The sequence below is a fragment of the Streptomyces avicenniae genome, assembly GCF_000719135.1.
GTDB classification, from domain to species: Bacteria; Actinomycetota; Actinomycetes; order Streptomycetales; family Streptomycetaceae; genus Streptomyces; species Streptomyces avicenniae.
Genome location: NZ_JOEK01000015.1, coordinates 1 through 55174, shown reverse-complemented (window position 1 = coordinate 55174; position 55174 = coordinate 1). Strand labels below are relative to the sequence as shown.

Genomic DNA, 55174 nt, shown 5'->3' with positions numbered 1-55174 from the left:
GCCCGCCCGCGCCATGCCCGCGTACCGTGCGCTCGTCGCGCAGGGGTTCACGGGTGTGGGCGGCTCGCTGTATGCGTCGTTGTGCCGCGTGGAACACGCACCGCGTGTGCGTAGGGCGCTGGACGCAGCGGGCGTTCCTTACGTCGCGCCGGTGGGGCACGTCTCCCCGGCGCAGTGGCTGACGGTCTTCCGCCACCTGCACCGGTGACGCTTCCCCCGGGGGCCGGAACCACCGGCCCCCGGGGGCGGGGCATCACTGCTGCTCGGCACCGACCGGCACGGGGGCGGCACCCCGCAGCACGGCGATCAACGCCTGGGCCGTCTCCATGTTGCAGCGCCCCAGCTCGATCAGCGGGCGCGCGTGCAGCGGCGAGGTCGCCGACACGAGATCGACGCCGAGCGACGGCAGTTGGATGCCGACGCGGGCGAGCGCGTCCTGAAGCTGGTCCACGGCGCTGGTGGCAGCGGCGAACGCTTCCGTCGATGCCTTGGGCCGCTTCGATCCGTAGTACATGGGGGGTTGTGACCTCTCTGTTTCGAACGGGCTTTCACTCTTGCGACTTCACGATGTGCTCTGCAAGCGTGACGGTGCGCATTGGGACCCCGCCAGGGGTTTCAACCCAACAAAACCCCTGTCACCAGGAGTGTTACCCGTGAGTCGCCCCAAGGAACTCAACCCCTACATGTCCTCACGCGCCTTCTACGGCGCCGAACTTCGCCGCCTACGCGAGGCCGCAGGACTCGCCCAGGACGACCTGGGCGCCAAGGTCTTCTGCTCTGGGACCTACATCGGCCAGTTCGAGACGGCCGCCCGCCGACCACAGTTGGACATCTCGAAGATGCTCGATGAGATCTTCGGCACCGATCGACATTTGCAGCGCCTGTGCCAGTTGGCCAACGAGTCCGGCCCGCACCCGGACTACTTCGCAGAGACGGCTGAGCTAGAGGAACAGGCAGAGATCATCTGTGAGTTCTCGCCGATGCTTGTGCCTGGCCTGCTGCAAATTGAGGAGTATGCACGGACTCTGATGCTGGCAGGACTACCCTTCGAGCCGACTTCGCGAATCGAGCAACTAGTCTCCACAAGGCTCGGGCGACAGGAAATCCTTGAGCGCTCAACACCGCCCGTGTTGAGTGTTGTGGTGCATGAAGCGGCCCTCCGCATCCCAGTGTCGGGCCCCGGGGTGATGGCTACACAACTTGAGCATCTGCTGGATGCAGCTCTCTTCCGGCAGCGAGTCGAAGTGCAGGTTGTGCCCTTCTCGGAAGGCCCCTTGCCCTTCATGAACGAGTACGTAAAGTGCATGTCTTTTACGGACGCCCCGCCGGTGACCTACACAGAAACTACGTACACAGGTCATTTGATCGATGCCCCGCAGTTGGTGACGAAGTTCGAAAGGTCCTACGATCGCGTCAGGGCCGCTGCCTTGCCGCCGAAGGCGTCCCGGCAACTCATCGAATCCGTCATGAAGGACTACAGAAGCTCGTGAGCACTGACCTCGACCTCTCTACCACCGAGTGGCAAACGTCCAGCTACACAAACACGACCGGCGGAAGCTGTGTCGAGGTCGGCTTCAACATCCCCGGTATGCACCCCGTGCGAGACACTAAGAACCGCATCGGCGCCGTCATCGTGTTCACCACCCCTGCTTGGGGCACGTTCCTCAAGCACCTGAAGTAGGCCAACGGGCTGAAGGAAGAAGACGGATGAGCACGAGCACCGACCTGAGCGCCGCCACCTGGCAGACCTCCACCTACTCCGACGAACAGGGTGGCAACTGTGTCGAGGTAGCGCGGAACCTCCCCGGCGTGCACCCCGTGCGGGACACCAAGAACCGCACCGGCCCCGTCCTCACCTTCACCACCCCCACCTGGGGCACGTTCCTCAACCACCTGAAGTAGGCCAACGGGCCGCCAACACATGAGGTGTTGGCGGCCCGGCCGCTTCGGTACCGCACCGACCGCAGCTATGCGGCGGGGAGGGCCAGGTCCGGGCGGTCCAGCCACACCGTGTGGCCCTCGGCCGTGACCGTCGCGCCGAAGCGGGCGACCTCCGGCCGTCCCCGCGCCGCCCACCACGCGTGCGCCGCCGCGATCTCGTCCGCGAGGCGGCGCGGGCCGAACTGCCGGACGCGGTACCGGTCGTGCCGCTGCCCGTCGTAGTCGATGGCCGCCCACGACTCGCCCGCCTCGTCCGCCAGCCACAGGCGCACCGCGACGCCGCGCTCGGAGGGTGCCGCGTCCCAGTCGTGCCACACACCCGGCACGAGGAGGCCGAGGGCGAACCGCGCGTCCAGGTCCTCGCCCGCGACCGCCCAGGGCGAGAGCGCCGTCGCGCTCTCGGCCGCAGCGTCCATCGCAGGCGCGTCGTGCGAGAAGCCGCCGCCCGGCGCGGCCGGGTCACGCAGCGGCATGTAGGCGCCGAAGGGATGGAAGCGCCCCTCGGCGCTCCCCTCGGCGCGCACGGTCAGGGCGAGCGTCCCGTAGGGGCACCAGGCCGAGTCCCACGGCGTGACGATCCGGCCCCCCGGGCGCGTCTGCCGGAGCCAGGCGGGCGGGACGGCGCGTACCGAACACGTCGCCACCACACGGTCGTACGGGGCGGTGGGCGGCCAACCCCCGGCGCCGTCCGCGCACTCCAGCCGTGGGCGCAGCCCCACACCGGCGAGATTGCGGCGCGCGGCGTCCACGAGCCCGGCGTCGAGGTCGATGCTCGTGACCGCCGCCGCGCCGAGCCGGGAGGCGAGCAGACCGGCGTGGAAGCCGACGCCCGTGCCGATCTCCAGCACGGTGTGTCCCGGGGCGGCGCCGAGGAGTTGGAGCATGCGCACCACGGCGCCCGGGGCCGAGGCGGAGGACGTCGGCCGCCGGAAGCCGTCGTCGTCCTCCTCGATGCGCGTGACGACGCTGGTGTCGCCGTACGCGGCGGCCCACCAGCGGTCCGGCTCACGGCCCCGGTCGCACGGCGCGTAGCCGCCGCCCCCGTCGCGCAGCCACACCCGCCCGGGCAGGAACCGATGCCGGGGCACGGCGCGGAACGCGGCGGCCCACTCGGGCGGCACGGCGTGGCCGAGGTGGGCGGCGATGCTGTCGAGAAGACGCTCGATCCCGGCCGGGGTGTCGCCCGTGGCCGGGATCGGTGCGAGGGGCAGGGGCACGGATGACGCCTACTCGTCCTCCCCCTCCGGCGCGGGGGCCGGAGGGGGTGAGGGCTCGGCAGGGGGGATCGGACGGCCGGGCTGGTGACCGTCGTCCCCGATCGGACTGCGGTGCTTGGCCTGCGGCGCCTCGTCTCCGGACACGGCACCCAAACGCGGCGTGTGTCCGGCTGCGTGCTGATTGCTCATGCGGAGGAGATTACGAGGAGAGGACGGATGTCCGGCAGGGCGCACGAGCGCTTCGCCGGAGGACCGCTCGCACCCGTGCGCCAGGACCCGCCCCGCGCGAGGCGGCGGTTCACCCCGCGTGCGGCGCGTGGTGCCGGTGGCAGGGCCGCTTCAGCGACACCGTCTCCGTCACCTCGTCGGACCGCAGGCCGTTCACCGACGTGACGACGGCCGTGTTGGTCAGGAAGCCGCACACGCCCGGCGCCTCCTCGATGCGGTGGCTGCCCGTGCAGGTGACGCTCTCGCCGGGCGCCAGCGTCGTGTAGGGGCAGTGGACGTGGCGGACGAGGTTGTCCGTGATCAGGATCTCCCGCGCCGCGCGGTCCGCCTCGTTCGTGACGCGGTACCAGTAGTAGACCGTCTCGCCGAAGCCGTACGGCCCCTCGTAGTCCGCCGTCTTCTCCAGCCGGAGCAGGTGCTCCCCCGGGGGTGGGTCGCCCAGCGGCTGCGCCGTGTCGTCCCGCGGGGACGTGACCGCGTCCACGGCCGCCACGTCACCCGCCGCCTCCCCGCTCGTCTCCCCCACCGGCTGCGCGACCGTCTCCCCCACCGGCTGCGCGACCGCCGCGCCCGGCATGCCGAGCGCCACCGCGCACAGCGCCAGCAGGCCGACGCCCAGCCCCGCCGCACGCCCGGCGACCGCGCCGGGCCTTCCGTCTCTCACTGCCATTCCACGAACTCTCATGGTCACCCAAGGTAACGATCCGTGCGCGAGGAGGAACGTCCGCCGCGCCGCCCCCGTGCTGTTTGGGAAGGCCGGGCGCTGGCTACCCGCCCGGGGCACGGCCGGAAGACGCACGCACCCCACTTCCCGGGAGGTCCTGAAGATGTCGCGGTCATCGCCCCCGCGCGATCCGTCCGTCGGCGAGCTGGTGTCCGACGTGACGTCCGACCTGGAGACGCTGCTGCGCCAGGAGACGGCGCTCGCGAAGACGGAGATGCGCGAGGAGGCCGTCAAGGCCGGGACGGCGGCCGGGATGTTCGGCGGCGCAGGGTTCGCCGGGTACCTGGTGGTCGTCTTCGGCTCGCTGGCCGGGATGTTCGCGCTGAACCACGTCCTCGCCGAGGTGTGGTCCGCGCTGATCATCGCGGGCGCCTGGGCCCTCATCGGCCTGGTGCTGCTCGCCGTGGGACGTGCGCGCGTGCGCCGCGTCGCCCCGGTGCCGAAGACCGTCGAGAGCCTGAAGGAGGACGCGCAATGGGCCCGTCATCCCACGCGGTGACGTCCGATCAGCTGAAGAGGGACATCGCCGCCACCCGCGCGCGGCTGGGCGCCGACCTGGACGCGCTGGTCGGGAAGATCAATCCCGCGACCGCGGCCCGCGACCGTGGCGCGCGGGTCCGTGACACGGCGACTCGCGCCCTGGAGCGCGTGACGCGCCGCCGCCGGGCCTGACCCCGGCGCGTACGCCCGCACCACGCGCGGCCGACCGGCACCCGCCGGTCGGCCGCCGCGCCGTGCAGAATGCCCCTCGGGACGAACAGGGGCATTCCCCCCACCTGGCACGACGACGGGCGGCGCAACGTTGGCCACGCACCACCACGCCTGGCACCGGCGGATGACCGCCCGTGACCGCGAGGAGGAGAACCGCTCCTCCACCCCCCTCGAACTCTTCTTCGACCTCTGCTTCGTCGTCGCCGTCGCGCAGATCTCCGCCGTCCTGCACCACTTCCTCACCGAGGGCCGCGTCGGCGACGCCGTGCCCGGTTACCTGGCCGCCTTCTTCGCCGTCTGGTGGGCCTGGATGGGCTTCACGTGGTTCGCGTCCGCCTACGACACCGACGACGTCGCCTACCGGCTGGCCGCCTTCGTGACGATCACCGGCGCGCTCATCCTCGCCTCGGGCGTGCGCCGCGCGTTCGACGACGGCGACTACGCGCTCGTCACCACCGGCTACGCCGTCAGCCGCCTGGCGCTGATCTCCCTGTGGCTGCGCGCGGCGCGCGGCGACCCCAGGGGCCGCGCCTCGTCCTACCGCTTCGCCATCGGCCTCGCCGTGGTCCAGACCCTGTGGCTGCTGTGGCTGTTGCTGCCGCCGGACGCCCAACACCCGCTGTTCCCCGTGCTGGCGCTGCTGGACGTGTCCGTGCCGCTCCTCGGCGAACGCGCGCGCCGCACCCCCTGGCACCCCGGGCACATCGCCGAGCGCTACGGCTCGTTCACCATGATCGTCCTCGGCGAGTCGGTGCTCGCCGCGTCACGCGCCGTCCAGCGGGCCCTGGACGCCGACCAGGGCAGCGGCGAGCTGTACGTCCTCGCGGGCAGCGGGCTGCTCACCGTCTTCGCCATGTGGTGGCTCTACTTCGCGCGCCCGGCCGAGCACATCCTGACGTCCGCCCGCGCCGGGTTCGTCTGGGGCTACGGGCACTCGCTGGTCTTCGCCTCGGCAACGGCCGTCGGCGCGGGCCTCGCCGTCAACGTGGACCACGTCACGCACCACGGCGAGCTGTCCGCGACGGCAGCCGCCGCGACGCTCACCGTGCCCGTCGCCGTCTACCTGATCACCGTGTGGGCGCTCCAGTTCCGCCCGCACCACGCGCGAACCCTCGACTCCGTGCGCTTCCCCGTCGCCGCGCTCCTGGTCCTCGCGGGCACGTTCACGCACGCCCCCGGGCTGGTGACCGGCCTGGTGACGGCGGCGCTGACGGCGTTCGGCGTCGTCGCGTCGCACCGCAAGGCCCTACGGGAGGGCCGAGATCACAGCTCGGAGACGCCCGTACGGGAATGAACCGCTCCGGGCGATACTGGCCCTATGCCGACCACGCCCGCCCCCACCCGTCCGGAACTGATCGAGCACCTGATCCGGACACGGATCGCCGGCGACGTCGCCACGCCACGCGAGAACAACCTCGCGCACTACCGCGAACTCGCCAACGGGAACCCGTACTACTGGCTCGGGCTCGAACTCGGCGACCGCTGGACCGACGAGCAGGACGTCCTCGCCGTCATGGCCGAGCGCTGCGGCGTCAACGAGGACCCGGAGCACCGCCAGGGCCAGGACACCATCGACGCCGACCTGACCGTGGACGGCCTCGACCGCGCCGCGACGCTGCTGCGCAAGGCCGCCACGGGCCGCAGCCGCGTCCTCGTCGCCACCGGCCACCCCGGCGGCCTCCTCGACGTGCACGCGCGCACGGCCGCCGCGCTGGCCGCCGCGGGCTGCGACATGGTCGGCGTGCCGCTCGGCCTCACCGCCGACGAGGGCGTGGTCGCGCAGCTCGCCGGTGTCGCGATGTACGAGCGCGGCGCCTCGCTGTGGCACACGCACTCGCCGCGCCCCATGGCCGAGATCCTGGACGCGCTGGAGCGGGCGGGCGAGCCCGCGCCCGACCTCGTCGTCGCCGACCACGGCTGGGCGGGCTGCGCGGCGCAGTACGGCATCGACACCATCGGCTACGCGGACTGCAACGACCCTGCGCTCTTCGTCGGCGAGTCGGAGGGCACCCTGTCCGTCTGCGTCCCGCTGGACGACCACGTGGAGAACCCCCGGTTCTACGAGCCCATGACCGCCTATCTGCTCGACGCGGCCGGGCTGGGGTGAGGTACCGGCGGGTCGGCGCCCTGGACCCGCTGCTCCCCCGCCACCGGCCGCTGCCCGCGCCCGCGCCCGGCGACATCGCGCTGCGCGTGCCGGGCGCCGACGGCCTGTACCGCCGCCACCGCCCCGCGCCCGAGTCGTTCGACGCGAGCTGGCACGCCGCCGAGCAGCACCAGCTGCACGCCTGCCCCGACCCCCGCCTCCCCGAGCCCGCGCGCACGGCCGCCCTCGGGGCGCTGCTCGGCCTGTGGCTGCGCGGCCTGCCGCCGCTGGGGCCCGACAGCGAGGCCGTCCTCACCTGGCCCAGCCGCGACGCGGCGCTGACCCCGCTGCTCCTCGCGCACGGCATGGTGCCCAAGCGGATCGCCGCCGTCCGCCCGGCGGGCCGCTGCCTGCCCGCGCCCCGCGGCGAGACGCGCACGTCGATCCGTCCGCTCGACGGCCCAGAGGCCGACGAGGCGGCCGGGCTGTGGCTGGACGGGATGCGCTGGGACGCCCAGTTCGGCTCCTGCGTCGTGCGCCCCTCGACGGCCGTCAACGTCCGCCGCCGCCTCGCCGGTTCGCTCGTCTGGGTGGCGGTGCGGAACCGGCGCGCGGTGGGGCTGCTCGCCGCCGAGGACCCGCGCCGGGCGCGCGCCGGGCGTACCGGCTACATCAGCTCGCTCATCGTCGCGGCCCCGCAGCGCGGCGACGGGATCGGCTCGGCGCTGGTGCGCACCGCGCACGCCGCGCTGGACGAGGCCGGGTGCTCGGTCACGTCGCTGCACTACGCGGCGCTCAGCCCCGTCTCCGGGCCGTTCTGGCACCGCCACGGCTACCGGCCGCTGTGGACGACATGGGTCCGCCGGGGAGCGTGAGCCCCCGCGGTACGGTCCTCAGCCCCGCGTGCGCGGCACGCGCATCAGGCCCTCCTGCATGACGGTCACGGCCAGCCGCCCGTCCTGCGTGAAGATCCGGCCGTGCGCCAGGCCCCTGCCGTCCTGGGACGTGGGCGAGTCCGTGTCGTAGAGCAGCCACTCGTCGGCCCGGAACGGGCGGTGGAACCACATGGCGTGGTCGAGGCTGGCCCCCACGATGTCGCCGGTCATCCAGCCGCCGCGGCCGTGGGCGAGGAGCACGGAGTCCAGGAGGTTCATGTCGGAGACGTACGTGCCGAGCACCAGGTGCGTGACCGGGGTGTCGTGCTCGCCCGCGAGCTTCCCGTCCATGCGGAACCACACCTGCGAGCGCGGCTCGCGCACCTGCCCCGGCGTGCCGAAGGGCGGCTCGGCGACGTACCGCAGGTCGATGGCGCGCCAGACGTCGAGCAGCAGGTCCACGACGCCCGGGTCCCAGAAGCGGTCGGCGTAGCGCGGCAGCAGTTCGCGGGCGGTCGGCAGCGTCTCGGGGTCGGGGGCGGCGGGCATCGCGACCTGGTGGTCGAGGCCGGTCTCCGGCTCCTGGAAGGAGGCGGACAGCTGGAAGATCTCCTGGCCGTGCTGCACGGCGGCCACGCGGCGCGTGCTGAACGAGCGGCCGTCGCGCACGCGGTCCACGGTGTAGACGATCGGGGCGCCGGGGTCGCCCGGCCGCAGGAAGTACGAGTGCAGCGAGTGCGGCAGCCGCTCCTCGGGGACGGTCCGGCAGGCCGCGACGAGCGACTGCGCGGCGACCTGGCCGCCGAAGACGCGGGGGATGACGGAGGCGTGGCTCGCACCCCGGAAGATGTCCTGCTCGATGCGTTCGAGGTCCAGCAGGTCAACGAGGTACTGGAGGGTGGGATCCATACGCCGATTCTGCACCTGCGGCGGGGCACCCCCGACCGCGCTCCCGCTCCCACGCAGCGCGAAGGCCCGGTCCAGGAGGACCGGGCCTTCGACTTCCGTAGCGGGGACAGGATTTGAACCTGCGACCTCTGGGTTATGAGCCCAGCGAGCTACCGAGCTGCTCCACCCCGCGGCGTGTGTCTCAACCTTAGACCGCCGTTCACCCGCCGTGCAAATCGGCGGTCAGGCACGGCTCCCGCACTCGGGACAGCGGCCGTAGTAGGTGACGGTGACGCCCGAGACGGTGAAGCCGAATCGTTCCCCCTCGGGCAGCGCGCCCATCGGGTCGGTGACGAGGTGGACGTCGCGCATCGTGCCGCAGCCGGAGCACACCAGGTGCTGGTGCGGCCGGTGGGCGTTGGGGTCGTACCGCTTGGCCCGGCCGCCCTCGGTCGTGACTTCGAGCACCTCGCCGAGCGCGACCAGTTCGCCCAGCGTGTTGTAGACGGAGGCGCGGGAGATCTCCGGCAGGCGCGCGACGGCGAGGGCGTGCACCTCGTCCGCCGTGTAGTGCACGTGTTCGCCGTCCAGTACCTCGGCGATGACCCGCCGCTGGGCGGTCAGCCGCCAGCCACGGCCGCGCAGGCGCTCTAGCAGGTCACTCATGTCGTCCACCCTAGCTGTGGGCCCCGTTCCTACCAACGACTCGGTACGATTCCGGAGGTCTTCTTGACTTAGATGATGTCCAATATAGGATCGGATGAACGCGATGGCCAAGGGCCCGCGCGACATCGAGACCTGAGAGCTGAAGGGCGTGGCAGGTAAATGACCGACCAGATCGCAGCGGGACCGCTCACCACCGAGGCGGGTGCCCCCGTCGCGGACAACCAGCAGAGCCAGAGCGCGGGTCCCGGCGGTCCCGTCCTGATCCAGGACCAGCTGCTCATCGAGAAGCTGGCGCACTTCAACCGCGAGCGCATCCCGGAGCGCGTGGTGCACGCGCGCGGCGCCGGGGCGTACGGCACGTTCACCGTGACCGCGGACGTGACCCGGTGGACGCGGGCGAAGTTCCTCTCCGAGATCGGCAAGGAGACCGAGACCTTCCTGCGGTTCTCGACCGTCGCGGGCAACCTGGGCGCCGCCGACGCCGTGCGCGACCCGCGCGGCTTCGCGCTGAAGTTCTACACCGAGGAGGGCAACTACGACCTCGTCGGGAACAACACGCCGGTCTTCTTCATCAGGGACGCCATCAAGTTCCCCGACTTCATCCACACCCAGAAGCGCGACCCGTACACCGGCTCCCAGGAGGCGGACAACGTCTGGGACTTCTGGGGCCTGTCGCCCGAGTCCACCCACCAGGTGACCTGGCTGTTCGGCGACCGCGGCATCCCGGCGTCCTACCGCCACGTGGACGGCTTCGGCTCGCACACCTTCCAGTGGACGAACGAGGCGGGCGAGGTCTTCTGGGTCAAGTACCACTTCAAGACCGACCAGGGCATCAAGAACCTGACCGCCGCCGAGGCCGCGGTGCTGGCGGGTACCGACCCGGACAGCCACCAGCGCGACCTGCGCGAGTCCATCGAGCGCGGCGAGTTCCCGAGCTGGACCGTGCAGGTGCAGATCATGCCCGCCGCCGAGGCCGCGACGTACCGCTTCAACCCGTTCGACCTCACCAAGGTGTGGCCGCACGCGGACTACCCGCCGATCGAGATCGGCAAGCTGGAGCTGAACCGCAACCCGGAGAACGTCTTCGCCGAGGTCGAGCAGTCGATCTTCTCCCCGCACCACTTCGTGCCGGGCATCGGCCCCTCGCCGGACAAGATGCTCCAGGGCCGCCTCTTCGGCTACGGCGACGCGCACCGCTACCGCGTCGGCATCAACGCCGACCAGCTGCCCGTCAACCGTCCGCACGCCACCGAGGCCAACAGCCACGGCCGTGACGGCGCCGCCTACGACGGCCGCCACGGGCGCGCGAAGAACTACGAGCCCAACAGCTTCGGCGGCCCGGCGCAGACCGACCGCCCGCTGTGGGAGCCCACCCCCGTCCAGGGCGTCACCGGCGACCACGTCACGCCGCTGCACGCCGAGGACGACGACTTCGTCCAGGCCGGGAACCTCTACCGGCTCATGTCGGAGGACGAGAAGGACCGTCTGATCGAGAACCTGGCGGGCAGCATCGCCGCGGTCTCCCGTGACGACATCGCCGAGCGGGCCATCGAGAACTTCCGCAAGGCGGACGAGGACTACGGCAAGCGGCTCCAGACCGCGGTCCAGGCCCTCCGCGCCTGAGCAGCTCCCGCTCCGGCGGATCGTTTGCCGTAACCCCCGGGGCGGCCGGTGTCACACCGGCCGCCCCGGTTCCGCGTGCGGGCGGGCGCGTCAGGCGCGTCAGGCGCCGAGGTAGCGCAGCAGCTCGTCGTGCAGCAGCCCGTTGGACGCGGCGGCGTCCGAGCCGAGGGGCCCGTCCACACCGTCGAGCCCGGTGAACCGCCCCCCCGCCTCCTGCACGACGATCGCGGGCGCCGCCATGTCCCACAGCGACAGCTCCGGCTCCGCGCAGATGTCCACCGACCCCTCGGCGACCATCATGTACGACCAGAAGTCGCCGTAGCCCCGCGTACGCCAGCAGGCGCGCGTCAGGTCGAGGAAGGCGCCGAGCCGGTTCCGCTCCTGCCAGCCGGACAGCGACGAGTAGGCGAACGAGGCATCCACCAGGTTGCCGACGCGCGAGACGTGCAGCCGTGTCGCGGACGACAGGCTCCGCCCGGTGTACGCGCCCCCGCCGAGCTGCGCCCACCAGCGGCGGCCGAGCGCGGGCGCCGAGACGACGCCGACGACGGGCCGGTCGCCGCCCTCGCCGCGCTCGACCAGCGAGATGAGCGTCGCCCAGACCGGGACGCCCCGCACATAGTTCTTCGTGCCGTCGATGGGGTCGATCACCCAGCGGCGCGGGCCCCCGCCCCGGCCGCCGTACTCCTCCCCCAGCACCCCGTCGCGGGGCCGCGCCCGCTGGAGCGAGGAGCGGACCAGCTCCTCGGCGGCCCGGTCGGCCTCGGTGACCGGCGTCATGTCCGGCTTGGTCTCGACCTTGAGGTCGAGCGCCTTGAACCGCTCCATGGTGACGGCGTCGGCGGCATCGGCCAGGACATGAGCGAGTCGCAGATCATCGTGGTAATCGGGCATGCCCCCAGTATCCCGGCATGCCGGGCGACCGGGGTACGCCACCCACCGCGCATACGAATGACGATCCGACATTTACGCCGGGTGGGGGAGCCGGCCAGGGGATCAGTCGCCCTCGCGCCGCTCTCGGGTCGCCAGCAGACGCCGCAGCGAGTACAGCCGCGCCGGGTCCGCGTGCCCCGCCGCCACCCAGGCGTCCAGCGCGCAGTCCGGCTCGTCGTGGCTGCACCCGCGCGGACACTCCGCCGTGCCCGGCTCCAGGTCGGGGAACGCGTGGATGACCCGCGAGGGGTCCACGTGGTTCAGGCCGAACGACCGCACGCCCGGCGTGTCGATGACCCAGCCCGCGCTGTCGGGCAGCGGGAGGGCCAGCGCCGAGACCGTCGTGTGACGCCCCCTGCCCGTGACGGCGTTCACCAGCCCCGTGGCCCGCTGCCGCTCCGGCACCAGCGCGTTCACCAGCGTCGTCTTGCCCACGCCGCTGTGGCCCACGAAGGCCGTCGTACGGTCGGCCAGCAGCTCGCGCACCTCGCGGACGGCCGCCGTCGCGTCCCCGCCCTCGTCGAACTCCTCCGAGCTGGTGACCACATGACGCATCCCGAGCCCCGCGTACATCTCCAGCAGCGGCGCGGGCGACGCGAGGTCGGCCTTCGTCAGGATGAGCAGCGGTTCGAGCCCCGCGTCGAACGCGGCGACCAGGCAGCGGTCGATCAGCCGCGGCCTCGGCTCGGGGTCGGCGAGCGCCGTGACGATGGCCAGCTGGTCCGCGTTGGCCACCACGACGCGCTCGAACGGGTCGTCGTCGTCCGCCGTGCGGCGCAGCGTCGAGGCGCGCTCCTCGACGCGGACGACGCGCGCGAGGGTGTCCTTGCGGCCGGACATGTCGCCGACGACGGCCACCCGGTCGCCGACCACGACGCTCTTGCGGCCCAGCTCACGGGCCTTCATGGCGGTGACCGTCCGCTCCTCGACCAGGCACGTCACCCGGCCGCGGTCCACGGTCAGGACGAAACCGGCGAGCGCGTCCTCGTGCGCCGGGCGGCGCTGCGTCCTGGGTCTGCTGCCCCGGCGGCCCGGGCGCAGGGGGATGTCGTCCTCGTCGGGGTTCTTGCCGTAGCGGCGCACGCGTCGGCCCGCGCCCTACGCCGCGTCCCCGGCCAGCATCCCGTACCACATATCGGGGAAGTCGGGCATCGTCTTGCCGGTGGTCGCGATGTCCTCGACCTCCACGCCGTCCACGACCAGGCCGAGCAGCGCGCCCGCCGTGGCGAGGCGGTGGTCCTCGTACGTGTGGAAGACGCCGCCGCGCAGCGGGCGCGGGCGGATGCGCAGGCCGTCGGCGGTCTCGGTGACGTCGCCGCCCAGGGAGTTGATCTCCTTGGTGAGCGCGGCGAGCCGGTCGGTCTCGTGCAGCCGCAGATGCGAGACGCCGCGCAGGACCGACTCGCCCTCGGCGAGCGCGGCGACGGCGGCGATGCCCGGCGTCAGCTCGCCGACCTCGCCCAGGTCGGCGTCGATGCCGAGGACGCGCCCCGTGCCGGTGAGCGTGAGGCCGCGCTCGTCCAGCGTGCAGGAGCCGCCCATGGCGGTGAAGAGGTCGCGCAGCGCGTCGCCCGGCTGCGTGGTGCGCGTCGGCCAGTCGGGGATCGTGACCCGGCCGCCGGTGATCAGCGCGGCGGCCAGGAAGGGCTGCGCGTTCGACAGGTCGGGCTCGACGACCAGGTCGCGGCCGAGGAGGGCGCCCGGCGTGACGCGCCAGACGTTCGGCTCGCCGCCCGAGTCGGGCGAGTCCACCTGGACCCCGGCCGCGCGCAGCATGTCCACCGTCATCCGGATGTGCGGCATCGAGGGCAACGTGCGGCCGGTGTGCCGCAGTTCGACGCCCTGGTTGAAGCGGGGCGCGGAGAGCAGCAGCGCGCTGATGAACTGGGAGGACGACGACGCGTCCACCTCGACGTACCCGCCGTCGAGCGACCCCGCGCCGTGGACCGTCATCGGCAGGCCGCCGCGCCCGTCGTCGTCGATCCTGGCGCCGAGGGCGCGCAGCGCGTCGATCAGGGAGTGCAGCGGGCGGACGTGGGAGCGCGGGTCGCCGTCGAAGCGGACCGGCCCCTCGGCCAGCGCGGCGAGCGGCGGCAGGAAGCGCATGACCGTGCCCGCGTTGCCGACGTCCACGGCGGCGGGCGCCTGCGGCGCGGCGGGGATCACGCGCCACGACTCGCCACGGCCGCGCGGCAGCCCGGAGACGGCGGAGCTGGAGGAGAGCGTCTCCTCGATGCCGATGCCGAGCGCACGCAGCGCGTCGGCCATCAGCAGGGTGTCGCGGGAGCGCAGCGGGCGGCGCAGCCAGGAGGAGTCGGCGGCGAGCGCGGCGAGGACGAGCGCGCGGTTGGTGACCGACTTCGATCCGGGCACCGTGACGGTCGCGTCGATCGGGCCCGCGGCGGACGGCGCGGGCCAGAGCGCGAGGGTTTCGCTGTGCTGGTCGGTCATGTCCCTCACTCTAGTGCGCCACGGACGGTGATCCCCCGGGTCAGGCTCGTCTCAGAGCATGAGCAGCCGGCTGCCGCCTCCGAAGAGTGACGCGAGCGCCACGGCGTGGAAGAACAGCAACCACGCGAACGCCGGTACGCGTGTCAGCCGGGCCAGCTGGTCCGCGTCCGAGTCCCGGGCGGCGCCCCTGCGGCGCTTGGCCTGGAGCTCGAAGACGGGCCGCACGCCGCCCATCAGCAGCAGCCAGACGACGACGTACGCGAACGCGGCCTGGACGTCGGGCTCGGTCAGCCACGAGACGAGGAGGAAGACGGCGCCGGTGAGGACGACCGTGAGCGCTCCGTAAGCGTTGCGAACCATCACCAGCAGCGCGAGCAGCAGGGCCGTCGCGCCCCACAGGAGCGCCGTCGTGCGCCCGGCGGACAGGAGGGCGGCCCCGGCGAGGCCGAGGAGCGAGGGGGCGGTGTAACCGGCGGCGGCGGTGAGGATCATGCCGAGGCCGGTGGGGCGCCCGCGCGAGACGGTGAGCCCCGAGGTGTCCGAGTGGAGGCGGATGCCGTCGAGCTTGCGCCCGGTCAGCAGCGCGACGAGCCCGTGGCCGCCCTCGTGGGCGATCGTGATGGTGTTCCGCGTCCAGCGCCAGGTGCCGTAAGGGGCGACCGCGACGAACGCGACGGCGGCGGTCACGAGTATGAGCCAGGTGTCCGGCGCGGGCTGGGTCCCCGTCACGCGGTCCCAGACCTCGGTGATGTCGGCGGTGTCCATGGTCCCCCACAGTGGCGTACGTCGGGCGGCCGATCCTACGAGGCGGCCGACGGGCGGGCGGGGGCTCGGGCCCCCAGGGTGCCGGTGCCCCCGGCCGCGGGGGCGCGAACCCCGTACAGCCGTTCCCCGCTCGTGGTCACGCGTCCGGGGTGGGGGCCGGTTCCCCCGTACCGTCCGGCGGGGGCGTGGGGGCCTCGGGCCCCGGGGTCGGCCCGGCGCCCTCCTGGGGCAGCTCCACGGGGTCCTCGCCCGAGGCGGGTTCCTCGGGGCTCACCCCGGCGGGATCGCCGGGCTGGACGCCGTTGCCGGGGTCGGGGCCGAGGCCGGTGCCGGGGTCGGGGTCCGTGTCGGGGTCGAGGTCGATGGGCGGCATCGCGGGGGGCTCCGTCGTCACCGGCGTCTCGGGGGGCTCGGGCGTCTCCGGTGTCCCGGGGGTCGGCGCGGGGACGGGCGTGGGCGCGGCCTCCGGCGGCGCGGAGGGAGGGGACGGGGAAGGGGACGGGGAGGGCGAGGGCGTCGGCTGCGTCGGCGCAGGCGGCTCCTGCGGGGCGGGGACAGCCCCCGACGCCCCGTGCTCCTCTGCCACCCGCGCGGGCGGCAGGCCGCGCACGGGCACCCACGTGAGCGGCCCCTGCCCGTGCGTCGTGCCGGAACCGGGCCGCCCGGCCCGCTCCTCACGTCCCCGCGGCACCCCCTCCTCCCGCGTCGCGGCGCCGAACTCCCGCGCCGCCGCCGGGGGCGGCTGCTCGGGCCCCTGCTGCGGCACCGTCGCCGCCGCGCCCGTCGCGAGGGCCATGGCGGCGCTCAGCGCCAGCTTGGCGAGCACGCCGCCCGCGTGCGCCACGGCCGGGCCCGCGGGCATCAGTTCGGCCGCCAGACCGGCGCCCAGCGGGGCCGCCACATGCGTCGCGTGCGCGGCGTGCGCCGCATGGGCCGCGTGCGCCGACCCGCCCATCAGCCGCACCGCGGCCACCGACCCCAGCAGGGCGGCGGGCACCATCCCACGCAGCGTCGCGTTGATGTCCACCAGCTCCCGGTACGCGGCCCGGCAGCGCGTGCAGCCCTCCAGGTGGTGCCGCAACTGCCGGTAGCCGCGCCGCCGCAGCGGTCTGCGGGCGAACGCGCCGAGCCGCGTCGCGTGCTGACGGCAGCCCGCCTGCCCCGTGAGCGAGGCGTTCACGTGCGCCTGGAGGTACGCCTCCCGCAGCCCCTCCCGCGCGCGGAACGCGAGGACGGCCGTCGCGTTGGGCGTCAGGCCGAGCAGCGGCCCCACACGGCTGAGCGGCTGCTCCTCGACCGCCGTGTGCCACAGCACCTCCTTCCAGCGCTCCGGCAGGCTGTGGAAGGCGCGGGCGGCCATCGAGTGGTCGGCGTCACGGATCAGCGCGGCGTGCTCCGCCGGGTGCTGGCCCGCGAGGTCGCCGAGATCGGCCACCGGCTGCTCACGCCGGCCGCCCGCGCCCCACTCGGCGGCCACCCGGCGGGTCGTCGTGCGCAGATACGCCCGCGCCGACTCCCGCGGCCCGGCACCGGCGCGCAGCGCGCGCAGCGTCCTGGCGAAGACCTCGGCCGTCAGGTCCTCGGCGAGGTGCGCGTCCCCGCAGCACAGCCGGGCGTGACGGCGTACCGCCCCCGCGTGCCGCCGGTAGAAGGCCCCGTACGCCACGGCGTCGCCCGCGCGCACCCGCGCGAGCAGCGTCTCGTCGTCGGTCTCCGCCATGCCGACCCCTCTCGTCCCGGCACGCTCACCGCCGTGCCGGCGCCCCGCCGTCCGGCCGGGAGCCGGGCAGCCTCCACTACCGGCAGGCCGGGTCAAGTCCGTGACGCGACACCACTCCTGGGCGCCGTGTCACCCCAATGCTTCACATCCCGGCCGCCGACGCGTCGTTGGCGACATGTGAGACCAACGACACGGAGAACACGTTCTGATGATGCATGACGAGGAAACGAATCTCCTGATCCCGCCGGAACTCAGGACAGCACCGGCCGACTGGGATATCTTCGGCGACGCCTCCCGGATCGAGGACCTGCTCGGTCCGCTGGACATGGGCCCGGTGGGCGGGCCGGCGACCGAGTCGCTCGGGCCGCTGACCGTCTCCGTGCCGACGCGTCACCGCAAGCGCAGGCAGCGCGTGCAGTGGCTCGGCCCGTCGGCCCAGGTCAAGTGGCTGCGCTGGACGAGCCTGCTGATCGCCGCCGCCGCGACCGTGCTGATGGCCATGCTCAGCGTCCTCGGCGGACTCATCTCCTACGGCCCCCTGCGCGACGCCGCCGCCCCCGGCGCGTCCGAGGCCCTGACCGACTGGTGGCCGCTGCTGATCTACGGCCCCTGGCTCGTCGCGTCGCTGTCGATCGTGCGCGCGGCGCTGCACCAGCGGCGTTCGCTGCACTCGTGGGTGGTCGTGGTGCTCTTCTCCGGCATCGCGGTGGCGCTGTGCGTCGCGCAGGCCGCGCCGACCGTGATGAACGTCGCCGTCGCCGGGCTGCCGCCGGTCTCGGCGCTGCTGGCCTTCCACCAGATCGTGCGGCAGATCACGCTGATCAGCCCGCCGCGGCACGCGGTGCCCCGTCAGCGGAGCCGCGCCGAGGGCGACTGACACGGCGCCCGCCGCCCCCTCCCCCGGCCAGGTTCCCGGCCGACGCCCCGAGCGCCCGGGAACCGGGGGACGGGGGCCGCGGCACACGACGAAGGCCCCGTCCGTCCGGACGGGGCCTTCGTGTTCTGGGGTGAGTGACGGGACTTGAACCCGCGGCCACCTGGACCACAACCAGGTGCTCTACCAACTGAGCTACACCCACCATCTACCGCCGCAGCGGCCGGACACGAGTGTACAGGGTCACGGGGGTCGCCCGCGCCGCGCTTTCCCCCGGTCGGCCCGGCGGTCAGCGCACGACGTGCTCCGCCGCGATCCGGCGGGCCGTGTCCGAGTCGGGGCCCGGCTGCGGCACGAAGATCGCCTCGCGGTAGTAGCGCAGTTCCGCGATGGACTCGCGGATGTCGGCGAGGGCGCGGTGGTTGCCGCCCTTCTCCGGGCTGTTGAAGTACGCCCGCGGGTACCAGCGGCGCGCCAGCTCCTTGACCGATGAGACGTCGATCACACGGTAGTGCAGGTGGGACAGGAGCTTGGGCATGTCCCGGCCGATGAACCCCCGGTCCGTGCCGATGGAGTTGCCGCACAGCGGGGTCCTGCCCGCCTCGGGCGCGTGCTCCCTTACGTAGGCCAGGACGCGTTCCTCGGCCTCTTCGAGCGACGTGCCGCCCTCCAGCTCGTCCAGGAGCCCGGAGGCGGTGTGCATGGCGCGCACGACCTCGGGCATCGACTCCAGGGCGGCGGTCGGCGGCCGGATGACGACGTCCACCCCCGCGCCGAGCACGTTCAGCTCCGAGTCGGTGACCAGCGCGGCCACCTCGATCAGCGCGTCGTCGGCCAGGGAAAGACCGGTCATCTCACAGTCGATCCACACCATGCGATCGTTCATGCGAACAACCTTACGTCGCGCTGCGCGACGGACCGGTCGCCGGTCCGTCGCGCTGCGCGGTCGTTCAGGCCGGGGGACGGCTGCGCTGGCCAGGCACCCGGGCCGTGAACCCGTCCACGACGGGCTTGGCCCGCCCGCCGGTGTCCTGCTGCCTGGCCCGGTACGCCGCCCGGTAGGCCGCAGGGGAGGCCCCCAGCTGCCGCCTGAAGTGGCCGCGCAGGGCCACCGGCGACCGGAAGCCGCAGCGCCCCGCCACCTCGTCCACCGAGTAGTCGGACACCTCAAGCAGCCGCTGCGCCTGGAGCACGCGCTGCGTGATCAGCCACTGGAGCGGCGCGCTCCCGGTCAGCGACCTGAAGCGGCGGTCGAAGGTCCGCCGGCTCATGTACGCGCGGGCGGCGAGCGTCTCCACGTCGAACTGCTCGTGGAGGTGCTCCAGCGCCCAGGCCACCACCTCGGCCAGCGGGTCGGCCCCGATGTCCTCCGGTAAAGACCGATCGAGGTGCCGGTGCTGCGCGGGCTCCGAGGTGCCGTTGCCCCGGCGGGGCGGCAGCACCAGGCGGCGGGCCAGGGCCGCCGCCGCCTCCGGGCCGTGGTCCTGACGGACGATGTGCAGACACAGGTCGATCCCGGCGGCGGTGCCCGCCGAGGTCAGGATGTCGCCGTCGTCCACGAACAGTTCCCGCGGGTCCACGTGGACGGACGGGTAGCGCTTGGCGAGCGTCGGCGCGTACATCCAGTGCGTGGTCGCGGGGCGGCCGTCCAGGAGCCCGGCGGCCCCCAGGGCGAACGCGCCCGTGCACAGGCCGACGATCCGCGCGCCCTCGCTGTGGGCGCGCCGCAGCGCGGCCAGCGCGGCGGCGGGCGGCGGGCCGGTGATCGACCGCCACGCGGGGACGATCACCGTTCCGGCGCGCGCGACGGCCCCGAGGCCGTACGGCGCGCGCAGTTCCAGCCCGCCGGTGGTGCGCAGCGGCCCCTCCTCACCGGCACAGGCGAGCAGCCGGTAGCGCGGGACCCCGGCGTCCTGGCGGTCGATGCCGAAGACGGACAGCGGAATGGAGCTTTCGAACATTGGACTGCCGCTGAACAGCAGCACCGCGACGACTTCGCGGCGGCGTCGGGCGGCGAGCTTGACGGCTGGCTCGGGGCCGTGCGTTGGGTCCTGGCTCATGCTCCTCAGTTCCCTCGGTCGTCGCATCCTCTCGGTCCTGCACGTTTCCCCCGACGTGATTGCCAAGATCGAATCTACTGTGTCAGGTGAGGTCGGCGGGACAAGTTCATCACTCGGCGCTATATCGACATGACAACGTGGCGCGAAGCATTCGATCTGGAAGCGTTACACGCGCGAGCAGTTGGGGGAAGTACGCCTTCCCCCGTCTCCCCCTGTGCCGGGCCCGCGACGGCCCTGGGCGCCCGGGCGCGGAGCGTCTCCCCGGTATACCCGAGGGGTTGGCGCGGCCGGTGGGCAGGGTGCGGCCGAGCAGGGGAAGTTGGCCGAAAATGGCAGGCATCCGCACGACAGTACCCCCGACACGGCCGCGCGCCGCCCCGTCGTGGCCCGAGGCCGGGGGCGCGCGGCAGGCGCATCGGCGCAGGCAGGGGGGACATGTCAAGAACAGGGGGCGCCGCCCCCCGGCGCGCGGTCACGCACAGGCAGCGCCCGTATCGCCAGGTGTCCGAAAGGATTGCGTCGCCGGGGCCGGTTGGGGCATGCTGCTCGGTCACGGCGGAGGGTTTGGTTTCAGGGGTTGTACGGAACATCCCTGGGCACCAGGTAACCGACGCCGTACCCTGGGAGTGGAACCGGTGGAAGTGAGACGTATGTACCGGATTCTCGAAGTTTCAACGTTCTCGACGTTCTCGAGGTTCTCGACGTTCTCGAGGTTCTCGTCATCCGTCTCCTCCCTCCGCGTCCCACGCCCTTCGTCGGCACCCACGAGGCTTCCTCACTGACTCACCGCTGAGGCACCGATGGCCGGATACGAGTTCCACGAACCAGCGGATCACAGGCGCGTCGCCGATCCGTCGTCCACACCCGAACCGGCGGGAGACACGTGCACGCCACGAGATCCCGCCTTCCAGCACGGTGTGGTCGTGGGTTTCGACGGATCCACGTCCAGTGAACGCGCCCTCGCCTACGCCGTCGGCATGGCCAGGCGCTCCCACTGCGGGCTGATCATCGTCCATGTGGCCAACCGGCTGCCGACGACCGTCTGGGCGGGCTGCGAGCCGCCGGCGCTGGTGGACGTCCCCGACCACAGGACCGAGCTGCTCGGCCTCGAACTGGCCTGCGCCGAGCACCTGTCGGACGTGCCCTGGGTGCTGCTGGAGCGCGGCGGCGACATCTGCCACGAGCTGGAGGAGGTCGGCCGCGAGTTCGTCGCCGACGCCATCGTCGTCGGCACGACCCACGGCCTGCTGGGACGCCTCTTCGGCTCCGTGTCCGGCAGGCTGGCCCGCCGCGCGCGCCGCCCGGTGATCGTCATCCCGTAACGCCCGCGGGCCCCGTACGCACCGGCCGCCGCCGCGGCCCTCCCCCGCCACGCCCGTGACGGCCACAGGAGCGCCCGGAATCCCCCGGCGCTCCCCGGAATCCCACGGAAGTCCCCAGCGTCTCCACGCCCCCGCCGAAGTCCGGGACGGCACGTCCTGGCGTCCGCGCGGGGCTCCGGCCTGCGTGTTCACCGGAACGGGAGGCGCTGTGCGGCCCGCGCACGGAGCATTCACCAAATTTTCCGGCCGCTGCGGGTGGATTGTGCGTTTGTGATGGGCATAACAGGGTCACCGGCTCGACAGAACCGGTCCCGGTACCGCTTTGGGCCGCCGGTCGGGAGGTGACGGACCCGGCCGCGGCTTATCCCAGCCGGCGTAATGGGCGACGCCGGCGCACATGGCGGCCCCCGGGGGTGCGTATGGTGGCACGCACTCCCCGGGGGCCGCCGCCGTGTGCGGGGGACGCTCAGCGCCCCGCCCCGCGCCCCACCGGCCTCACTCGACCGTGACGGACTTCGCGAGGTTGCGCGGCTTGTCGATGTCCCGGCCCAGCGCGAGCGCCGTGTGGTAGGCCAGCAGTTGGAGCGGGATGCCCATCAGGATCGGGTCCAGCTCCGGCTCGTTGCAGGGCACGACGAGCGTCTCGTCCGCCTTCGCCTGCTCCTCGTGCGCCACGGCGACGATCCGGCCGCTGCGGGCCTTGATCTCCTCAAGCGTCGCGCGGTTCTTGTCCACCAGCTCGTCGTTCGGGATGATCGCCACCGTCGGCACGGCGGGCTCGATCAGCGCCAGCGGCCCGTGCTTCAGCTCGGAGGCCGGATACGCCTCCGCGTGGATGTAGGAGACCTCCTTGAGCTTCAGGGACGCCTCCTTGGCCACGGGGAAGCCGCGCACCCGCCCGACGAACAGCATGCTCTTCGCCTCGGCCAGCTCGGCGGCCAGCTTCGCGATGCGCTCCTCCTCGCGCAGGATCGCCGAGATCTGCTCGGGGAGCTTCCGCAGGCCCTCGATGATGCGGCGGCCGTCCGCGACCGACAGGTCCCTGATGCGGCCCAGGTGCAGGGCGAGGAGGGCGAACGCCACCGCCGTGTTGGTGAAGCACTTCGTGGACACGACGCACACCTCGGGGCCCGCGTGCACGTACACCCCGCCGTCCGTCTCGCGGGCGATGGCGCTGCCGACGACGTTCACCACGCCCAGCACCATCGCGCCCTTGCGCTTCAGCTCCTGCACGGCGGCGAGGGTGTCGTACGTCTCGCCCGACTGGCTGGTGGCGATGTACAGCGTGTCGGGGTCCACGACGGCGTTCCGGTAGCGGAACTCGCTCGCGGGCTCGGCGTCCGCCGGGATACGGGCCAGCTCCTCGATCAGCTGCGCGCCGATGAGGCCCGCGTGGTACGCCGAGCCGCAGCCGAGGATCTTCACCCGCCGGACGGCGCGCGCCGCCCTCGGGTCGAGGTTCAGGCCGCCGAGCCGCACGGTCGCGAACCGGTCGTCGATCCTGCCGCGCAGCACCCGGTCCACGGCCTCGGGCTGCTCGGCGATCTCCTTGTGCATGTACGTGTCGTGGCCGCCCATGTCCCAGCTCTCGGCGGCCCACTCCACGGTGGTCGGCGAGGTGGCGGTGCGGCTGCCGTCCGTGGTGTACGTGCGGTAGTCGTCGGCCTTCAGGGTGGCCATCTCGCCGTCGTCCAGCGTGATGACCTGCCGCGTGTGGCTGACGAGGGCGGCGACGTCCGAGGCGACGAACATCTCCTTCTCGCCGATGCCGAGGACGACGGGCGAGCCGTTGCGCGCCACGACGATGCGGTCGGGGAACGCGGCGTGCAGGACGGCGATGCCGTACGTGCCCTCGATGTGCCGCAGCGCCTCGCGGACCTTGCCCTCCAGCGTGTCCGCCTGGGCGCGGGCGACGAGGTGGGCGAGGACCTCGGTGTCGGTGTCCGACGCCAGCTCGACGCCGTCGGCGGCCAGCTTGGCGCGCAGCTCGGCCGAGTTGTCGATGATGCCGTTGTGGACGACGGCGATCTCGCCCAGCGCGTCGAGGTGGGGGTGGGCGTTGGTGTCGTTGGGCGCGCCGTGCGTGGCCCAGCGGGTGTGGGCGATGCCGGTCGTCCCGGCGAAGCGTGCGGGGACCTTCGCCTCCAGGTCGCGGACGCGCCCGGCGTTCTTCACGACCTTGAGCCCGCCGCCCCGGCCGCTGTTCTGGATCGCGATACCGGCCGAGTCGTAGCCCCGGTACTCCAGCCGTTGCAGTCCCTCCAGCAGGAGGGGCGCGACGTCCCGCCTGCCGATGTACCCGACGATTCCACACATGGGCGTTCCTCCCACGGCCCGCAGGCCGGATGTTCCGTTCCTATCCGTACACGATGCGCCGCAGCTGCCGCAGGGACAGGTCAGGCGGCGCCACGGCGCGGCGCGGCAGCTCGTCCGTGATGCGCCCGAAGATGGCGTCGTTGGTCAGCCCGCCCGCCTGCAGCTCGCGGTGGCGCCTGCGGACGAACTCCTCCGGCGTCTCGTCGAAGTACGCCAGGACGTCGAGAACCACCCGGGCAGCCTCACCGCGGGAGAGCGGCGTGCTGCGCACCAGGTGGTCCACGAGGTCCTCGTGCGGTGGTGGCGTACGGCGTTCTGGCACCTCTCGATACTGGGGAGGACGGCTCTCTTTCGCAACATTCCTGCCCGATATCGGGCAGGAACGTGTCGTGGGGGCGGTGGATCAGTCGTCGAAGGCCGTGGACAGGGCGGTGGCCTCCCAGGCGGTCAGCTCCTCGCGCACCGCGTCGAGGTGGCTGGTGATGGCGTCCACGGCGTCGGCGCCCAGCGGGAGGCGCAGCGGCGTCCTCGGCGCGTCGAGCGCCGTGAGGATCGCGGCGGCGGCCTTGGCGGGATCGCCCGGCTGGGTGCCGTCGCCCGACTCGACCATCCGGCGGATCGGGCCCACGGTGTCCTCGTACGCGGGCAGCGGCGCGCTGGCGCTGCCGTTGCCGAACAGGCCGGTGCGGAACGCCCCTGGCTCCACGACGAGCACCTTCACGCCGAGCGGCGCGACCTCGTCGGCCAGGCCCTCCGACAGCCCTTCCAGGGCGAACTTCGTGGCGCCGTAGGCGGAGAAGCCCGCGAAGGTCGTCTGGCCGCCGAAGCTGCTGATCTGGACGATGGCGCCCGAGCCGCGTTCCCGCATCGACGGCAGGACGGCCCTGGTCAGCTCGGCGGGGCCGAAGAGATGGATCTCGAAGAGGTCCCGCAGCTCCTTCTCGGTGGTCTCCTCGAAGGCGCCGACGTGGGTGCGTCCCGCGTTGTTGACGAGGACGTCGATGCGGCCGTGCCGTTTCAGGACGTCGGCGACCGTGGCCCTGATGCCCTGCCCGTCGGTGACGTCGAGCGTCATGGCCTCCACCTGGTCGGGGTGCGCCGCCACCAGGTCGGTGAGCGTGGCGACCCGCCGCGCGGTGGCGACCACGACGTCCCCCGCGGCGACGGCCGCCTCGGCGATCGCGCGGCCGAACCCGCTGTTGGCGCCCGTGACGAACCAGACCCTGCTCATGTGTCCCTCCCTGCGCCCGGGGCCTCTCCCCGGGCATCCCCACCCTCGCGCCGTCCCCCCTTGCGCGTCCAAGATCTGCGGTGATAGCCATGGGTTATGGACGTGCACGCGCGGGACCTGCGGTATTTCGTGGCGGTGGCGGAGGAGCTGCACTTCACCCGGGCGGCGGAACGTCTCTACGTCTCGCAGCCCGCGCTCAGCAAGCAGATCCGGGCGCTGGAGCGGCAGCTCGGCGCGCCGCTCCTCGTGCGCGGGCGGGGGCCCGTGCGGCTGACGCCGGTGGGCGCCGCGCTGCTGCCGCACGCGCGGCGGGTCCTGGCGGCCGGGGAGGCCGCGTGGTCGGCGGTGGAGACGGCGAAGGCGGAGCAGCGGGCGACGCTGGTGATCGGCATGTCCACCAGCCCCGGCAGGTCGGGGCTGCTGCCCGCCGTCAGGTCGCGGTTCACGGCCGGGTTCCCCGAGGCGGAGCTGCGGCTGCGGCAGGTCGGCTGGGAGGACCCGACGGCGGGGCTCGCGGACGGGTCGAGCGACCTCGCGTTCGTCTGGCTGCCCCTGCCGGATCCGGCCAGGTACGCGTCGCTCGTGGTGGCCGAGGAGCAGCGCCTCGTGGCGCTTCCCGCGGACCATCCGCTGGCCGCCAGGGAGCGCGTGGTCATGGCGGACCTGCTGGACGAGCCGTTCCTCGCGCTGCCGGAGAAGGCCGCCGAGCTGCGCGCCCACTGGCTCGCGACGGCGGAGCGGGGCGGGCGGCCCGCGCGGATAGGCGCGGTCGTCTCCGGGCCTGACGAGACGTACGAGGCGCTGGTGGACGGCCGGGGCGTCGTCCTGCTGGCCGAGGGGAACGCGCCGCTGCTGACGCGTGGCGGCGTCGTCACGCGGCCCGTGGACGGCCTGACGCCGGGCCGCCTGGCGCTCGCCTGGCGGGCGGACGACGCCAGGCCGCTCGTGCGCGGGTATGTGCGGGCCTGCCGCCGGGTGATCGGGTCGCGTGGCGCATGATGGGCGCATGAGACGCACAGGGGGAGGGATCGCCGCCGTACCGCTGCTGGCCGTGCTGGGGCTCGGGCTCGCGGGCTGCGGCGAGGAGGACGGGGCGTCGGGCGGCGGCGGGGGCGCGGTGGACGCGGACCTGGTGGCGCGGGCGGAGGCCCTGGAGACGTCGGTGGACATGGTCTGGGTGACCGAGACGCCGGGCTTCACCCTGGCCGTCCAGTCGGCGGGGCCGCTCAACGAGAGCGGTTTCCAGAGCAGTTACGTCGGCGAGGGCGGCGCGGTGTTCCGCCTGACGGTCGATCACGCGCCGGAGGGCGCCGCCGACGACCTGTGCGCCGTGCTGACCGGCGGCGGGAACGCGTTCTGTGCGACGGACGGGGAGACGTGGACCGTCTCGCCGAGCGACGGCGCGGGCGAGCAGCGTGCGCGCCTGGCGGACGGCCACCTCGTCACGGTGATCGGGGACGCGTCGGTGCCCCCGGAGGTCCTGGACGAGGCGCTCGCGGCGGCGCACCCGGCCGACGCGGACGAGCTGGACGCGGCGCTGCCAGAACTCACCGACCCGCCGCCCCCCGTCGAACGCGGCGACCTCCCCGACGTCGGCGACGGCGCGCCGGTCGATCCCGTGGCCCCGGAGAACACCAGCGGCTGAGGCGCCCCGCCGCGGCTCAGGCCACGCACAGCTCGCGCGCCGTGGTCCGTCAGACCTCGCAGCCCTTGCTCTCCTTCAGCCCGGCGATGAAATCCCCCGCGAACTCGCGCATCGACTCAGCACGTTCGGTGTCGTCGTCGATCGGTGCGTGGAAGACCTCGATACGCAAACCGATGTGCGTGCCACGGTCGCCTTCCCGCTCGGCGAAGCAGGGCACATAGGTCAGGATGCCGTCCGGCCACAGAGCGGCGTCGAAACCGTCCATCTCGACACGACGGGTCTCCTCACGCCCGTAGTTGACCCCGTACTCCATCGGGTCCGTGTAATCCGGGAAGAGGTAGATGGTCATGCGCAGGGACTCTCGGCCGTCGATCGAGATCGAGCAGTGCTCAGGACCGCCGTCGTCATCAGCGGCATCGACCACGTCGTTGTATTCCTCACCCGGGGGAAGCAGCGGCTCCAGCGCGTCCGGTGTCGCCGACGCATCGCACACCTGGTCGGGAACGGTGTAGCTGCTGCTCGCGCCATCAGCGCATCCCGACAGGAGAAGGAGCGCAGCGACTCCGGTCACCGGCAGGCGCAGGGAATTTCGCACAGTACCTCTCATCGGCCGTCCGGCTCCCCTGCGGCGAGGCTGCCGGACATGTCGGCTGACTGGTTGATCTCCTCGAACAGTCCGTCTGCAAGTGAGAAACCCGTGGTGCTCTCGGCAAAGCCGGTGTTCGCCACGTACCAGGCTCTTCCGAGAGCTTCCAACTGGTCCTGCCGCAGCGCGCTGACCCGATGAGTCTCCAGGGTCCAGTCGCCCTCGATGCGGTCGATCTCGCCCTGGAGCCAGTTCGCCGAGACCAGGCCCCCTGTCTCGGCGAGGGCCGGGCCCGCATAGGGGACGTAGCGGAGCGCCGCGCCGAGAACCACGCTCTCCAGACGCGCCACGGTCACGGAGTCCGCTGTCTCCTGGCGGGCTTCGACGGTCAGGGCCGCGTTCCTGGCCTCTTCGAGGAAGCCGACCGTGCGGCCCGCGCGGTGGAGAGTGTCCTCCGGGTTCAGTCCCTGACCGTCGTACGTGCGGGGGTCCTGGAAGGACTCGACGAGCGCGTAGTTCATCCCCTCGTTGAGCGTCAGGTACGCGTCGGGGTCACGCGAGAGCTGGGTGACGACATCGAACAGTTGACGCGAGTCCAGCGGAGCCGAGTCGTCGAGATCCGTCGCCGTCTCGTGGGTGACCTCGCCCTGGCCGACCAGGATCTGGGCCATCGGTTGCCGCAGGTCCTCCGGGAAGTCGTTGCCCTGTCCGGCGAGGATGCCCACCGCACGGTCGAGCACCCGCACCTGCTCCGGGCCGCGTTCGGCCGGATCGGCGGCCGGGTCGGTCGGGCTCATGCCCGTGGTCGCCGCCGTCAAGGCGTCGCCGAGCGCCGCGTAGGAGGCCAGGCCGCCGCCCTCGGCCAGTTCCTCGGTGACCTGGCCGTGCTGCCGCTCGTCCAGCAGGTAGTGGAGATTGTCCTCGGGCTCCGTGGCGCCGAGGAAGGTGTTCGCCGCGGCAGGGTCGCCGCTGAGCGCGTGCAGGAAGCCGGTCATCGGGTCGAGCCGGAACGCGTCACCCACCAGTTCGCGATACGCCGCCGGGTCGGCTGCCTGCTCCCAGAAGGGCGCGCCGCCCACCGTCTGGCCCCGGTCGGCCGCCAGCAAGGCGTCACCGTACGAGGTCAGGAAGTCGCCGTCGTACGTGCCGTTGTTCAGGAGGTCGCTCATCAGCTGGAACCCGTAGGGACGCACGGTCGTCTCCGGCCCGAAGCGTTGCATCCCCAGCGCGACGACGTCCTGCTCCCAGGCGGCCATGTCCGGGTCGTCGCTGCGCGTGGCCTCGCCGAGGACGTGGCCGAAGTTCTCCCGGAGGCGGACGACGTCGGCCGTGTAGGTGTCGGTCGGATCGTCGGAACCGGTGTGGTTGAGCGTCCGGGCCCAGAAGTCCAGCGTTCCCGATGCGCCGAGACCGGTGGCAAGGGCGGCGGCGAAGTGCTCGTTGCCCCGGTTGGCCTCCAGCAGCTCGTTCAACCGCTCCGTGCCCTCGATGTCGTCGAAGGCGTCGGAACCGATGAGCGCGATCGCCTCCCGCGCGTCCGCCTCGCCCTGCGTCTGCTCGGCGTTCTCCAGCCCGAGGAGACCGGGCGGGGCGAAGAAGTCGCGGTCCTCGCCGACGATGTCGCGCAACGCGCGGGCCACCGTCGCGTCGCACTCGGCCGACTCGGCGAGCACGGCCTCGATCTCCGCCGTCAGCGACTGGATCGCAGCCTGACTGTCGGCCGCGGCCGTGTCGCCGGGACGCTCGGACGTGTCCGGGGCGGCCTCCCGCGCGGTCACCCGGCCGTCGGGGCCGACATGTAACCCGCGGCCCCCCGCGTCGTCCACGATCTCCGTCAGCCGCCGCACAAGCGCCTCTTGCGTGTCGCGGAAGTCGCGGATCATCGCGTGGACGGCGCGCGCCTGTCGATGCGCGTAGCGGAACTGGGTGGTGGTCGTGAAGACGAACTGCCGGGAGACCGCGGCGTTCTGGCCTTCCCAGGAGCCTTCGGCCGCCTTGGCGCGCATGCCGTCCCTGGCTTCATCCGCCAGCTCGTCGAGGTCACGCGCGGTCCGTTGCCAGTCCTCGACGGCAGTGCTCAGCACCGTGGGGCGAAAGTTCCACAATTGCTCGAATGTCGGCATGTCAGCCCCTCACAGCGCCGAGATACCGAGGTTGAGCGGCAAAGCCTGCTGCGGCAGGGCGGCGGCATCGGCGGCCAGTCCGGCCTCGATGTCGGCTTCCAGACCGGCGTGGGCCGTGACCGTGGCCCCCAGATGCTCGGCGATGTGGTCGCAGTCCGCCGCGAGGTGCAGGGACTGCTGAGTGAAGCGCCACATCGCATGGTGGAGCGCGTCGCCGCTGTCGAAACCGGCCGACCGCAGTTCCGGCACGGCACCGTACGTGCTGCCCGCCGCCTGGCCGCCCTGGAGGGCTATGCGCCCCAACGAGGCCGCGTCCGTCCTGATGGACCCCAGATGAGCCGAGTCCACGGCCAAGTCCAGCGAAGAGGGTGACGACTGTGGTTCCGGGTTCGACATGACGTCCCTGGGGTGACGGCAGAAGGGCCAAGGCGTCACTGACTGTATTTCATCGTCAACTGCCGTGCAATCGCGACCCGTTGTGTCCGCAAACCACTCTCGACGGGACACACCCCTGCTCCGTGGCCCCGGAGGCGCCCCGCCGCGGCTCAGGCCACGCTCAGCTCGCGCGCGATGAGCATCCGCTGCACCTCGCTCGTGCCCTCGCCGATCTCCAGGATCTTCGCGTCCCGCCACATCCGCGCCACCGGGTACTCGTTCATGAAGCCGTACCCGCCGTGGATCTGCGTGGCCTCGCGGGCGTTGACGACCGCGACGTCGGAGGAGTGCAGCTTGGCGATGGCGGCGGCCTTCTTGAACGGCTCCCCCGCCAGCAGCCGCGACGCCGCGTCGCGCCAGGCCGTGCGGGCGGTGTGGGCGCGCGTCTCCATGTCGGCCAGCTTGAACTGGATCGCCTGGTTCGCGCCGATCGGGCGGCCGAACGCCTCGCGCTGGGCCGCGTAGCGCACCGACTCGTCCACGCAGCCCTGCGCCAGGCCGGTCGCGAGCGCGGAGATGGCGATGCGGCCCTCGTCCAGGATGCGGAGGAACTGCGCGTAGCCGCGCCCCGGTTCGCCGAGCAGGTTGGCGGCGGGGACGCGGACGTCGGCGAGGGACAGCTCGTGCGTGTCCGAGGCGTTCCAGCCGACCTTGGAGTACGGCGGGGCGACGGTGAGCCCGGGGGTGCCTGCCGGGACGATGATGGTGGAGATGCCCCGGCCGCCGTCCGGGAGCGCGGTGACGGCGGTGACGGTGATCAGACCGGTGATGTCGGTGCCCGAGTTGGTGATGAAGCTCTTGGTGCCGTTGATGACCCAGCTGTCGCCGTCCAGGACGGCGGTGGTGCGGGTGCCGCCCGCGTCGGAGCCGCAGTCCGGCTCGGTCAGCCCGAACGCGCCCAGCATCTCGCCGCTGCACAGCCGGGGCAGCCAGGTGGCCTTCTGCTCCTCGGTGCCGAAGCGGTGGATCGGCATGGCGCCGAGCGAGACGCCCGCCTCCAGCGTGATGGCCACCGAGGAGTCCACGCGGGCCAGTTCCTCCAGCGCCAGGCACAGCGCGAGGTAGTCGCCGCCCATGCCGCCGTACGTCTCGGGGAAGGGCAGGCCGAAGAGGCCCATGCGGCCCATCTCGCGCACGATGTCGTAGGGGAACGTGTGGTTCTCGTAGTGCTCGCCGATGCGGGGGGCGACGACGTCGTGCGCGAACGCCTCGACGGTGCGGCGCAGTTCCTCGTGTTCGGGGCTGAGGCGGTGGTCCAGGGGCATCGTCAGGACTCCTCGGTCGCGAGCGCGCGTACGGTGCGTGAGGGGCTGGGACGGCCGAGGTGTCCGGCCATCCACAGGCTGGTGGCGGCCAGGCGGCCGAGGTCAACGCCGGTCTCGACGCCGAGGCCGCGCAGCATCCACAGCAGGTCCTCGGTGGCCAGGTTGCCGGTGGCCGACCTCGCGAACGGGCAGCCGCCGAGCCCGCCGGCGGCGGCGTCCACGGTGGTGACGCCGTGCCGCAGGGCGGTCAGGGTGTTGGCGAGCGCCTGGCCGTAGGTGTCGTGGAAGTGGACGGCGAGGCGGTCGGCGGGGATCCCGGCCGCGTCCAGGGCGGTGAGCAGCGCGCCGACCTGTCCTGGCGTGGCGACGCCGATGGTGTCGCCGAGGCTCAGCTCGGCGCAGCCGAGGTCGAGGAGACGGCGGGCCAGCGCCGTGACCCGCGCCACGGGCACGTCCCCCTCCCACGGGTCGCCGAAGCACATCGACAGGTAGCCGCGCACGGGCACGCCCGCGTCGGCGGCGCGCGCGACGACGGGCGCGAACATGGCCAGCGACGCGTCCACGCCCCGGCCGAGGTTGGCCCGCGCGAACGACTCCGTGACGCTGGCGAAGATCGCGATCTCACGGGCGCCGCGCGCGAGGGCGCGGTCGAGGCCGCGTACGTTCGGCACGAGGACGGGCAGGCGCACGCCGGTGAGGTCGCCGAGCAGCGGGAAGAGCTCGTCGGCGTCGGCGAGTTGGGGCACGCGCCCTGGGTGCACGAAGCTGGTGGCCTCGACGGTGGTGAGCCCGGCGGCGGCGAGGCGGTGGATGAACTCGGCCTTGACCTCGACGGGCACGACGGCGGCCTCGTTCTGGAGGCCGTCGCGCGGCCCGACCTCGTGGATACGCACGCGCGCGGGCAGCCCCGGCTCTGGCACGGGGGACGGGGCGGGCGTGGCGCTCATCGGTTCACTCCTCGGGCGCGGTGACGACGGCGAGCGGCTGGTCCATGGCGACGGTCGCCCCCGCCGTGACGTGCAGCGCGGTGAGGACGCCGTCGTGCGGCGCGGCGACGACGTGTTCCATCTTCATGGCCTCCACGACCAGCAGGCTCTGCCCGGCGCGCAGGGCGTCCCCGACGGCGGCCTTGACGACGGTGACGGTCCCCGGCATCGGTGCGCGCAGGGCGTCGGCGGCGCCCGCGCGGGCCCCGCCCGCCGCCGTGACGGGGTCGTGGTCGCGCACGTGCCAGGTGTCGCCGTCACGCCCGAGCCAGACGCCGTCGGGGCCCTGGGCGTGCCGGAACGTGTGGGTGGCGCCCGCGTGGTGGAGGCGGACGGTGCCTGGCGCGTCGTCACCCGTGGCGGGGAGCAGCCGGGCGGGCCGGGGCGGGGCGTCGCCGACGCGTGCCTCGCCCGGCCTGACCCGTACGGTCACGGGCTCGCCGCCGGTCACGCGCAGCGCGCACGGGGTCCAGGCCGCCTCGCCGCCGAGGCGCCAGCCGGACGGGACGGCGAACGGGTCGGTCCAGCCACCGGGTTCGGGGGCCGGGGCGAGGGCGGCGTGGGCGAGGAGGGCCGCCGCGGCGTACACCTCGTCGGGCACGGCGGCCGGGACGAGCGCGGCCCGTTCGCGGTCCACGAGCCCGGTGTCGAACGTCCCTGCGGCGACGTCGGGATGGGCGAGCAGCCGCCGGAGGAAGCCGGTGTTGGTCTCCAGGCCGAGCACGGTCGTGCCGCCGAGCGCGGCGCGCAGGCGGCGCAGCGCGGTGGGGCGGTCGGGGCCGTGGGCGACGACCTTGGCGAGCATGGGGTCGTAGTCGGTGGTGACCTCGGTGCCCGCCAGCAGCCCGGAGTCCACGCGGACGCCTTCGCCCTCGGGCTCGCGCAGGAGCAGGACGGGGCCGGACGAGGGCAGGAAGTCGAGCCGGGGGTTCTCGGCGTAGATCCGCGCCTCGACGGCGTGGCCCCGCGCGGTGGGGGCGTCGTCCTGCGTGAAGGGCAGCGGCTCCCCCGCGGCGACGCGCAGTTGCCACTCCACGAGGTCGAGCCCGGTCGTCAGCTCGGTGACGGGGTGCTCGACCTGGAGGCGGGTGTTCATCTCCATGAAGTAGTACGTCGCGGGGTCGTCGCCCGGCACGATGAACTCGACGGTGCCCGCGCCCCGGTAGCCGCAGCCGCGCGCGGCCCGTACGGCGGCCTCGCCCATGGCGGCGCGCGTGGCGGCGTCGAGGAGCGGGCTGGGCGCCTCCTCCACGATCTTCTGGTGGCGGCGCTGGAGGGAGCACTCGCGCTCGCCGAGGTGGACGACGCCGCCGTGCGCGTCGGCGAGCACCTGGATCTCGATGTGCCGGGGCCGGTCGATCCACCGCTCGGCGAGCAGCGTGTCGTCGCCGAACGCGGCGCGCGCCTCGCGGCGGGCCGCGGCGATCTCGTCGGCCAGCCGCTCCGGGTCGCGGACCAGGCGCATGCCCTTGCCGCCGCCGCCCGCCGAGGGCTTGAGGAGCAGTGGGAAGCCGGGGTCGCGGGCGGCGTCGGACAGGTCGCCGTCCACCGTGCCGGGCACGACGGGCACGCCGCCCCGGGCCGCGAGGCGTTTGGCGCGGATCTTGTCGCCCATCGCCTCGATGGCATCGGCGGGCGGGCCGACGAACGTCAGCCCTGCGGCCTCGACGGCGCGGGCGAACGCGGCGTTCTCGGCGAGGAAGCCGTAGCCGGGGTGGACGGCCTGGGCGCCGCCGCGTACGGCGGCCTCCAGCAGGCGGTCGGCGGACAGGTAGCTGTCGGCGGCCCGCGCCGGGCCGAGGCGCACCGCCGTGTCGGCCTCGCGGACGTGCCGGGCGTCCGCGTCGGCGTCGGAGTGCACGGCCACGGAGGTGATGCCGAGGCGGCGCAGCGTGCGGATGACGCGGACGGCGATCTCGCCCCGGTTGGCGACGAGCACGGTGTCGAACATCGGTGGTCGTTCCCCTCTCGTCGTCGGACGCGGCTCACATGCGGAAGACGCCGTGGCGCCGCTCGGGCAGGGGCGCGCCCCCGCAGACCGTCAGCGCGAGGCCGAGGACGGTGCGGGTCTCCAGCGGGTCGATGACGCCGTCGTCCCACAGGCGGGCGGTGGCGTACCAGGCGTTGCCGCGTTCCTCGTACTGCGCGCGGATCGGGGCCTTGAACTCCTCTTCCTCCTCGGCGCTCCAGTCGGGCCGCTGCTCGCGGCGGACGGTGGCGAGGACGGAGGCGGCCTGTTCGCCGCCCATGACGGAGATCCGCGCGCCGGGCCACATCCACAGGAAGCGGGGCGAGTACGCCCGGCCGCACATCGAGTAGTTGCCCGCGCCGTAGGAGCCGCCGATGACGACGGTCAGCTTGGGGACGCGGGCGCAGGCCACGGCCGTCACCATCTTGGCGCCGTGCTTGGCGATGCCGCCCGCCTCGTAGGCGCGGCCGACCATGAAGCCCGAGATGTTCTGGAGGAACAGCAGCGGGATGCCGCGCTGGTCGCACAGCTCGACGAAGTGGGCGCCCTTCTGGGCGGATTCGGAGAAGAGGATGCCGTTGTTGGCGACGATGCCGACCGGGTGGCCGTGCAGGTGGGCGAAGCCGGTGACGAGGGTGGTGCCGAACTCGGCCTTGAACTCGGCGAAGCGCGAGCCGTCCACGAGCCGCGCGACGACCTCGCGGACGTCGTACGGGGTGCGCGGGTCGGTGGGGACGACGCCGTAGAGCCCGGCGGGATCGACGGCCGGTTCCTCGACGGGCGCGACGGCCCAGGGCAGCGGGCCGCGTTCCGGCAGGGTCGCGACGATCGCGCGGACGGTGCGCAGCGCGTGTGCGTCGTCCTCGGCGAGGTGGTCGGTGACGCCCGAGACCTTCGCGTGGACCTCGCCGCCGCCCAGTTCCTCGGCCGTGACGACCTCGCCGGTGGCGGCCTTCACCAGCGGCGGGCCGCCGAGGAAGATGGTGCCCTGGCCGCGCACGATGACGGCCTCGTCGCTCATCGCCGGGACGTACGCGCCGCCCGCCGTGCAGGAGCCGAGGACGGCGGCGATCTGCGGGATGCCCTCGGCGGACATGCGGGCCTGGTGGTAGAAGATGCGGCCGAAGTGGTCGCGGTCGGGGAAGACCTCGTCCTGGAGCGGGAGGAAGGCGCCGCCGGAGTCCACCAGGTAGAGGCAGGGCAGCCGGTTGTCGAGGGCGATCTCCTGGGCGCGCAGGTGCTTCTTGACGGTCATCGGGTAGTACGTGCCGCCCTTGACCGTCGCGTCGTTGGCGATGATCACGCACTCCCGGCCGCTGACCCGGCCGATGCCCGCGATGACCCCGGCGGCGGGCGCCTGGCCGTCGTAGAGGCCGTCGGCGGCGAGCGGCGCGATCTCCAGGAACGGGGAGCCGGGGTCGAGCAGCGTGTCCACCCGGTCGCGCGGCAGGAGCTTGCCCCGGGCGAGGTGGCGGGCGCGGGCCCGTTCGCCGCCGCCGAGGCGGGCCGTGGCCAGCTTCTCCCGCAGCCGGGCGGCGAGTCCGCGATGGGCCGCGACATTCGCCGCGTACGTGTCGGACGCCGGGTCGGCCGTACTGCTCAGCACCGGTGCTGCCTGCCGCATGCCGCCAGGTTAACGCTCGCTAACCGGCCTGTCTACAATGGCTGTCCATGACCACCCACGCCGCGGGCCCGCGCCGCCTCCAGATCCTCCGCGAGGCGTCCCGCCTCTTCGCCGAGCGTGGTTTCCACGGCGTCGGCGTGGACGAGATAGGGGCCGCCGTCGGCATCAGCGGGCCCGCGCTCTACCGGCACTTCGCGGGCAAGGACGCGATGCTGACGGAGCTGCTCGTCGGGATCAGCAGCCGCCTGCGGGACGGCGGCGAGCAGCGCGTCAGGGAGGCGGAGGAGGCGGGCCGGTCGGCGGCCGAGGCGCTGGACGCGCTGGTCAGGGGGCACATCGACTTCGCGCTGGACGACCGGGCGCTGATCACGCTGCACGACCGCGAGCTGGACCGGCTGCCCGAGGCGGAGCGCAAGCGCGTGCGGCGGTTGCAGCGGCAGTACGTGGAGCTGTGGGTGGGCGTGGCGCGGCGGGCGTACGGCGGCCTGTCGGAACCGGCGGCGCGGGCCGCGGTGCACGCGGTCTTCGGGCTGCTGAACTCGACGCCGCGCCTGTCGCGGCCGAGCGCGCTGCCGTCCCGGGAGGAGACGGCGGCGCTGCTGCGGCGGATGGCGCACGGGGCGCTGCGGGCGGCGGCCGGGGAGTGACGCCGCGCGGCGGGCGCGTCAGGCGTCGGGGGCGCGCCAGCGGCGGATGAACTCGTCGGGCGCCGGGGGCGGCCCGGGCAGCGTGGCGGGCTCGCGGCTCGCCAGACCGGCGGTGAGCAGGGCGAGGCAGCGGCTGCGCAGTTGCGCGGTGCGCGCGGGGTCGGGCACGCGGACGGCGGCGCAGCTCTCCAGCAGGAGCGCGAGGTCGGACGTCCCGGCGTCGGGGCGCAGCCGCCCGGACGCGTGGGCCCGTGCGACGAGTTCGGCGGCGAGGGCGGCGGCGCGTTCGGCGTCCTGCCGCATCTCGGGGGTGGGGGCGAAGGTGCCCGCGAAGCGGACCGTGAGGGAGTGGACGTCGGCCTCGACGACGCGGGCCAGGAAGCCGGTCAGGCCGCGCCAGCCGTCGGGGTCGGCGAGGGCGGTCTCGGCCTCGGTGACGTAGCGGCGCAGGCCGTCGTGGCACAGGTGGCGCAGCAGGCCCTCCTTGTTGCCGTGGCGGCGGTAGAGGGCGCTGATGCCGACCCCCGCCGCGGCGGCGACGGCGGCGACGGGGGCGTCCGGGTCGGCGAGGAGGACGTCACGGGCGGCGGCGAGGATCGCGATGTCGTTGCGGGCCGCCTGGGCGCGGCGGCCGGAGAGGGGCGCGGCTGGCTGTCGGGACATGGGTCCACCCTACCCACTGGAACGGAATGGTCTGTTCTGTTAAGCTGTTCATCAGAACAGAACAATCCGTTCCGCTACATGCCCGGGGAAGAGAGCGCCACATGGCCGAGACCGCCGCCCGCACCGACCTGACCGCCCTCGTCACCGCCGCCCACACCGCCCTGCGCGACGCGGTCGCCGGGGTACCGGCCGACGGCTGGGACCTCCCCACCCCCTGCGCCGGATGGACCGTCACGCAGGTGCTCCAGCACGCGGCGGGCGACCAGCTCGCCTTCGCCGCCGCTCTCACGGGCGGCCCTGGCCCCGCGGACGACCCGTTCTCCCCCTCGGGTCGCCTCGGCGGCGAGCCCGCCGCCCTGCTGGAGCCCGCGCTCGACGCGGCAGCCGCCGCGTGGGCCGGGGTGCCGGACGACGCGGAGCAGGTGCCGAGCCCGATCCCGCCGCACGCGTTCCCCCGTCACGTCGCGGCCGTGGCGTGCGCGCTGGACGCGGCCGTCCACGCGTGGGACATCGCCGTCGCCACCGGGCGACCGGGCCCGCTGACGTCCGAGACGGCCGCGCCGCTGCTCGGGGCGGCCGGTGCGTTCATCGAACCGCTGCGGGGGTACGGCGCCTACGCACCCGCCCTGCCGCCGGAGCGCGGCGAGGACGCCGTGGCCGCGCTGCTGCGCTACCTCGGCCGGGACCCGCGCTGGACGCCCGGCGCGTGAGCGGACGGCCGTGCGCGGCGCACGGCCGTCCGCTCAGGCCGTCAGCTCCTGACGCAGGGCGTCACGCAGCCGGGCGGCGCGCTCGGACACCTCGGCGGGCCCCAGCTCCATGGCGCGCGTGCACCAGGTGCCGCCCTCGGCCAGGTCGCCCCGGTGCGAGGCCAGCAGCGCCAGGCGCAGCGCGGCCCTGCCGTGCCCCGCCTCCGCCGCGCGGCGCCACCACAGGGCCGCCTCAGGCTCGCTGCCCTCACGGGCCAGCAGCAGCCCGAGGTTGAACGCGCCGTTCCTGCTGCCCGCCTCGGCGGCCGAGCGGTACCAGCGGGCCGCCTCGACGATGTCGTCGCGCGCCGCCGCGCGCATGCCCTGCTTGACCTGCGCGCGCCGGTGGCCCTGCTCGGCCGCCCGCTCGTACCAGCGCCCCGACTCGGGCTCGCCGCGCCGCTCCAGCAGCACGGCGAGCCGGAAGGCCCCCTCGACGCTGTCGCCCTCGGCGGCCTGCCGCAGATACGTCTCGGCGCGGTCGCCGCCGTCCGTCCCGTCACCGGCGCGCAGCAGCTCGACGGCGACCTGGAGGGCGGCCTCGGCGTGCCCGGCGGTGGCGGCCTGCTCGTACCAGTGCCTGGCGCGCTCCGTCTCGCCCCGGCCGGCGTGCAGGATGCCCAGGTTGAACGCGGCGTCCACGCTCCCGGCCTCGGCCGCCTTGGAGAACCAGGGCTCGGCGCCGTCCGCGTCGCCGCGCTGGAGCAGGAGGACGGCCAGCGCGTTGGCCGCCTCGCGGTGACCGGCGTAGGCCGCGCGCCGGTACCACTGCTCGGCCTGGGCCGTCCGGCCCTGGTCGGCGCAGAGCAGCGCCAGGTTGAAGGCGCCGTTCATGTCGCCCGCGTCCAGCGCCGCGCGGTACCAGCGGTGCGCCTCCTGGCGCTCGCCGCGCTCGGCGTGCAGGGCGCCCAGCGCGTTGGCCGCGGGGCCGTCGCCGTCGCGGGCGGCGCGCCACCACCAGCGTTCGGCCGAGACCTCGTCGCCCGCGTCGCGCAGCAGGAAGCCCAGGGCGCTCGCCGCGCGGACCTCGCCCGCCTCGGCGGCCTCCAGGTACCAGCGCCCGGCCTCGGTGCCCTCGCCGCGCTCCTCCAGGACGCCGCCGAGGCGCAGTGCCGCACGGCGGTGACCGCGCGCCGCCGCCTGCCGGAACCACGGCTCGGCCGCGGCGCCGTCACGGCGTGCGACGAGCGTCGCGTAGCGGTAGGCCGCCTCGCGGTGGCCGTGTTCGGCCGCCGCGCGGAACCAGTCGCGGGCGTCGGCGGCGCCGCGGTGGTCGAGCAGGTCGGCCAGGGCGTAGGCGCCGGAGGCGTGGCCGGACTCGGCCGCCTGCCGCAGCCAGTACTCGGCCGCGGCCTCGTCACCGCGCTCGCGGTGGTGACGGCCGAGCGCGTAGGCGGCGGGCGCCGAGCCCGCGACGGCGGCGATACGCCACCACTCGGCCGCCTCGTCGGCGCGGCCTGAACCGTGCAGCAGTACCCCCAGATTGTTGGCGGCGGACCGCTCGCCGTCCACCGCGGCGGCGCGCAGCGGCGCCTCCGCCTGATCGAGATCCCCCAGGCGCAACAACCGTGCGCCTTCGAGCGCGGCCGTGCGGCTGCTCTCGAACCTCGCCTTGTCCCCCATAAGGTCCATAGTCGCACCACCTGAAACCTGCGTACACCTGGTATACCGCAGCCAGTGAAGTCACTTGAGCGGTTTATCGACTTCCCGATATGGAAACACCCAAACGCCGTTTCGGGCAGGGGTTTCCCGGAGTCGTCACGCAGTATGCCGCCCGCCACTGACAACGCAGGTCAGCCCGGAGGTGGGACAACCGCCGAACAGATGCCCAAAGTTGACGTCTCCATGCAGGTGACATGACGAAGGACCCGGAGCCGTGGCTCCGGGTCCTTCGTCTCGTGCGTCAGGGATCAGGCGCTGCCGCCTCCGCCGTCGTCCTGGCCGCCGGTGTCCGCGCCGGCGTCCTGGGCGCCGTCTCCGCCGCCGCCGTCACCGCCCGTGTCGCCGGTGTCGCCACCGCCGTCCTGGGCGCCGTCACCGCCGGTGTCCCCGGTGTCCGCGCCGCCGCCGGTGTCGCCACCGGTGTCGCCGCCCTGGATCTCGGCGAGCCGGTCGAGGGCGTCGGCGAGGCGTTCCTGCGCCTCGTCCCAGGACTGCTGGGCGTCCTCCAGGGCCTCCTGGGCCTCCTGGACGGCGTCCTGGAGTTCGCCGTCACCGGCCGGTGGCTCCTCGCCGCCGCCCGGTTCCTCAGGCGGTGGTTCCTCACCCGATTCAGTGACCCCGAAGACCACGTCCAGGGCCTCCGAGAGGCTGTCCTCGAAGGCGGTCTCCTCACCGTAGGTGACCAAGACCTTGCGTAGCAGTGGGTAGTTGGTGCTGGCGCCACGCACGTAGACCGGCTCGACGTAGAGCAGTCCGCCCTCCAGGGGCACGGTCAGCAGGTTGCCGTACTCGACCTCGGAATCACCCCGTTGGAGCAGGTTGATCTCGGTCGCGATGTCCGGATCGGAGTTGAACCGGCTCTGCACCTGCTGTGGACCCCAGACCGTCGTGTTCGACGGCAGGGTGAGGAGGCGCATGGTGCCGTAGTCGTCGGATCTCGCGTCGGCCTCGACCGCCATGTAGGCGGCGAGTGTGTCGCGGTTGAGCGGGGTGAACGTCGTCGTCAGCGAGAACACCCGCTGGTCCTGGCCCGGCATCCGCATGCTCAGGTAGTAGGGCGGGACCGACTGGCCCTGGTGCGTCGGGTCGTCGGGCACCTCCCAGCGCTCCGAGCCGCTGTAGAACTGGTCGGCGTCGTCCACGTGGTAGCGCTGGAGCAGGTCGCGCTGCACCTTGAACAGGTCCTGCGGGTAGCGCAGGTGGTCGAGCAGTTCGTCGCTGATCTCGTCGCGCGGCTCGACCGTGTCGGGGAACGCCTTCATCCAGGTCTTCAGGACGGGGTCCTGCTCGTCCCACTGGTAGAGGACCACGTCGCCCGAGTAGGCGTCCACGGTGGCCTTGACCGAGTTGCGGATGTAGTTGACCTGGTTCTCCTGGGCGATGACGTCGCCCTGGGTCTCCGTGAGCGAGGTCTCCGTGACGTCGCCGAGCGTGGTGCGCGACGCGTACGGGTAGCCGTTGGTCGTCGTGTAGGCGTCCACGATCCACTGGATCTGGCCGTCCACGACCGCCGGGTAGGGGTCGCCGTCGATGGTCAGCCAGGGGGCGACGGCCTCGACGCGTTCCTTGGGCGTGCGGTTGTAGAGGATGCGTGAGCCCTCGCCGATGGCCCCGGAGTAGAGGATCTGCGGCTCGCCCATGGTGAGGGCGTACGCGGCGCGGTTCACGTAGTTGTCGAGGTTGACACCGGCGTCGCCCGTGTAGCTGTACTCGACCTCGCCGTCCTCGCCCGCGTAGTCGATCTCGCGCTGCGGGCCGCCGACGATCGAGTACTGGGTGGTGTACTCGCCGAAGTAGACGCGCTGCTGGTACTCGCCGAGTTCGCCTTCCGACGGCAGGTCGAACTCGGTGAAGTCCGGCTGTCCGTTGTCCTGCACCGAGGTGCCGCTCGCGGCGACGACGCCGAAGCCGTGGGTGTAGCGGAAGTGGTCGTTGATCCAGTTGCGGTCGGGGATGGCGTTGACGTCCATCTCGCGCAGACCGATGACGGTGTCCTGCTCGGAGCCGTCGATCGTGTAGCGGTCCACGTCCAGGGTGTCGGGGAACTTGTAGTAGCCGCGGACCTGCTGGATCTGCTGGAACGCGGGCGAGACGACGCTCGGGTCCAGTTGCCGGATGCTGACGGTGTCGCCCACCGCGTCGCGCAGGGTGTCGGGTTCCGCGTCGCTGACGCCCGTGTAGTCCCGCACCTCGGCGTCCGCGATGTCGTAGGCCGACATCGTGGCGTCCATGTGCTTCTGGATGTAGGGCGTCTCCTTGGCCTGCTCGTTCGGCCGCACCTGGAACTGCTGCACGAGCGCCGGGTACACGCCGCCGATGAGGACGGCGGAGAGCACCATGAGGCCGAGGCCGATGACGGGCAGCTGCCAGCCGCGCCGCCACAGGGCGGCGAAGAAGAGCACCGCGCAGATCGCCGCGATGATCGTCAGGATCGTCTTGGCGGGCAGGTAGGCGTTGGCGTCCACGTACCGCAGGCCGGTCCAGCCGTCCGCGTTGCGGAAGTCGCCGCCCTTCAGCGCGAGGCCGTAGCGGTCGAACCAGTAGGCGACCGACTTGAGCGCGACGAACAGGCCGACGAGCACCGACAGGTGCTTGGTCGCGGCGGGGGTGATGCGGCTGCCCGGGGTGGTGAGCCGCACGCCGCCGTACAGGTAGTGGGTCAGCGCGGCGGCGATCGTGGAGAGCACGACGACCGCGAAGCCGAAGCCGATCAGGAACCGGTAGAACGGGTAGTCGAACGCGTAGAACGACACGTCACGGTGGAACTGCGGGTCCTCCACGCCGAACGAGGTGCCGTTCACCCACTGGAGCCAGGTGCGCCACTGTCCGGAGGCCGAGCCGCCCGCGATCAGGCCGATGACGAGGGCGGCGCCGATGACGACCCACCGCTTGTACGGCGCGATGCTCATGCGGTAGCGGTCGAGGTTCTGCTGTTCCATCGACATCGCGCTCAGCGGCGGGCGCAGCCGGTGCGCGAGCCAGATGTTGAACCCGACGGCGAGCGCCATGATCACGCCGAAGACGGTGAACATGACGACGCGGGTGAGCAGTTCCGTGCGGAAGACGCTGGTGTAGTCCACCGACCGGTACCAGAGCCAGTCCGTCCAGAACTGTGCGAACATGGCGAAGCCGATGGCGAGTCCGGCGAGGATCGCCGCCGTGATCAGCAGGGTTTTCGCGCCCCTGGACGGTCGCCCGACGCTGAACCGGGGACCGCCAGGGCCGCCTGGACCGCCGGGGCCTCTGGGCCCGTTGGGACCGTTGGAGCCGCGACCCGACCCCCGGTCCGGCATCTGGAAAGCCAAGGTGCGCACCTCAAAGATTCGCAGTGGTTGAAGCCGGGCCGGCCGTGGAGACGGCCCACTCGACTAACTTACTCAAGCTTTACTCGGTTCCCGTTCCCGGGGTGTGAGACGGCACGATATGCCCATGGACAACACATCCCCTGACGGAACCGCCACGCCGCCCCCTGCCTCAAGCCCGCTGACCAGGGCTGTTCTCGAAATCGACGCGTATGCCGCCGGACTGGGCTGGGACCGGCCCGCCCTGCTGTTCGCGCTGGTGGACACGGCCAGGCTGCGGGAGGAGGAGCCGGGCCTCGCCGAGCGGCTCGACGTGGGCGAGACGGACGCGGTGGGTGATCTGACGCCGGTGGAGCAGGACGAGCTGCCCGACGGTCTGCCGCTGGACGAGTTCCTGGCGACGATCGCCTGGCCCGACGCGGTGACCGGCTGCGCGCTGACGATCGAGCGGCTGATGCTGCCGCCGTCGGCCGAGGCTGCCATCCCTGAGGGGCTGGCGGCGGCGGAGCTGGCGGACTGGGTGGCCCGGCATCCGGAGCGGCAGGAGGTGCGGATGACGGTGGCGGTGCTGCGGGACGGGCGGCGTGAGTCGGCGCTGCGGTTGCGGGAGAAGGACACGGCGACGGAGGTGCTGACCGGCGAGGGGCTGGTGCCCGGTCTGGCCGAGGCGCTGTCCGCGACGTTCGAGGAGTGAGGGTGGTGGGGTAGGGCGCGTCTCCGGCGGCCTCAGTCGCGTGTGCAGCGGGTGAGGTCGTCGGTGTGTCCTTCGCGGATGTCGGTGAGGGCGTCGAGGGCGTCGTCGAGGGTGGTGACCTCGACGAGGGTGAGGCCGTCGGGGCGGTTGGCCGCGGCGGTGGCGCAGTTGTCTGCCGGGGTGAGGAAGTAGGTGGCTCCGGCGTCGCGGGCGGCGATGACCTTCATGGAGACGCCGCCGATGGGGCCGACGGCGCCCTCGTCGTCGATGGTGCCGGTTCCGGCGACGAACTCGCCGCCGGTGAGGTCGCCGGGGCTGAGCCGGTCGATGAGGCCGAGGGCGAACATGAGCCCGGCGCTCGGGCCGCCGACGTCGGCCAGCTCGATGTCGATCTCGAACGGGAAGATGTGGGTGGTCCCGGCCTGGATGCCGACGAGGGCGCGGCCGTCGTCGGGGGCGGCCTCGGTGGTGATCTCGATGTCCTCGGCGTCGGCGGGTGAGACGCGTTCCCCGGCCTGCTGGGCCTCCTCGGCCTTGTCGGCGGGGACGACGGTGAAGACGACGGGTTCGCCCGCCTCGTGCCTGGTGACCAGTTCGGCGACCTCTCCCGGCTCGGAGACGGGGGTGCCGTCCACGGCGAGGATGGCGTCCCCCGCGTGGAGCGTGCCGTCGGAGGGGCTGTCCTTGACGACGGCGCCGACGATGGTCTGGGCGGGTATCTCGTAGCCGAGTTCCTCCAGGGCGGCGACCTTGGCGCTCTCCTGGGAGGCGGTGAACTCCTCGGCGTTCTGCTGCTCGACCTGGTCGGCGGAGACGTCGTCGGGGTAGAGCGTGTGGTACGGGACGACGGACCGGTCGTCGGAGAGCCAGCCGGTGACGGCCTCCAGCAGGTTCATCCGGTAGTCGATGCCGGTGACGCGCACCGTCGTCATGTTGAGGTGCCCCGCCGCGTCGTACGTCTCGTGGCCGTCGATGTTGAGGACCGGCTCGCCGTCGTGCTGGCCCAGGGTGTTGACCGTGGGCCCCGGGGACATCTCCGCGTAGGGGACGTGGATCAGGAGTCCGGCGCAGAGGAGCCCTATGAGCAGCAGGGTGGACGTCAGCAGCGTCGCGGTGCGGCGTGGCATGTCTTGACAGTACGTGACGGCACTGTCAGCCGTCGGCCGGGGCCCGTTCCATGGCGGCGCGGAACGCCTCGTAGCCGCGGACTCCGGCGTGGTCGCGGACTCCGCGCGCGTTGGTGCTGCGTCGGGTGGCCCAGACGCTCCACAGACCGGCCAGGACTGCCCCGGCGACGGGAATGAGCAGCCATACGAGAACCGCCATGACCTACCTCCCACCTCGGCGATCGGCGACGTACTCCCAACGCTCGGGTGTGAGGGCAGGTTACGCAACCGGACGGCTGCACCTTACGCCCGTCACCCGGTCGTCGCGCAGGCGCCCGCCCCCACCCACTCCTCGCGGCCGTCGGCGAACCGCTGGTGCTTCCAGATGGGCACCTCGCGTTTGAGGTCGTCGATGAGGCGGCGGCAGGCGGCGAACGCCTCGGCGCGGTGGGGGGAAGCGACGGCGACGAGGACGGCGGTGTCGCCGACCCGCAGGTCTCCGACGCGGTGGACGGCGGCGAGGGCGGTGACGGGGAAGTCGGCGGCGACCTGTTCGGCCACCCGGCGCAGCTCGGCGTCGGCGGTGGGGTGCGCCGAGTAGGCCAGTGAGGTGACGGCGGCGCCGCCGGGGGGTCCGTCGTGGTCGCGGACGGTGCCGGAGAACAGGACGGTGCCGCCCGCCGTGTCGTCCCCGACGGCGGCGAGGACCTCGTCGGCGGAGAGCGGGGTGTCGCGGATCGCGAGCAGGCGGATGGGGCCGGGGTCGGCGGTCATGGGCTGGGGTTCCTCCGGGGTCAGCGGCGCCGGGCTCTGCGGGCGCGGCGGACGAGGGCGGCGGTGCCGACCAGGGCGACGGTGGCGCCTGCGGCACCGAGGGTGGTGGCCGCGTCCTTGCGGCCGAGGCGGCGTCCGGCGACGGTGTGGCGTCCTGAGACCTCGGCGAGGAGTTCGGCGAGGACGCGTTCGTTGGTCCAGGCGGGGCGCCATCCGGCTTCGTACAGCTTGCTGCCGCTGACGACCCAGGGGTGCATGGTGTAGGCGAGGTCGCCCGCGGGTGAGGGGGTGAGGCCGAGGCGGTGGAGGCGGGCGGCGGCGCCGAGGGCGACGGAGGGCGGGAGTTCCATGCGGCGGATGCCGGACAGTTCTTCGACCTCCTCCTGTTCGAGCCAGCCGTCGCAGCCGACGGCGAGTTCGCCGTCCACCTTGTCGAGGACGGCGTACTCCAGGGCGCTGACCAGGTCCTCGACGTGGCAGAACTGCCAGCGGGGCCTGGAGCCCGCGACGACGAGGAGGCGTGGCGACTCGAAGTAGCGCGTGAGGGCGGTGTCGGTGCCGCCGACGAGGACGGCGGGGCGCAGGACGGTGACGGTGAGCCCGGGGTGGGCGCGGGGGGCGCGTTCCGCGAGGCGTTCGATCTCCAGGAGGTCGCCGACGCAGGTGGCGTCGGCGGTGGCGCGCAGTTCGGCGTCCTCGGCGAGGGGTACGTCGTTGTCGGGCAGCGCGCCGTAGACCATGGCGGAGGTGCAGAGCACGACGCGCCGGACGCCTGCCGCCGCGGCGGCGGTGAGGACGGTCTGGGCGCCGCGCACGTTGTAGGCGGTGCGGGCGGCGGGGTCGGCCTCCAGGTCGAGGTCGAGCGCGAGGTGGACGACGATGTCCACGGGTCCTGGTGCCGACTGGGTGTCGCGTTCGCGGGTGGTGGTGCCCTGGGAGGGGCCGCGGGCGGCTCCCGAGGTGCGCAGGAGGTCGGCGATGGCGGGGTCGCGGATGTCGATGGTGTGCCATTCGGCGCCTTTGGCGTCGCCGATGCGCTCGTCGAGGGCGAGCACCCGTCTGATGTCCGTGGCGGCCAGCAGCCGCTCGATGAGCAGGGAGCCGACTCCGCCGGCGGCACCGGTGACCGCGACGGTCAACGGGGCGGCGGGGCCGTTTCGCGCTGCGCGAACGGCTGGTTCCGGGGAACTCACAGGACCTCTCCAGCGGTTGATTCTGGTACGACGTGCGCAGGCCCATCCTGCCTGAGAGGTGTCTAGGCTGGGGGCACGCACCATCGATTCACAGGCACGTCGGTTCCGTCCGACCCCCATAAGAGCCGAGGTTTCCCGTGAGTGACTTCCCATTCGGATTCGGCCTGCCGAACGAGCCGGAGGACGGCGACCCCGAGAACAAGAGGGGCGGCGGGCAGGGCCGTGGGCCCGATCCCGCCGACAATCCGCTGGCGGCGCTGTTCGGCTCCATGGGTGGGCAGCTGAATCCGCAGGACCTGGGCGCCGCGTTCCAGCAGCTGGGCCAGATGCTGTCGTACGAGGGCGGGCCCGTGAACTGGGATCTCGCGCGGACGGTGGCCCGTCAGACGGTGGCCCAGGGGGCGCCCGACGGGTCCAAGGACCGGAGTGTGGCGGCGAGCGAGCGGGCGCAGGTGGACGAGGCGCTGCGGCTGGCGGATCTGTGGCTGGACGGGGTGACGTCGCTGCCGTCCGGCGCGGGCACGGCGGTGGCGTGGAGCCGCGCAGAGTGGGTCGAGGCCACGTTGCCGGTGTGGCGTGAACTGGTCGATCCGGTGGCCGAACGTGTCGGTGCGGCCATGGGGCAGGTGCTGCCCGAGGAGATGCAGGCGATGGCCGGGCCGCTGCTGGGGATGATGCGCTCGATGGGCGGCGCGATGTTCGGCACGCAGATCGGGCAGGCGGTCGGCGCGCTGGCGGGCGAGGTCGTGGGTTCGACGGACGTGGGGCTGCCGCTGGGCCCGGCGGGCAAGGCGGCGCTGCTGCCGCAGAACGTGGCGGCGCTGGGTGCCGGTCTCGGTGTGGAGGAGCGCGAGGTGCGGTTGTACCTGGCGTTGCGGGAGGCGGCGCACCAGCGTCTGTTCGCGCACGTGCCGTGGCTGCGCTCGCATCTGTTCGGCGCGGTGGACGGGTACGCGCGGGGCATCCAGGTGGACACGGGGAAGCTGGAGGACCTGGTCGGGCAGCTCGACCCGACGCGTCCCGAGGAGTTGCAGGAGAAGCTTCAGCAGGGTCTGTTCCAGCCGGAGGACACGCCGCAGCAGAAGGCGGCGCTGGCGCGTCTGGAGACGGCGCTGGCGCTCGTGGAGGGCTGGGTGGACGCCGTGGTGTTCGCGGCGGCGGAGCCGCATCTGCCGTCGGCGGCGGCGCTGCGGGAGACGCTGCGGCGGCGCCGGGCGACGGGCGGGCCCGCCGAGCAGACGTTCGCGACGCTCATCGGTCTTGAGCTGCGTCCGCGGCGGCTGCGGGACGCGGCGCGGCTGTGGGCGTCGCTGACGGACGCGCGGGGCACGCAGGGCCGGGACGCGCTGTGGGCGCATCCGGACATGCTGCCGACGGCGCAGGACCTGGACGACCCGGACGGCTTCGTGCACCGTGAGCAGCTGGACTTCTCGGAGCTGGACCGGATGCTGGGGGACGCGGCCGGTGAGCCGGGCCCGCGGCTGGACAAGGACTCGGACGCGGACAAGGACGGCGACGACGGCGACGGGAACCGTGACGGCGGCGAGAGCGGCCGGTGAGCGTTTCCCCGGCGGCGCTGCGGGAGGACGCGGCGCGCGTCCTGCGTGAGTGGGCCGCGCCGGACGCCGCGCAGGAGGCGCTGCGGCGCGCGTACGCGGGTCATCTCGCGGCGCGTCCTGACGGCATGTGGCGGTCCTGTGCGGAGGGGCATGTCACGGCGAGCGCGTTGGTGGTCGATCCCGCTGGTGGCCGGGTGTTGCTGACGTTGCATCGCAAGATCGGTCTGTGGCTCCAGACGGGTGGGCACTGCGAGCGGGAGGACGCGACCCTGGCGGCCGCGGCGCTGCGGGAGGCGCGTGAGGAGTCCGGGGTCGTGGGGCTGGCGTTGTTGCCGGGTCCTGTGGCGCTGGACCGGCACGTGACGCCGTGCGCGGTGCACATGGATGTGCAGTACGCGGCGGTGGCCCCGCCGGACGCGGTGGAGGTGCGGAGCGAGGAGTCGTTGGATCTGCGGTGGTTCGGCTGGGACGCGCTGCCGGAGGACACGGACGGGTCCGTGCGCGCGCTGGTCGGGCGGGTGCGGCGGCTGGTGACTGCCGACGCACCCGCGGGTGGCCGCTAGCGGCCCCAGGCGCCGCCGCCCTGGGGCGGCCCTCCCTGCCCGGGGTTGGGCCGGAACTGTCCTGAGAGCTGCTCGCCGAACGACGTGTGGGTGGGGGGGAGCAGTTCGCTGGGCTGGACGACGACGTGGCCTTCGCCCATGAAGTTCAGTTCCCAGCCTTCGCCGGTGTTGCCGCGGCGGCGCCAGACGGAGGCGGTGCTGGTCTGGGCCTGCATCTGGACGCGCAGCGACGACGACCAGGCGACGACGGCGTCCGCGTCGGCGCCGATGTACCCGTCGGGGGTCACCCGCATGACGAGCGGGCGGCCCGAGGTGGTGAGGGCGACCTTGCCCCGGCCGCTGATGACGAGGTTGTGGGCGCCGACGCCCGCGATGCCGTGGCGGCTCTCGACGGCGACGACGTCCCAGTGCAGGTGGGGGTCGAGGGCGAGGACGTAGGAGCTGTCCACGGTCAGGCCCTCGTGATCGACGTCGAGGACGTGGACGTGCTGGGCGAGGTTGGCCAGGTAGACGGCTCCTTGGCCGTAGCAGCGCATCAGGGGCAGGACCTCACCGGCGGCCCACTGCGTGCGCTGGCGTCCCGGCGGCTCGTACTCGGCGTCGAACTCGACGATCCCCTCGAAGGCGACCATGCTGCCCGCGCGGGCCAGCACGTCCTCGCCGTGCGAGAGGCCGACGCGCAGCATCTGCGCGCCTTGGAGGGCGAACCGGTCCTGGGTCTGGTTCACGGTGTGGTTGAAGATCGGGCTCTGCATGGCGTCACTCCCCCGTCGTGCTACTGCTGCTGCGGCTGCGTGAGCCGGTCGGTGCTGTCCTCGCTGGGCTGCACGACGACGAATCCGTGGCCGGAGAAGGCGAGCTGGAACGCCTCGCCGCTGCCCCGTCCGATCAGGGACGACGCCTTGAAGCTGCGTTTGCCCTCGACGCGCAGGCCGGTGGACCAGGCGACGAGGGCGTCGGGGTCCACGAACGTCTCCCCGGCCTGTGCGCAGTCCACGACGACGGGCATGCCGCGGCTGGTGACCGCGACCCAGCCGGTGCCGGATATGCCGAGGTTGAACAGGCCCTGCCCGGCGAACTTGGCGACGCCCTTGACGCGTTGCACGCCCCACTGGAGGTGGGCGTCGAAGGCGAGGACGTTGGCGGCGTTGACGGAGAGGTTGTCCTCGGCGAGTTCGAGGCAGACGACGTGGGCGCCGTAGTCGGCCAGGTACAGGCGGCCGTCGCCGTGGCAGCGCATCAGGGGGACGTTCTCGCCGCTGATGCGCCCGGCGGCGGCCCGGCCGAGGCCGGAGGAGTTCGCCTCGTACTGGATGAAGCCCTCGTAGCCGATCATCGACCCGGCGCGGGCGAACAGGTCCTGTCCGCTGCGCAGGGCGACGCGGGCGATGGACGGGCCGTGGTTGTCCATGCGGGCGGCGGGGGCGGTCGGGGCGTGGCCCGCGATCATGCGCTGGTCCATCACGGGCTCCTTCAGATCTCGTACGGCTGGATGATCGCGAAGTTGCCGGGCGCGCCGCGGAATTGGAGCTGGGTGCTCTCGCCGGTGTGGCCCGGGTAGGCGTGCCTGCGCAGCCGTACCTGGTTGGCGACGAGGACCTGCGCGGCGGCGGACCAGGCGACGATGGCGTTGGCGTCGGCGAAGGTGGCGTTGGTGACGGGCAGGACGAGCGGCTGGCCGTGCGTGGTGATGACGAGCGTGCCGGTCCCCTGGAACTGGAGGGCGAACAGGGAGCCGCCTGGTATGCCGTGCCCGTCGATGCGGCGCACCTCGACGTCGAGCGATTCGTCGAAGGCCAGCACGTGCTGGGACGCGACGACGATGGCGTCCCCCTGGAGTTCGACCGGGTGCAGTTCGGCGGCTTCCTCGGCGAAGAAGACCTGGCCGGTACCGGTGCAGCGCATGAGCGCGGGCATGCCCTCGCCGGTGGCCCAGCGCGTCATCCGGCCGCGCATTCCGGCGCCTTTGTAGCCGAACTCGACGTCGCCCTGGTAGAGGACCATGCTGCCCTGGCGGGCGAGGACGGGCTTGCCGTCGATCCCGAGGTCGGCGCGGACCAGTTGGGGGTTCTGCACGGCCCAGCGGCGGTGTTCGCGGCTGCCGCCGTACTTCTGGAAGGCGCCTTGCAGTCCCGCGGCGCCCGCGGCACCGGCCGCGACCGGCGTGGGTGCGGGGTGGTGCGGCTGCTGGTGCGGGCCGCCGGGGAAGGGTGGCTGGGGTGGCGGGCCGCCGTACGGTGCCTGCGGTGGCGGGCCGCCGTAGGGTGCGGCCGGTGGGGCGGGGTGGCCGGGCACGGGCTGTCCGGGCGCCGGGTAGGCGGGCGGGGCCTGGTGTCCGGGCGGCGCGTACGGGCCGGGCTGGACCGGGAACGGCTGGGTGGCCGCCGGTGGCGGCGGGGGCTGGTGGGCGGCGACCGGCGCGTGCGGCGTCTGGACGGGCAGCGGCTGGGTGACGGCGGGCGGCGGTGGCGCGGGGGCGGCCGGGGGTGGCGGCGCCGGGGGTGCGGCGGCCCCAGGCGGGGCGAAGCCGGGGGCGACGGGCGCGGAGGCGGCTCCGGGGACGGCGAAGCCCGGTGCGCCGCCCTGCGGGGCGGCCTGGGCCGGGTCGTCGGCGCTGTCGTCCTCCTCGACCTCGCCGCCGAAGTGCCGCAGGAGCGCGGCGAGTCCGCCGTCGAATCCCTGGCCGACGGCGGCGAAGCGCCAGCCGTCCTTGCGGTAGAAGTCGCCGAGCATGACCGCGCGCTCGGTCGTGAACGCGGAGCCGTCGAACGCGTAGCGCGCGACCTCCTCGCCGCCCGCGACGATCCGCAGGTAGCCGGGTGCGGCCTGGGCCATGGTGCCGTCGCCGTCGATGGTGGCGGTGAACGCGAGCCGGTGGATCGCGCTCGGCACCTGGTCGAGGGTGACGCGGAAGGACTCGGTGTCCCCTGCCTGGGCGCCGAGGAGCTGGAGGGATTCCTCGGGCGACTTCGGCTGGTTGTAGAAGACGAAGTAGCGGTCGTCGGAGAGCTGTTCGTCGGCGTCGAGCCCGAAGCAGCTGATGTCGAAGACCAGCCCGGGGCCGGAGATCTGTACGCCGACGTACAGGTCCGTGCCCAGTGTGAGATCAGTGAGGCGGGTCTTCTGGCCCCGCTGGAATTGCCTCGCCATCCGTAACGACCGTCCCCCGTCCGACAGGAATGTCCTGGGGCGACACACTAGTCCGTACCACTGACGTCGGTCCCCGGGTGGTCGGACGGGCGACGGGCGCGGGACACGGGGAACGGCTCAGTCGGACCGTGGCCAGGGCACGTACGGCAGGCGCTCGGCGCCGACGACGCCTTCCAGGAAGCCGCGGGCCCGCTCGGTGCGCGGGTAGCGGTCGAGGAGCTTCCAGAAGCCGGGGCCGTGGCCGGGCACCAGGAGGTGGGCCAGCTCGTGGAGCAGCACGTAGTCGATGACGTACTCGGGCATGCCCTGGAGGCGGTGCGAGAGGCGGATGCTGCCGAGCGCGGGGGTGCAGGAGCCCCAGCGGGCGTTCTGGTTGGTGACCCAGCGGACGCTCTCCGGCCGGGCGCGGCCGTGGAGGTAGCGCTCGGACAGTTCGGCCGCGCGGGCGGCGATCGCGTCGTCACCGAGCATGCGGCGGTCTTCCTGGGCGGCGAGCTTGTCCAGCATCACCGAGACCCAGCGCCGTTCCTCGTCCACGGTCATGCGGGCGGGGATCATGACGATGGTGCGGTCGCCCTCACGGTAGGCGGAGACGGTTCTTCTGCGCCGGGAGCTGCGCCGGACCTCGACCTGCTCGGGCCGTGACCCGGCGGGGCGGGCGGACAGGGCTCCTGACGGGTTTCCGGCCAGGGTCGCCCCGCCCGCCGGTGGGGTGGTCTGCGGCGGGCCGGCGCTCTTCAGCGGGTCGGCGGGCACACTTCGACGTTACCCGGTGGGACCCCGTTATGTGCGTGAGCGAGACACCGGTTGCTCACGGACCGCAAGCGGCACCCCGCACTACCGCCCTATTTATCGGATTTTCTCGGCTTCCTGTGGAAAACCTCACACACGCCCCCTTGCTCCTGGTCGATCATGAATCCACCGCGAACCACCGCGGACGAGGACCGGGGAGGCCGGGATGGGGACCTACAGGGCGGACGCGCCGGACACGGCGGGCGAGGACCACGCGCGGCACGCAGGACGGCGGCCCGCGAGCGGCACCGACACCTCACGGCCGGACGGCCCGGAGGAGACCGGCCCGGAGGATGCCGCGTCGAAGAAGGCGGACGACGCGGGTGCAGTGGATGCAGTGGACGTCGATGCCGTGGACGAGGTGGACGCCGACCGCGTGCATCCGATGATCAAGCCGTCCCTGCGGCGGGGCTGGTGCGACCGCCAGACGGTGCGCTACGGGGTGACGCCCGCGCATTCGGTGCTGTTCGGCCCGCTGGACGGGGCGACGGAGACGTTCCTGACCTTGCTGGACGGGACAAGGTCGTTGCGGGCGCTGCGGGGCGAGGCGCGGGCGCTGGGGCTCAGGGCCCGGGCGGCCGACCGGATCACGGGGCGGCTGCGGGCGGCCGGGGTGCTCGCGGACGCGACGCAGGAGGGGGCTGCCTCCGCCGATGTGGGGGACGCGCTGCGCCCCGATCTGGCCTCGCTGTCCCTTGTGCATCCGGCTCCGGGCGAGGGGGCGCGGCGGCTTCTCGCGCGCCGGACGGCGCGGGTGCAGGTCAGGGGGGCGGGCAGGGTGGGGGCGGCGGTGGCTGCGGCGCTGTCCCAGGCGGGGGTGGGCGAGGTCGAGGTGGTGGACGGCGGTGAGGTCGAGGTGGTGGACAGCTCTCCTGGTGGGCTGCGCCGGGAGCATGTCGGCCAGCGGCGGGCCGCTGCGGCGCGGAGCGTGGTCAGGTCGGTGCTGCCGTGGCGCCGGGGGTCGGGAGCGCAGCGCGGGGAGGGGGCGCATCTGGTGATCTTCGCGCCTCGGGACGGGCTGGCGGCCTATGCTCCGGATCCGTTGCTCGCCGAGCCGGTCCTGGCGGCCGGGACGCCGCATCTGTATGCGGGTGTGGTGGAGGCGACGGGTTTCGTCGGCCCGCTGGTGCTGCCGGGGGCGACCGGCTGCGCGGGTTGTCTGCTGCGGACGCGGGCGCGGCGTGAGCCTGCGTGGCCTCTGTTGGTGGCGCAGTGGCGGAACGGCCGCCGCAGGGGTGTGGCCGCGTGTGACGGTCCGCTGGCGATGGCTGTCGCCGGGCTCACGGCCTGTACGGCGCTGGCCTTTCTGGACGGCGCGCCGCGGGCGGGTGGGGGTGTCAGGTTGGAGCTGGCGTTGCCGGATCTGGTGCCGACCTCGCATCCGGTGGAGCCGCATGAGGAGTGTCCGTGCGGGGCGGCGGGTGTCCTGCCGGAGGTGGGCGGGGCACCGGGAGACGGCCCGGCCGGTCCTGTCCGTGCGGGCCGGGTCCACAATGACGCATAGGCGGGTCGGAGTTCGTCCGGCCCGGCCGCCCGCGGCGTCGGGAGGATTCCCGGGGACGGTGGGCGCCAAGGGAGTTGGAGGGGACGACATGTCTGACCTACCCCGTAAGGCGGTGACCAGGACGGCGAAGCTGGCGACGTTGCCGCTGAGCTTCGCGGGCCGGGCCACGTGGGGTCTCGGCAAGCGCATCGGCGGGCGGTCGGCCGAGTTGGTGGGCAATGAGTTGCAGCAGCGGACGGCTGAGCAGTTGTTCAGTGTGCTGGGGCAGCTGAAGGGCGGGGCGATGAAGCTCGGCCAGGCGTTGTCCGTTTTCGAGTCGGCGCTGCCGGAGACGGTCGCGGGTCCTTATCGGGCGGCGTTGACGAAGCTTCAGGAGGCGGCGCCGCCGATGCCCGCGGCGACAGTGCGGGCCGCGTTGGACGAGCGGTTGGGTGAGGGCTGGCGGGAGCTGTTCCTGGAGTTCGACGAGAAGCCCGCCGCGGCGGCCTCCATCGGTCAGGTGCACCGTGCCGTGTGGCATGACGGCCGGGAGGTGGCGGTCAAGATCCAGTATCCGGGGGCGGGCGAGGCGCTGCTCGCGGATCTGACGCAGCTGGGGCGGTTCGCCCGGGTGTTGGGGCCGCTGATACCCGGCATGGACATCAAGCCGCTCATCGAGGAGTTGCGGGAGCGTGCCGCGGAGGAGCTGGACTACGGGTTGGAGGCGGAGTCGCAGCAGATCTGCGCCGAGGCGTTCCGGGACGACCCGGATGTGGCGGTTCCGGCGGTGATCCGGCAGCAGAAGGAGGTGCTGGTCAGCGAGTGGCTGCCGGGGGTGCCTCTGTCGGAGGTGATCGCCGGGGGGAGCCAGGAGGAACGTGACCTGGCGGGGCAGCTGTTGACCCGCTTCCTCTTCGCGGGTCCGGCGAGGACGGGGTTGCTGCACGCCGATGCGCATCCGGGGAATTTCCGGATCGTCCCGGCGGATCACGGGGGGACGGGCAGGGTGCGGCTCGGTGTGCTGGATTTCGGTGCGGTGAACCGGCTGCCGGGTGGGCTTCCGCCGGTGATCGGCCGCACGCTGCGCATGACGCTGGACGGGCGTGCGGAGGAGGTGTACGCGCATCTGACGGCGGAGGGTTTCGTGAAGCCGTCGGCGGAGCTGGAGCCGCAGGCGGTGCTGGAGTGGCTGTTGCCCTTCGTGGAGCCGGCGTCCGTGCCCGAGTTCGCGTTCAGCAGGCAGTGGCTGCGGGAGCAGGCCGGTCGGCTGGCGGATCCGCGGTCCCCCGCGCAGCAGTTGGGGAGGCGGATGAATCTCCCGCCGTCCTATCTGCTGATACATCGGGTGACGCTGAGCACTCTGGGTGTGCTGTGCCAGCTCGGGGCTCGTGTGCGGGTGCGGGACGAGCTGCTGCGGGGTCTGCCCGGTTTCGCGGGCGACGGTGAGACGGTGGCGGTCGAGGCGGAGGGGCCCGGCGCGTAGCCGACCGGCGCGGGCGACGGCCGGCGGGTGGGAGGGGCCCGCCACGCGGCGCCACGCGCGGAAGAAGGACACGGAGGGGCGGGGTGGGCG

General features: G+C 73.2%; 54 protein-coding genes and 2 tRNA genes (1 of these 56 cut by a window edge). 21 read left to right on the top strand and 35 right to left on the bottom strand.

Annotated features, from left to right (window positions below):
* Window positions 1-208 carry the end of a 23S ribosomal RNA methyltransferase Erm gene (gene erm, locus IF27_RS24425; RefSeq protein ID WP_052851924.1) on the top strand. Its footprint begins 557 nt before the window's first position, so the window shows 208 of its 765 coding nt (coding positions 558-765); its start codon lies beyond the left edge, outside the window; its stop codon occupies window positions 206-208.
* Window positions 209-253: 45 nt separating this feature from the next.
* Here the strand turns inward: erm and IF27_RS24420 are convergent, their stop codons facing one another.
* Window positions 254-514 carry a hypothetical protein gene (locus IF27_RS24420; RefSeq protein ID WP_052851923.1) on the bottom strand — a complete coding sequence of 87 codons (261 nt, stop codon included), beginning with the start codon at window positions 512-514 and terminating at the stop codon, window positions 254-256.
* A gap of 139 nt (window positions 515-653) precedes the next feature.
* Here IF27_RS24420 and IF27_RS24415 point away from each other — a divergent pair, with 139 nt between their 5' ends.
* From IF27_RS24415 to IF27_RS24405, 3 genes are read left to right on the top strand one after another with little or no spacing between them, the layout of a single operon-like run.
* Entirely contained in the window at window positions 654-1490 is an 837-nt protein-coding gene (locus tag IF27_RS24415) for a helix-turn-helix domain-containing protein (RefSeq protein ID WP_223291197.1), read from the top strand.
* Window positions 1487-1681, top strand: a complete 195-nt coding sequence (locus tag IF27_RS24410; RefSeq protein ID WP_052851921.1) for a DUF397 domain-containing protein — start codon at window positions 1487-1489, stop codon at window positions 1679-1681. The genes IF27_RS24415 and IF27_RS24410 overlap by 4 nt, the downstream gene beginning before the upstream one ends.
* A 26-nt stretch (window positions 1682-1707) precedes the next feature.
* A complete protein-coding gene (locus IF27_RS24405; RefSeq protein WP_052851920.1) occupies window positions 1708-1902 on the top strand; it encodes a DUF397 domain-containing protein in 195 nt (64 codons plus the stop codon).
* Window positions 1903-1967: 65 nt separating this feature from the next.
* Here the strand turns inward: IF27_RS24405 and IF27_RS24400 are convergent, their stop codons facing one another.
* A complete protein-coding gene (locus tag IF27_RS24400) occupies window positions 1968-3158 on the bottom strand; it encodes a methyltransferase domain-containing protein (protein WP_223291196.1) in 1191 nt (396 codons plus the stop codon).
* A gap of 298 nt (window positions 3159-3456) precedes the next feature.
* On the bottom strand, window positions 3457-4056 hold the full coding sequence (locus tag IF27_RS24395) for a DUF7507 domain-containing protein (RefSeq protein ID WP_190233090.1): 600 nt from the start codon (window positions 4054-4056) through the stop codon (window positions 3457-3459).
* Between the two features lie 157 nt (window positions 4057-4213).
* Between IF27_RS24395 and IF27_RS24390 the strand changes: the two genes are divergently transcribed.
* From IF27_RS24390 to IF27_RS24375, 5 genes are all read left to right on the top strand, one after another.
* Entirely contained in the window at window positions 4214-4609 is a 396-nt protein-coding gene (locus IF27_RS24390; protein ID WP_052851918.1) for a phage holin family protein, read from the top strand.
* Window positions 4585-4782, top strand: a complete 198-nt coding sequence (locus IF27_RS30540) for a DUF3618 domain-containing protein (RefSeq protein WP_110946209.1) — start codon at window positions 4585-4587, stop codon at window positions 4780-4782. Before IF27_RS24390 ends, IF27_RS30540 begins: the two co-directional genes overlap by 25 nt.
* Before the next feature lie 163 nt (window positions 4783-4945).
* Window positions 4946-6115, top strand: a complete 1170-nt coding sequence (locus IF27_RS24385) for a low temperature requirement protein A (protein WP_052851998.1) — start codon at window positions 4946-4948, stop codon at window positions 6113-6115.
* A gap of 24 nt (window positions 6116-6139) precedes the next feature.
* Entirely contained in the window at window positions 6140-6928 is a 789-nt protein-coding gene (locus tag IF27_RS24380) for a phosphatase (protein WP_052851917.1), read from the top strand.
* The gene (locus tag IF27_RS24375) at window positions 6925-7782 is read left to right on the top strand and encodes a GNAT family N-acetyltransferase (RefSeq protein WP_052851916.1); all 858 of its coding nucleotides are present in this window, start codon (window positions 6925-6927) and stop codon (window positions 7780-7782) included. The genes IF27_RS24380 and IF27_RS24375 overlap by 4 nt, the downstream gene beginning before the upstream one ends.
* 18 nt (window positions 7783-7800) lie before the next feature.
* On the opposite strand, the gene IF27_RS24370 is transcribed toward IF27_RS24375, so the two are convergent.
* The 3 genes from IF27_RS24370 to IF27_RS24360 form a co-directional block, all read right to left on the bottom strand.
* Window positions 7801-8691, bottom strand: a complete 891-nt coding sequence (locus IF27_RS24370) for an acyl-CoA thioesterase (protein ID WP_052851915.1) — start codon at window positions 8689-8691, stop codon at window positions 7801-7803.
* Between the two features lie 98 nt (window positions 8692-8789).
* Window positions 8790-8863: transfer RNA gene (locus tag IF27_RS24365), tRNA-Met, on the bottom strand.
* 50 nt (window positions 8864-8913) lie between these two features.
* On the bottom strand, window positions 8914-9336 hold the full coding sequence (locus IF27_RS24360; protein ID WP_052851997.1) for a Fur family transcriptional regulator: 423 nt from the start codon (window positions 9334-9336) through the stop codon (window positions 8914-8916).
* 171 nt (window positions 9337-9507) lie between these two features.
* Here IF27_RS24360 and IF27_RS24355 point away from each other — a divergent pair, with 171 nt between their 5' ends.
* Entirely contained in the window at window positions 9508-10959 is a 1452-nt protein-coding gene (locus IF27_RS24355; RefSeq protein WP_110946222.1) for a catalase, read from the top strand.
* 99 nt (window positions 10960-11058) lie between these two features.
* Here IF27_RS24355 and hisN read toward each other — a convergent pair whose 3' ends face one another.
* The 5 genes from hisN to IF27_RS24330 form a co-directional block, all read right to left on the bottom strand.
* The gene (hisN, locus tag IF27_RS24350; protein ID WP_052851913.1) at window positions 11059-11853 is read right to left on the bottom strand and encodes a histidinol-phosphatase; all 795 of its coding nucleotides are present in this window, start codon (window positions 11851-11853) and stop codon (window positions 11059-11061) included.
* Window positions 11854-11955: 102 nt separating this feature from the next.
* Window positions 11956-12975 (bottom strand): ribosome small subunit-dependent GTPase A, encoded by a 1020-nt coding sequence (gene rsgA / locus IF27_RS24345; protein WP_052851912.1) that lies wholly within the window; start codon window positions 12973-12975, stop codon window positions 11956-11958.
* A 15-nt stretch (window positions 12976-12990) separates the two neighbouring features.
* Complete coding sequence (gene aroA / locus IF27_RS24340) at window positions 12991-14343, bottom strand: 3-phosphoshikimate 1-carboxyvinyltransferase (RefSeq protein WP_052851911.1); 1353 nt, start codon at window positions 14341-14343, stop codon at window positions 12991-12993.
* A gap of 51 nt (window positions 14344-14394) precedes the next feature.
* A complete protein-coding gene (locus IF27_RS24335; RefSeq protein ID WP_052851910.1) occupies window positions 14395-15108 on the bottom strand; it encodes a M50 family metallopeptidase in 714 nt (237 codons plus the stop codon).
* A 136-nt stretch (window positions 15109-15244) separates the two neighbouring features.
* Complete coding sequence (locus tag IF27_RS24330; RefSeq protein WP_052851909.1) at window positions 15245-16828, bottom strand: RNA polymerase sigma factor; 1584 nt, start codon at window positions 16826-16828, stop codon at window positions 15245-15247.
* A 211-nt stretch (window positions 16829-17039) separates the two neighbouring features.
* Here IF27_RS24330 and IF27_RS24325 point away from each other — a divergent pair, with 211 nt between their 5' ends.
* Window positions 17040-17705, top strand: a complete 666-nt coding sequence (locus tag IF27_RS24325) for a DUF2637 domain-containing protein (protein WP_223291195.1) — start codon at window positions 17040-17042, stop codon at window positions 17703-17705.
* Window positions 17706-17831: 126 nt separating this feature from the next.
* Here IF27_RS24325 and IF27_RS24320 read toward each other — a convergent pair.
* From IF27_RS24320 to IF27_RS24310, 3 genes are all read right to left on the bottom strand, one after another.
* Window positions 17832-17907: transfer RNA gene (locus IF27_RS24320), tRNA-His, on the bottom strand.
* Window positions 17908-17991: 84 nt separating this feature from the next.
* Window positions 17992-18588: an oligoribonuclease gene (gene orn / locus IF27_RS24315; RefSeq protein WP_052851907.1), complete on the bottom strand. Its 597-nt coding sequence runs from the start codon at window positions 18586-18588 to the stop codon at window positions 17992-17994.
* A 64-nt stretch (window positions 18589-18652) separates the two neighbouring features.
* Window positions 18653-19762: a GlxA family transcriptional regulator gene (locus IF27_RS24310; RefSeq protein ID WP_052851906.1), complete on the bottom strand. Its 1110-nt coding sequence runs from the start codon at window positions 19760-19762 to the stop codon at window positions 18653-18655.
* An 800-nt stretch (window positions 19763-20562) separates the two neighbouring features.
* Between IF27_RS24310 and IF27_RS24305 the strand changes: the two genes are divergently transcribed.
* Window positions 20563-21084: a universal stress protein gene (locus IF27_RS24305; RefSeq protein ID WP_052851905.1), complete on the top strand. Its 522-nt coding sequence runs from the start codon at window positions 20563-20565 to the stop codon at window positions 21082-21084.
* Window positions 21085-21579: 495 nt separating this feature from the next.
* On the opposite strand, the gene glmS is transcribed toward IF27_RS24305, so the two are convergent.
* The 3 genes from glmS to IF27_RS24290 all read right to left on the bottom strand — a co-directional run bounded on the left by glmS (window position 21580) and on the right by IF27_RS24290 (window position 24631).
* The gene (gene glmS / locus IF27_RS24300) at window positions 21580-23400 is read right to left on the bottom strand and encodes a glutamine--fructose-6-phosphate transaminase (isomerizing) (RefSeq protein ID WP_052851904.1); all 1821 of its coding nucleotides are present in this window, start codon (window positions 23398-23400) and stop codon (window positions 21580-21582) included.
* A gap of 40 nt (window positions 23401-23440) precedes the next feature.
* Window positions 23441-23722, bottom strand: coding sequence for a hypothetical protein (locus tag IF27_RS24295; protein WP_052851903.1), 282 nt, complete (start codon window positions 23720-23722; stop codon window positions 23441-23443).
* An 81-nt stretch (window positions 23723-23803) separates the two neighbouring features.
* Window positions 23804-24631 carry an oxidoreductase gene (locus IF27_RS24290; protein ID WP_052851902.1) on the bottom strand — a complete coding sequence of 276 codons (828 nt, stop codon included), beginning with the start codon at window positions 24629-24631 and terminating at the stop codon, window positions 23804-23806.
* A 96-nt stretch (window positions 24632-24727) separates the two neighbouring features.
* On the opposite strand from IF27_RS24290, the gene IF27_RS24285 reads away from it, so the two are divergent.
* Together IF27_RS24285 and IF27_RS24280 are read left to right on the top strand one after the other, a co-directional pair.
* Window positions 24728-25630 (top strand): LysR family transcriptional regulator, encoded by a 903-nt coding sequence (locus IF27_RS24285; protein ID WP_052851901.1) that lies wholly within the window; start codon window positions 24728-24730, stop codon window positions 25628-25630.
* 7 nt (window positions 25631-25637) lie between these two features.
* Complete coding sequence (locus IF27_RS24280; protein ID WP_052851900.1) at window positions 25638-26276, top strand: hypothetical protein; 639 nt, start codon at window positions 25638-25640, stop codon at window positions 26274-26276.
* A gap of 49 nt (window positions 26277-26325) precedes the next feature.
* Here the strand turns inward: IF27_RS24280 and IF27_RS24275 are convergent, their stop codons facing one another.
* From IF27_RS24275 to IF27_RS24245, 7 genes are all read right to left on the bottom strand, one after another.
* The gene (locus IF27_RS24275) at window positions 26326-26871 is read right to left on the bottom strand and encodes a hypothetical protein (protein WP_190233089.1); all 546 of its coding nucleotides are present in this window, start codon (window positions 26869-26871) and stop codon (window positions 26326-26328) included.
* Between the two features lie 8 nt (window positions 26872-26879).
* Window positions 26880-28985 (bottom strand): DUF6571 family protein, encoded by a 2106-nt coding sequence (locus IF27_RS24270; protein WP_190233088.1) that lies wholly within the window; start codon window positions 28983-28985, stop codon window positions 26880-26882.
* Between the two features lie 9 nt (window positions 28986-28994).
* Window positions 28995-29333: a hypothetical protein gene (locus tag IF27_RS24265; RefSeq protein ID WP_052851897.1), complete on the bottom strand. Its 339-nt coding sequence runs from the start codon at window positions 29331-29333 to the stop codon at window positions 28995-28997.
* A 197-nt stretch (window positions 29334-29530) separates the two neighbouring features.
* A complete protein-coding gene (locus IF27_RS24260; RefSeq protein WP_052851896.1) occupies window positions 29531-30685 on the bottom strand; it encodes an acyl-CoA dehydrogenase family protein in 1155 nt (384 codons plus the stop codon).
* A gap of 2 nt (window positions 30686-30687) precedes the next feature.
* Complete coding sequence (locus IF27_RS24255; protein ID WP_052851895.1) at window positions 30688-31632, bottom strand: hydroxymethylglutaryl-CoA lyase; 945 nt, start codon at window positions 31630-31632, stop codon at window positions 30688-30690.
* Between the two features lie 4 nt (window positions 31633-31636).
* Window positions 31637-33622: an acetyl/propionyl/methylcrotonyl-CoA carboxylase subunit alpha gene (locus IF27_RS24250; RefSeq protein WP_052851894.1), complete on the bottom strand. Its 1986-nt coding sequence runs from the start codon at window positions 33620-33622 to the stop codon at window positions 31637-31639.
* Between the two features lie 34 nt (window positions 33623-33656).
* Window positions 33657-35264 (bottom strand): carboxyl transferase domain-containing protein, encoded by a 1608-nt coding sequence (locus IF27_RS24245; RefSeq protein ID WP_052851893.1) that lies wholly within the window; start codon window positions 35262-35264, stop codon window positions 33657-33659.
* Between the two features lie 47 nt (window positions 35265-35311).
* Here IF27_RS24245 and IF27_RS24240 point away from each other — a divergent pair, with 47 nt between their 5' ends.
* Entirely contained in the window at window positions 35312-35911 is a 600-nt protein-coding gene (locus IF27_RS24240; protein WP_052851892.1) for an SACE_7040 family transcriptional regulator, read from the top strand.
* 18 nt (window positions 35912-35929) lie between these two features.
* On the opposite strand, the gene IF27_RS24235 is transcribed toward IF27_RS24240, so the two are convergent.
* A complete protein-coding gene (locus IF27_RS24235; RefSeq protein ID WP_052851891.1) occupies window positions 35930-36574 on the bottom strand; it encodes a TetR/AcrR family transcriptional regulator in 645 nt (214 codons plus the stop codon).
* A 101-nt stretch (window positions 36575-36675) separates the two neighbouring features.
* On the opposite strand from IF27_RS24235, the gene IF27_RS24230 reads away from it, so the two are divergent.
* A complete protein-coding gene (locus IF27_RS24230) occupies window positions 36676-37284 on the top strand; it encodes a TIGR03086 family metal-binding protein (protein WP_052851890.1) in 609 nt (202 codons plus the stop codon).
* Window positions 37285-37317: 33 nt separating this feature from the next.
* On the opposite strand, the gene IF27_RS24225 is transcribed toward IF27_RS24230, so the two are convergent.
* Entirely contained in the window at window positions 37318-38946 is a 1629-nt protein-coding gene (locus IF27_RS24225; RefSeq protein WP_052851889.1) for a tetratricopeptide repeat protein, read from the bottom strand.
* A 287-nt stretch (window positions 38947-39233) separates the two neighbouring features.
* A complete protein-coding gene (locus IF27_RS24220) occupies window positions 39234-42278 on the bottom strand; it encodes a UPF0182 family membrane protein (RefSeq protein WP_110946208.1) in 3045 nt (1014 codons plus the stop codon).
* Window positions 42279-42414: 136 nt separating this feature from the next.
* On the opposite strand from IF27_RS24220, the gene IF27_RS24215 reads away from it, so the two are divergent.
* Window positions 42415-42981, top strand: coding sequence for a PPA1309 family protein (locus IF27_RS24215; RefSeq protein ID WP_052851888.1), 567 nt, complete (start codon window positions 42415-42417; stop codon window positions 42979-42981).
* A gap of 32 nt (window positions 42982-43013) precedes the next feature.
* On the opposite strand, the gene IF27_RS24210 is transcribed toward IF27_RS24215, so the two are convergent.
* From IF27_RS24210 to IF27_RS24200, 4 genes are all read right to left on the bottom strand, one after another.
* On the bottom strand, window positions 43014-44108 hold the full coding sequence (locus IF27_RS24210) for a YlbL family protein (RefSeq protein WP_052851887.1): 1095 nt from the start codon (window positions 44106-44108) through the stop codon (window positions 43014-43016).
* A gap of 25 nt (window positions 44109-44133) precedes the next feature.
* Complete coding sequence (locus tag IF27_RS31240; protein ID WP_190233087.1) at window positions 44134-44307, bottom strand: hypothetical protein; 174 nt, start codon at window positions 44305-44307, stop codon at window positions 44134-44136.
* A gap of 92 nt (window positions 44308-44399) precedes the next feature.
* A complete protein-coding gene (locus IF27_RS24205; protein WP_052851886.1) occupies window positions 44400-44861 on the bottom strand; it encodes a molybdenum cofactor biosynthesis protein MoaE in 462 nt (153 codons plus the stop codon).
* A 20-nt stretch (window positions 44862-44881) separates the two neighbouring features.
* Window positions 44882-46054 (bottom strand): SDR family oxidoreductase, encoded by a 1173-nt coding sequence (locus IF27_RS24200; protein WP_052851885.1) that lies wholly within the window; start codon window positions 46052-46054, stop codon window positions 44882-44884.
* 137 nt (window positions 46055-46191) lie between these two features.
* Between IF27_RS24200 and IF27_RS24195 the strand changes: the two genes are divergently transcribed.
* Window positions 46192-47613 carry a zinc-dependent metalloprotease gene (locus tag IF27_RS24195; RefSeq protein WP_052851884.1) on the top strand — a complete coding sequence of 474 codons (1422 nt, stop codon included), beginning with the start codon at window positions 46192-46194 and terminating at the stop codon, window positions 47611-47613.
* Window positions 47610-48176 carry an NUDIX hydrolase gene (locus tag IF27_RS24190; RefSeq protein ID WP_110946207.1) on the top strand — a complete coding sequence of 189 codons (567 nt, stop codon included), beginning with the start codon at window positions 47610-47612 and terminating at the stop codon, window positions 48174-48176. Before IF27_RS24195 ends, IF27_RS24190 begins: the two co-directional genes overlap by 4 nt.
* Here the strand turns inward: IF27_RS24190 and IF27_RS24185 are convergent.
* The 4 genes from IF27_RS24185 to IF27_RS24170 form a co-directional block, all read right to left on the bottom strand.
* Window positions 48173-48931, bottom strand: coding sequence for an AIM24 family protein (locus tag IF27_RS24185; protein WP_052851883.1), 759 nt, complete (start codon window positions 48929-48931; stop codon window positions 48173-48175). The genes IF27_RS24190 and IF27_RS24185 overlap by 4 nt on opposite strands.
* Window positions 48932-48951: 20 nt before the next feature.
* Window positions 48952-49638, bottom strand: coding sequence for an AIM24 family protein (locus tag IF27_RS24180; RefSeq protein ID WP_052851882.1), 687 nt, complete (start codon window positions 49636-49638; stop codon window positions 48952-48954).
* Between the two features lie 11 nt (window positions 49639-49649).
* Window positions 49650-51326, bottom strand: coding sequence for a TerD family protein (locus tag IF27_RS24175; RefSeq protein ID WP_052851881.1), 1677 nt, complete (start codon window positions 51324-51326; stop codon window positions 49650-49652).
* Window positions 51327-51443: 117 nt separating this feature from the next.
* Entirely contained in the window at window positions 51444-52082 is a 639-nt protein-coding gene (locus tag IF27_RS24170) for a M48 metallopeptidase family protein (RefSeq protein WP_052851880.1), read from the bottom strand.
* A 421-nt stretch (window positions 52083-52503) separates the two neighbouring features.
* Here IF27_RS24170 and IF27_RS24165 point away from each other — a divergent pair, with 421 nt between their 5' ends.
* Both IF27_RS24165 and IF27_RS24160 read left to right on the top strand, forming a co-directional pair.
* Window positions 52504-53622, top strand: coding sequence for a ThiF family adenylyltransferase (locus tag IF27_RS24165; protein WP_052851994.1), 1119 nt, complete (start codon window positions 52504-52506; stop codon window positions 53620-53622).
* 88 nt (window positions 53623-53710) lie between these two features.
* The gene (locus IF27_RS24160) at window positions 53711-55084 is read left to right on the top strand and encodes an ABC1 kinase family protein (protein ID WP_052851879.1); all 1374 of its coding nucleotides are present in this window, start codon (window positions 53711-53713) and stop codon (window positions 55082-55084) included.
* Window positions 55085-55174 lie beyond the last annotated feature (90 nt).

What these genes read in the sequence shown, in the direction of transcription:
- IF27_RS31240 (WP_190233087.1), bottom strand. Translation starts at nt 44,307, where the DNA reads ATGGCGGTTCTCGTATGGCTGCTCATTCCCGTCGCCGGGGCAGTCCTG.
- IF27_RS24205 (WP_052851886.1), bottom strand. Translation starts at nt 44,861, where the DNA reads ATGACCGCCGACCCCGGCCCCATCCGCCTGCTCGCGATCCGCGACACC.
- IF27_RS24405 (WP_052851920.1), top strand. Translation starts at nt 1,708, where the DNA reads ATGAGCACGAGCACCGACCTGAGCGCCGCCACCTGGCAGACCTCCACC.
- IF27_RS24280 (WP_052851900.1), top strand. Translation starts at nt 25,638, where the DNA reads ATGAGACGCACAGGGGGAGGGATCGCCGCCGTACCGCTGCTGGCCGTG.
- IF27_RS24290 (WP_052851902.1), bottom strand. Translation starts at nt 24,631, where the DNA reads ATGAGCAGGGTCTGGTTCGTCACGGGCGCCAACAGCGGGTTCGGCCGC.
- IF27_RS24180 (WP_052851882.1), bottom strand. Translation starts at nt 49,638, where the DNA reads ATGGACCAGCGCATGATCGCGGGCCACGCCCCGACCGCCCCCGCCGCC.
- IF27_RS24185 (WP_052851883.1), bottom strand. Translation starts at nt 48,931, where the DNA reads ATGCAGAGCCCGATCTTCAACCACACCGTGAACCAGACCCAGGACCGG.
- IF27_RS24220 (WP_110946208.1), bottom strand. Translation starts at nt 42,278, where the DNA reads ATGCCGGACCGGGGGTCGGGTCGCGGCTCCAACGGTCCCAACGGGCCC.
- IF27_RS24285 (WP_052851901.1), top strand. Translation starts at nt 24,728, where the DNA reads ATGGACGTGCACGCGCGGGACCTGCGGTATTTCGTGGCGGTGGCGGAG.
- hisN (WP_052851913.1), bottom strand. Translation starts at nt 11,853, where the DNA reads ATGCCCGATTACCACGATGATCTGCGACTCGCTCATGTCCTGGCCGAT.
- IF27_RS30540 (WP_110946209.1), top strand. Translation starts at nt 4,585, where the DNA reads ATGGGCCCGTCATCCCACGCGGTGACGTCCGATCAGCTGAAGAGGGAC.
- IF27_RS24360 (WP_052851997.1), bottom strand. Translation starts at nt 9,336, where the DNA reads ATGAGTGACCTGCTAGAGCGCCTGCGCGGCCGTGGCTGGCGGCTGACC.
- IF27_RS24175 (WP_052851881.1), bottom strand. Translation starts at nt 51,326, where the DNA reads ATGGCGAGGCAATTCCAGCGGGGCCAGAAGACCCGCCTCACTGATCTC.
- IF27_RS24420 (WP_052851923.1), bottom strand. Translation starts at nt 514, where the DNA reads ATGTACTACGGATCGAAGCGGCCCAAGGCATCGACGGAAGCGTTCGCC.
- IF27_RS24230 (WP_052851890.1), top strand. Translation starts at nt 36,676, where the DNA reads ATGGCCGAGACCGCCGCCCGCACCGACCTGACCGCCCTCGTCACCGCC.
- IF27_RS24215 (WP_052851888.1), top strand. Translation starts at nt 42,415, where the DNA reads ATGGACAACACATCCCCTGACGGAACCGCCACGCCGCCCCCTGCCTCA.
- IF27_RS24305 (WP_052851905.1), top strand. Translation starts at nt 20,563, where the DNA reads ATGGCCGGATACGAGTTCCACGAACCAGCGGATCACAGGCGCGTCGCC.
- aroA (WP_052851911.1), bottom strand. Translation starts at nt 14,343, where the DNA reads ATGACCGACCAGCACAGCGAAACCCTCGCGCTCTGGCCCGCGCCGTCC.
- IF27_RS24235 (WP_052851891.1), bottom strand. Translation starts at nt 36,574, where the DNA reads ATGTCCCGACAGCCAGCCGCGCCCCTCTCCGGCCGCCGCGCCCAGGCG.
- orn (WP_052851907.1), bottom strand. Translation starts at nt 18,588, where the DNA reads ATGAACGATCGCATGGTGTGGATCGACTGTGAGATGACCGGTCTTTCC.
- IF27_RS24250 (WP_052851894.1), bottom strand. Translation starts at nt 33,622, where the DNA reads ATGTTCGACACCGTGCTCGTCGCCAACCGGGGCGAGATCGCCGTCCGC.
- IF27_RS24245 (WP_052851893.1), bottom strand. Translation starts at nt 35,264, where the DNA reads ATGCGGCAGGCAGCACCGGTGCTGAGCAGTACGGCCGACCCGGCGTCC.
- IF27_RS24325 (WP_223291195.1), top strand. Translation starts at nt 17,040, where the DNA reads ATGCATGACGAGGAAACGAATCTCCTGATCCCGCCGGAACTCAGGACA.
- IF27_RS24390 (WP_052851918.1), top strand. Translation starts at nt 4,214, where the DNA reads ATGTCGCGGTCATCGCCCCCGCGCGATCCGTCCGTCGGCGAGCTGGTG.
- IF27_RS24260 (WP_052851896.1), bottom strand. Translation starts at nt 30,685, where the DNA reads ATGCCCCTGGACCACCGCCTCAGCCCCGAACACGAGGAACTGCGCCGC.
- IF27_RS24330 (WP_052851909.1), bottom strand. Translation starts at nt 16,828, where the DNA reads ATGGCGGAGACCGACGACGAGACGCTGCTCGCGCGGGTGCGCGCGGGC.
- IF27_RS24240 (WP_052851892.1), top strand. Translation starts at nt 35,312, where the DNA reads ATGACCACCCACGCCGCGGGCCCGCGCCGCCTCCAGATCCTCCGCGAG.
- IF27_RS24335 (WP_052851910.1), bottom strand. Translation starts at nt 15,108, where the DNA reads ATGGACACCGCCGACATCACCGAGGTCTGGGACCGCGTGACGGGGACC.
- IF27_RS24395 (WP_190233090.1), bottom strand. Translation starts at nt 4,056, where the DNA reads ATGGCAGTGAGAGACGGAAGGCCCGGCGCGGTCGCCGGGCGTGCGGCG.
- IF27_RS24210 (WP_052851887.1), bottom strand. Translation starts at nt 44,108, where the DNA reads ATGCCACGCCGCACCGCGACGCTGCTGACGTCCACCCTGCTGCTCATA.
- IF27_RS24385 (WP_052851998.1), top strand. Translation starts at nt 4,946, where the DNA reads ATGACCGCCCGTGACCGCGAGGAGGAGAACCGCTCCTCCACCCCCCTC.
- IF27_RS24160 (WP_052851879.1), top strand. Translation starts at nt 53,711, where the DNA reads ATGTCTGACCTACCCCGTAAGGCGGTGACCAGGACGGCGAAGCTGGCG.
- IF27_RS24225 (WP_052851889.1), bottom strand. Translation starts at nt 38,946, where the DNA reads ATGGGGGACAAGGCGAGGTTCGAGAGCAGCCGCACGGCCGCGCTCGAA.
- IF27_RS24270 (WP_190233088.1), bottom strand. Translation starts at nt 28,985, where the DNA reads ATGCCGACATTCGAGCAATTGTGGAACTTTCGCCCCACGGTGCTGAGC.
- IF27_RS24255 (WP_052851895.1), bottom strand. Translation starts at nt 31,632, where the DNA reads ATGAGCGCCACGCCCGCCCCGTCCCCCGTGCCAGAGCCGGGGCTGCCC.
- glmS (WP_052851904.1), bottom strand. Translation starts at nt 23,400, where the DNA reads ATGTGTGGAATCGTCGGGTACATCGGCAGGCGGGACGTCGCGCCCCTC.
- IF27_RS24370 (WP_052851915.1), bottom strand. Translation starts at nt 8,691, where the DNA reads ATGGATCCCACCCTCCAGTACCTCGTTGACCTGCTGGACCTCGAACGC.
- IF27_RS24310 (WP_052851906.1), bottom strand. Translation starts at nt 19,762, where the DNA reads ATGAGCCAGGACCCAACGCACGGCCCCGAGCCAGCCGTCAAGCTCGCC.
- IF27_RS24380 (WP_052851917.1), top strand. Translation starts at nt 6,140, where the DNA reads ATGCCGACCACGCCCGCCCCCACCCGTCCGGAACTGATCGAGCACCTG.
- IF27_RS24165 (WP_052851994.1), top strand. Translation starts at nt 52,504, where the DNA reads ATGATCAAGCCGTCCCTGCGGCGGGGCTGGTGCGACCGCCAGACGGTG.